The 57097-nt window shown below is 74.1% G+C and carries 48 protein-coding genes and 1 pseudogene (1 of these 49 cut by a window edge); 31 read left to right on the top strand and 18 right to left on the bottom strand.

Going from position 1 to position 57097, the window contains the following annotated elements; all coding sequences use genetic code 11:
• Nucleotides 1-10, bottom strand: partial view of a phosphatidylglycerol lysyltransferase domain-containing protein gene (locus tag ABZ920_RS25820; RefSeq protein WP_361509510.1) — the 5' portion only. Its footprint begins 1772 nt before the window's first position; 10 of the gene's 1782 nt are visible here — the first part of the coding sequence; the start codon lies at nt 8-10; the stop codon falls past the left edge of the window.
• Between the two features lie 268 nt (nt 11-278).
• Between ABZ920_RS25820 and ABZ920_RS25815 the strand changes: the two genes are divergently transcribed.
• A complete protein-coding gene (locus tag ABZ920_RS25815) occupies nt 279-1409 on the top strand; it encodes an alpha/beta hydrolase-fold protein (protein ID WP_361509507.1) in 1131 nt (376 codons plus the stop codon).
• A 122-nt stretch (nt 1410-1531) separates the two neighbouring features.
• Nucleotides 1532-2836 carry a hypothetical protein gene (locus ABZ920_RS25810; protein WP_361509505.1) on the top strand — a complete coding sequence of 435 codons (1305 nt, stop codon included), beginning with the start codon at nt 1532-1534 and terminating at the stop codon, nt 2834-2836.
• A 579-nt stretch (nt 2837-3415) separates the two neighbouring features.
• On the opposite strand, the gene ABZ920_RS25805 is transcribed toward ABZ920_RS25810, so the two are convergent.
• Nucleotides 3416-4705 carry a PH domain-containing protein gene (locus ABZ920_RS25805; RefSeq protein WP_361509502.1) on the bottom strand — a complete coding sequence of 430 codons (1290 nt, stop codon included), beginning with the start codon at nt 4703-4705 and terminating at the stop codon, nt 3416-3418.
• A 362-nt stretch (nt 4706-5067) separates the two neighbouring features.
• Nucleotides 5068-5568 (bottom strand): PH domain-containing protein, encoded by a 501-nt coding sequence (locus ABZ920_RS25800; RefSeq protein ID WP_361509499.1) that lies wholly within the window; start codon nt 5566-5568, stop codon nt 5068-5070.
• A 31-nt stretch (nt 5569-5599) separates the two neighbouring features.
• Between ABZ920_RS25800 and ABZ920_RS25795 the strand changes: the two genes are divergently transcribed.
• Nucleotides 5600-6751, top strand: coding sequence for an NADH-quinone oxidoreductase subunit D (locus ABZ920_RS25795; RefSeq protein WP_361509496.1), 1152 nt, complete (start codon nt 5600-5602; stop codon nt 6749-6751).
• A 253-nt stretch (nt 6752-7004) separates the two neighbouring features.
• Here ABZ920_RS25795 and ABZ920_RS25790 read toward each other — a convergent pair whose 3' ends face one another.
• Entirely contained in the window at nt 7005-7952 is a 948-nt protein-coding gene (locus ABZ920_RS25790) for an SAM-dependent methyltransferase (protein WP_361509540.1), read from the bottom strand.
• A gap of 310 nt (nt 7953-8262) precedes the next feature.
• Here ABZ920_RS25790 and ABZ920_RS25785 point away from each other — a divergent pair, with 310 nt between their 5' ends.
• From ABZ920_RS25785 to ABZ920_RS25775, 3 genes are all read left to right on the top strand, one after another.
• The gene (locus tag ABZ920_RS25785) at nt 8263-9468 is read left to right on the top strand and encodes a sensor histidine kinase (protein WP_361509493.1); all 1206 of its coding nucleotides are present in this window, start codon (nt 8263-8265) and stop codon (nt 9466-9468) included.
• Between the two features lie 124 nt (nt 9469-9592).
• Nucleotides 9593-10264 (top strand): response regulator transcription factor, encoded by a 672-nt coding sequence (locus ABZ920_RS25780; RefSeq protein ID WP_361509490.1) that lies wholly within the window; start codon nt 9593-9595, stop codon nt 10262-10264.
• A gap of 31 nt (nt 10265-10295) precedes the next feature.
• The gene (locus ABZ920_RS25775; RefSeq protein WP_361509487.1) at nt 10296-10928 is read left to right on the top strand and encodes an AAA family ATPase; all 633 of its coding nucleotides are present in this window, start codon (nt 10296-10298) and stop codon (nt 10926-10928) included.
• A 102-nt stretch (nt 10929-11030) separates the two neighbouring features.
• On the opposite strand, the gene ABZ920_RS25770 is transcribed toward ABZ920_RS25775, so the two are convergent.
• Together ABZ920_RS25770 and ABZ920_RS25765 are read right to left on the bottom strand one after the other, a co-directional pair.
• Nucleotides 11031-12137 (bottom strand): DUF5937 family protein, encoded by a 1107-nt coding sequence (locus ABZ920_RS25770; protein ID WP_361509484.1) that lies wholly within the window; start codon nt 12135-12137, stop codon nt 11031-11033.
• A gap of 590 nt (nt 12138-12727) precedes the next feature.
• Nucleotides 12728-13951: a beta-eliminating lyase-related protein gene (locus ABZ920_RS25765; protein WP_361509481.1), complete on the bottom strand. Its 1224-nt coding sequence runs from the start codon at nt 13949-13951 to the stop codon at nt 12728-12730.
• 425 nt (nt 13952-14376) lie between these two features.
• Here ABZ920_RS25765 and ABZ920_RS25760 point away from each other — a divergent pair, with 425 nt between their 5' ends.
• The 10 genes from ABZ920_RS25760 to ABZ920_RS25715 all read left to right on the top strand — a co-directional run bounded on the left by ABZ920_RS25760 (nt 14377) and on the right by ABZ920_RS25715 (nt 23462).
• Complete coding sequence (locus tag ABZ920_RS25760) at nt 14377-15327, top strand: DUF2520 domain-containing protein (protein WP_361509478.1); 951 nt, start codon at nt 14377-14379, stop codon at nt 15325-15327.
• Between the two features lie 88 nt (nt 15328-15415).
• The gene (gene panC, locus ABZ920_RS25755; RefSeq protein ID WP_361509475.1) at nt 15416-16408 is read left to right on the top strand and encodes a pantoate--beta-alanine ligase; all 993 of its coding nucleotides are present in this window, start codon (nt 15416-15418) and stop codon (nt 16406-16408) included.
• Complete coding sequence (locus ABZ920_RS25750) at nt 16405-18279, top strand: L-aspartate oxidase (protein WP_361509472.1); 1875 nt, start codon at nt 16405-16407, stop codon at nt 18277-18279. Before panC ends, ABZ920_RS25750 begins: the two co-directional genes overlap by 4 nt.
• A 5-nt stretch (nt 18280-18284) precedes the next feature.
• Nucleotides 18285-19277: a carboxylating nicotinate-nucleotide diphosphorylase gene (nadC, locus tag ABZ920_RS25745; protein ID WP_361509469.1), complete on the top strand. Its 993-nt coding sequence runs from the start codon at nt 18285-18287 to the stop codon at nt 19275-19277.
• A gap of 5 nt (nt 19278-19282) precedes the next feature.
• Nucleotides 19283-20080, top strand: a complete 798-nt coding sequence (locus ABZ920_RS25740) for a type III pantothenate kinase (RefSeq protein ID WP_361509466.1) — start codon at nt 19283-19285, stop codon at nt 20078-20080.
• 296 nt (nt 20081-20376) lie between these two features.
• Complete coding sequence (locus tag ABZ920_RS25735; protein WP_361509537.1) at nt 20377-21027, top strand: hypothetical protein; 651 nt, start codon at nt 20377-20379, stop codon at nt 21025-21027.
• A gap of 387 nt (nt 21028-21414) precedes the next feature.
• Nucleotides 21415-21594 (top strand): hypothetical protein, encoded by a 180-nt coding sequence (locus tag ABZ920_RS25730; RefSeq protein WP_361509463.1) that lies wholly within the window; start codon nt 21415-21417, stop codon nt 21592-21594.
• A 191-nt stretch (nt 21595-21785) separates the two neighbouring features.
• Entirely contained in the window at nt 21786-22331 is a 546-nt protein-coding gene (locus ABZ920_RS25725; RefSeq protein ID WP_361509460.1) for a BlaI/MecI/CopY family transcriptional regulator, read from the top strand.
• A gap of 9 nt (nt 22332-22340) precedes the next feature.
• Nucleotides 22341-22874, top strand: a complete 534-nt coding sequence (locus tag ABZ920_RS25720; RefSeq protein WP_361509458.1) for an amino-acid N-acetyltransferase — start codon at nt 22341-22343, stop codon at nt 22872-22874.
• A 249-nt stretch (nt 22875-23123) separates the two neighbouring features.
• Nucleotides 23124-23462, top strand: a complete 339-nt coding sequence (locus tag ABZ920_RS25715; RefSeq protein WP_361509455.1) for an Lsr2 family protein — start codon at nt 23124-23126, stop codon at nt 23460-23462.
• Here ABZ920_RS25715 and ABZ920_RS25710 read toward each other — a convergent pair.
• Nucleotides 23441-24046 carry an SCO3374 family protein gene (locus ABZ920_RS25710; protein ID WP_361509453.1) on the bottom strand — a complete coding sequence of 202 codons (606 nt, stop codon included), beginning with the start codon at nt 24044-24046 and terminating at the stop codon, nt 23441-23443. The genes ABZ920_RS25715 and ABZ920_RS25710 overlap by 22 nt on opposite strands.
• Before the next feature lie 430 nt (nt 24047-24476).
• On the opposite strand from ABZ920_RS25710, the gene ABZ920_RS25705 reads away from it, so the two are divergent.
• Nucleotides 24477-27002 carry an ATP-dependent Clp protease ATP-binding subunit gene (locus ABZ920_RS25705; RefSeq protein WP_361509450.1) on the top strand — a complete coding sequence of 842 codons (2526 nt, stop codon included), beginning with the start codon at nt 24477-24479 and terminating at the stop codon, nt 27000-27002.
• Between the two features lie 86 nt (nt 27003-27088).
• Here ABZ920_RS25705 and ABZ920_RS25700 read toward each other — a convergent pair whose 3' ends face one another.
• Nucleotides 27089-27769, bottom strand: a complete 681-nt coding sequence (locus tag ABZ920_RS25700) for an HAD family acid phosphatase (protein WP_361509447.1) — start codon at nt 27767-27769, stop codon at nt 27089-27091.
• Nucleotides 27770-28221: 452 nt separating this feature from the next.
• On the opposite strand from ABZ920_RS25700, the gene ABZ920_RS25695 reads away from it, so the two are divergent.
• Nucleotides 28222-28953, top strand: a complete 732-nt coding sequence (locus ABZ920_RS25695) for a M23 family metallopeptidase (protein WP_361509444.1) — start codon at nt 28222-28224, stop codon at nt 28951-28953.
• Between the two features lie 58 nt (nt 28954-29011).
• Here ABZ920_RS25695 and ABZ920_RS25690 read toward each other — a convergent pair whose 3' ends face one another.
• The gene (locus ABZ920_RS25690) at nt 29012-29608 is read right to left on the bottom strand and encodes a TetR/AcrR family transcriptional regulator (RefSeq protein ID WP_361509442.1); all 597 of its coding nucleotides are present in this window, start codon (nt 29606-29608) and stop codon (nt 29012-29014) included.
• Nucleotides 29609-29764: 156 nt separating this feature from the next.
• Here ABZ920_RS25690 and ABZ920_RS25685 point away from each other — a divergent pair, with 156 nt between their 5' ends.
• On the top strand, nt 29765-31369 hold the full coding sequence (locus tag ABZ920_RS25685; RefSeq protein ID WP_361509439.1) for an MDR family MFS transporter: 1605 nt from the start codon (nt 29765-29767) through the stop codon (nt 31367-31369).
• A 405-nt stretch (nt 31370-31774) separates the two neighbouring features.
• On the opposite strand, the gene cseC is transcribed toward ABZ920_RS25685, so the two are convergent.
• The 5 genes from cseC to ABZ920_RS25660 all read right to left on the bottom strand — a co-directional run bounded on the left by cseC (nt 31775) and on the right by ABZ920_RS25660 (nt 36743).
• Nucleotides 31775-33130 (bottom strand): two-component system sensor histidine kinase CseC, encoded by a 1356-nt coding sequence (gene cseC, locus ABZ920_RS25680; RefSeq protein ID WP_361509436.1) that lies wholly within the window; start codon nt 33128-33130, stop codon nt 31775-31777.
• Nucleotides 33131-33143: 13 nt separating this feature from the next.
• Nucleotides 33144-33848, bottom strand: coding sequence for a two-component system response regulator CseB (gene cseB / locus ABZ920_RS25675; protein ID WP_361509433.1), 705 nt, complete (start codon nt 33846-33848; stop codon nt 33144-33146).
• 387 nt (nt 33849-34235) lie between these two features.
• A complete protein-coding gene (locus ABZ920_RS25670) occupies nt 34236-34892 on the bottom strand; it encodes a hypothetical protein (protein WP_361509430.1) in 657 nt (218 codons plus the stop codon).
• Entirely contained in the window at nt 34880-35419 is a 540-nt protein-coding gene (locus ABZ920_RS25665; RefSeq protein WP_361509427.1) for a SigE family RNA polymerase sigma factor, read from the bottom strand. Before ABZ920_RS25665 ends, ABZ920_RS25670 begins: the two co-directional genes overlap by 13 nt.
• Nucleotides 35420-35768: 349 nt before the next feature.
• The gene (locus ABZ920_RS25660; RefSeq protein WP_361509424.1) at nt 35769-36743 is read right to left on the bottom strand and encodes an A/G-specific adenine glycosylase; all 975 of its coding nucleotides are present in this window, start codon (nt 36741-36743) and stop codon (nt 35769-35771) included.
• 497 nt (nt 36744-37240) lie between these two features.
• Here ABZ920_RS25660 and ABZ920_RS25655 point away from each other — a divergent pair, with 497 nt between their 5' ends.
• Nucleotides 37241-38071 carry a hypothetical protein gene (locus tag ABZ920_RS25655; protein ID WP_361509421.1) on the top strand — a complete coding sequence of 277 codons (831 nt, stop codon included), beginning with the start codon at nt 37241-37243 and terminating at the stop codon, nt 38069-38071.
• A gap of 332 nt (nt 38072-38403) precedes the next feature.
• Here the strand turns inward: ABZ920_RS25655 and disA are convergent, their stop codons facing one another.
• Together disA and radA are read right to left on the bottom strand one after the other, a co-directional pair.
• Complete coding sequence (gene disA, locus ABZ920_RS25650; RefSeq protein ID WP_361509418.1) at nt 38404-39528, bottom strand: DNA integrity scanning diadenylate cyclase DisA; 1125 nt, start codon at nt 39526-39528, stop codon at nt 38404-38406.
• Between the two features lie 82 nt (nt 39529-39610).
• The gene (radA, locus tag ABZ920_RS25645) at nt 39611-41020 is read right to left on the bottom strand and encodes a DNA repair protein RadA (RefSeq protein ID WP_361509415.1); all 1410 of its coding nucleotides are present in this window, start codon (nt 41018-41020) and stop codon (nt 39611-39613) included.
• 390 nt (nt 41021-41410) lie between these two features.
• Here radA and ABZ920_RS25640 point away from each other — a divergent pair, with 390 nt between their 5' ends.
• Nucleotides 41411-43105: a hypothetical protein gene (locus tag ABZ920_RS25640; RefSeq protein ID WP_361509412.1), complete on the top strand. Its 1695-nt coding sequence runs from the start codon at nt 41411-41413 to the stop codon at nt 43103-43105.
• A 152-nt stretch (nt 43106-43257) separates the two neighbouring features.
• Here ABZ920_RS25640 and ABZ920_RS25635 read toward each other — a convergent pair whose 3' ends face one another.
• Entirely contained in the window at nt 43258-44043 is a 786-nt protein-coding gene (locus ABZ920_RS25635) for a hypothetical protein (protein WP_361509409.1), read from the bottom strand.
• A gap of 209 nt (nt 44044-44252) precedes the next feature.
• Here ABZ920_RS25635 and ABZ920_RS25630 point away from each other — a divergent pair, with 209 nt between their 5' ends.
• The 4 genes from ABZ920_RS25630 to ilvD all read left to right on the top strand — a co-directional run bounded on the left by ABZ920_RS25630 (nt 44253) and on the right by ilvD (nt 48942).
• On the top strand, nt 44253-45182 hold the full coding sequence (locus ABZ920_RS25630) for a Ppx/GppA phosphatase family protein (protein ID WP_361509406.1): 930 nt from the start codon (nt 44253-44255) through the stop codon (nt 45180-45182).
• 216 nt (nt 45183-45398) lie between these two features.
• The gene (locus ABZ920_RS25625; protein ID WP_361509403.1) at nt 45399-46223 is read left to right on the top strand and encodes a sugar phosphate isomerase/epimerase; all 825 of its coding nucleotides are present in this window, start codon (nt 45399-45401) and stop codon (nt 46221-46223) included.
• Nucleotides 46220-46825: a TetR family transcriptional regulator gene (locus ABZ920_RS25620; protein WP_361509400.1), complete on the top strand. Its 606-nt coding sequence runs from the start codon at nt 46220-46222 to the stop codon at nt 46823-46825. Before ABZ920_RS25625 ends, ABZ920_RS25620 begins: the two co-directional genes overlap by 4 nt.
• Before the next feature lie 263 nt (nt 46826-47088).
• Nucleotides 47089-48942: a dihydroxy-acid dehydratase gene (ilvD, locus tag ABZ920_RS25615; protein ID WP_361509397.1), complete on the top strand. Its 1854-nt coding sequence runs from the start codon at nt 47089-47091 to the stop codon at nt 48940-48942.
• 54 nt (nt 48943-48996) lie between these two features.
• On the opposite strand, the gene ABZ920_RS25610 is transcribed toward ilvD, so the two are convergent.
• Nucleotides 48997-51672 carry a serine/threonine-protein kinase gene (locus ABZ920_RS25610; protein WP_361509394.1) on the bottom strand — a complete coding sequence of 892 codons (2676 nt, stop codon included), beginning with the start codon at nt 51670-51672 and terminating at the stop codon, nt 48997-48999.
• Nucleotides 51673-51859: 187 nt separating this feature from the next.
• On the opposite strand from ABZ920_RS25610, the gene ABZ920_RS25605 reads away from it, so the two are divergent.
• From ABZ920_RS25605 to proC, 6 genes and pseudogenes are all read left to right on the top strand, one after another.
• Entirely contained in the window at nt 51860-52192 is a 333-nt protein-coding gene (locus ABZ920_RS25605; protein WP_361509391.1) for an SH3 domain-containing protein, read from the top strand.
• A 43-nt stretch (nt 52193-52235) separates the two neighbouring features.
• Nucleotides 52236-52748, top strand: coding sequence for an EamA/RhaT family transporter (locus ABZ920_RS25600; RefSeq protein WP_361509388.1), 513 nt, complete (start codon nt 52236-52238; stop codon nt 52746-52748).
• Nucleotides 52749-52890: 142 nt separating this feature from the next.
• Nucleotides 52891-53680 (top strand): annotated as a pseudogene (locus ABZ920_RS25595) (class I SAM-dependent methyltransferase).
• Nucleotides 53681-53902: 222 nt separating this feature from the next.
• The gene (locus ABZ920_RS25590; RefSeq protein ID WP_361509385.1) at nt 53903-54703 is read left to right on the top strand and encodes an ABC transporter ATP-binding protein; all 801 of its coding nucleotides are present in this window, start codon (nt 53903-53905) and stop codon (nt 54701-54703) included.
• Nucleotides 54700-55497 (top strand): ABC transporter permease, encoded by a 798-nt coding sequence (locus ABZ920_RS25585; protein WP_361509382.1) that lies wholly within the window; start codon nt 54700-54702, stop codon nt 55495-55497. The genes ABZ920_RS25590 and ABZ920_RS25585 overlap by 4 nt, the downstream gene beginning before the upstream one ends.
• 237 nt (nt 55498-55734) lie before the next feature.
• Nucleotides 55735-56547: a pyrroline-5-carboxylate reductase gene (gene proC / locus ABZ920_RS25580; protein WP_361509379.1), complete on the top strand. Its 813-nt coding sequence runs from the start codon at nt 55735-55737 to the stop codon at nt 56545-56547.
• Nucleotides 56548-57097: the final 550 nt, after the last annotated feature.

Raw genomic sequence — 57097 nt, 5'->3', positions numbered from 1 at the left:
CGCGCCGCATCCGGCCAGGCCCGCCCGGAACCTGGCTCGACAATTCCCCATCTATCCTGACAGACATCGCATCCCGTAGTTTTGCGAGAGACCGTGAATCCGGTGCCGATCCGGGCATCCGGCGACATTGCGCCCTCTAGGACGGTGTCTCGGTCAGAGAGGTTCCTCCCCGACGGAAAGCCCGTCCCAAGGCCGGGGAAAGCCCGGGAAAAGCCGGGGGGATCCTCCCGGGGAGAGGCGGCCCGGACCGGGCGGGAAGCACAGGCAGGGAAGGGCCCATGGGTCTCACGAGCAACGTAGTGCTGGTTCTGGCGGTGCTGTGCGCGCTGCTGCTGTTCGTCGGTACGGTCTGGCTGTGGCCGCGTCTGGCGCGCACGGGCTGGCGGTCCGTCAGCGGACGCGTCGGCCTGCTGCTGGCCACCCAGCTGGCGCTCTTCGGCTGCGCGGGCCTCGCCGTCAACCAGGCCTTCGGGTTCTACGCCGGCTGGGCGGACCTGCTGGGGCAGGAGACCGGCGAGGGCGTCGTCGTCGAGCACGCCGCCGCCGGCGGCGGTTCCGGGGGCCCGCTTCAGGTGGTCGGCACGCAGCGGACGGCGCAGGGCGGGCCGTCGCGGCCGCAGAGCGCGGGCCAGATCCAGAAGGTGCGGATCGTGGGCCGGACGACCGATATCGCCACGCCCGCGCTGATCTACCTGCCGCCTGAGTACTTCCAGCCGCAGTACCGGACGCGCACGTTCCCCGCGGCCGTCGTCCTCACCGGATATCCGGGCACCGCGCAGGCGCTCGTCGACAAACTGCACTATCCGCGCACGGCACGGGAACTCGCCAAGGACGGACGGATGCAGCCGATGATTCTCGTCATGATGCGGCCCACGGTGGCGCCGCCGCGCGACACGGAGTGCGTGGACATCCCGGGCGGCCCGCAGACCGAGTCGTTTTTCGCGAAGGATCTGCCCGAGGCCGTGCTCGCCCACTACCGGGTCGGCAGGAAGCCGGGCAGCTGGGGCGTCATCGGCGACTCCACGGGTGGCTACTGCGCACTGAAACTCGCGATCCACCATCCGCGGGTGTACGCCGCCGGAGCCGGCCTCTCCCCCTACTACGAGGCGCCGGTCGATCCCACGACGGGCGACCTCTTCCACGGCGACGAGGACCTGAGGAACCGCGCCGACCTGCGGTGGTGCCTCAAACACCTGCCCGCCCCGGACACCTCACTGCTCGTCAGCAGCAGCCGGACGGGGGAGTCGAACTACCAGGACACGCTCAGGTTCGTCCGTGAGGTGAGGGCCACGCACCGGACCCGGATCGCGTCGATCATCCTCGACAGCGGCGGACACAACTTCAACACCTGGCGGCGGGAGATCCCGGGGACGTTGCAGTGGATCAGCGGGCGGCTGAGCGACCGGTGAAAACGATCTTCCGCAATTCCCTGTCGTAGGCGCACTCCTGATGACGTGTGAAGGTTTCGGTATGGCTGTCTTTTTACGGTCGGGGCCACCATGATTTGCCTACGCGCGGTAAGTTTCTGGCCATGCCACGTGGACGTCACCGCCATTCCCCACCTTTGCACAGGCTGTTGCCTCCTTCGGCGATCGCCGGCGTCTCCCTCGTCTGCGCTCTCGGCCCATGGGTGTTCACGGCACCGTCGGTGCTGCGTTCGATCGCCGCTCTCGCAGCGGCCGCCGCGATCGCCGGCGCCGTCGTCATGCGCCGGTGGGACGCCCAGGCGGGCAAGCAGGTAGCCGACCTCACGCGAGCGCGTGCGAGCGACGAGTGGCGCTACGAGGAACGGGTCGCCGAACTGGAGACCGACCTGGAGGAGTCCCGCGAGCTGCGCGTCCGCCTCGAGCACAAGCTGCGGGCCAAGCGGGCGGAGCTGGCCGGCCTGCGCAACGAGCACGCGGCCCTGCTGCGGCGGTACGCCACGGCGGAGACCGAACGTGCGAGCGCCCTGGAGGGCCGCCGCCTGCTCGAGATCGAGGCCGCGTCCGACGACCTGGCGCTGCCGCCCGGTACTTCGGGGACGGAGACGTGGACGGAGGCCGATGCCCAGGCTTCCGCGGAGGGTTCCGAGAGCGCGTCGGAGAACGCCGGGGCTGTCGAGGCGGGCGGCGAGGAGGCGCCGGGTGCGGGCACGGGTGTGTTCTCGCCTGAGGGGTCCCAGTTGTTCCTGCGGGCCGCTGCCGCGCTGGTCCGCCTCGACGCCGACGCCGACGCCGACGCCGGCGCCGGCGCGACGGTCCGGCCGGACGCCGGCGCCGAGGACGAGGGCGGGGACTTCGGGGACGACGACCCCGCGGACGACGGCGAACCGGCCGGCGACGGTGACGACGCGCACGACGGCGGTGACGACGCGCACGACGGCGGGCCCGTGACGGAGCCGGCCGCCGCGACGGGTGAGGCGGCGTCCGCACCGGAGCACGAGGCGCGGACGCGGCCGGAGGCAGCCGGCGAGCACGCGCACGCGGACACCGCACCCGCCGCGGGCCCGGCCGAGCCGGCCAAGCCCGCGCAGCAGCCCGCCGGGCACTTCACCGTGCCGACCGCGGTGGCCGTCGTACCGGCCGCGCCGGCTCGGCGGCCGGTGGTCGAGGGCGGGTTCGACTTCTTCGGGACGAAGAAGGGGGCGCCGGCCGCCGCCCTGGACGCCGTCCAGAACGAGGACCTCGCCGACGTGGTGGGCCAGGAGGCCCTCGCCCTCCACAAGGCCGAGTCCGAGGCCCGGTTCAAGCCGGCCGACGAGGACGCGCGGGGCGTCGGCCAGGTCATCGACCTGACGGCGCACGACGAGACGGAGCAGATCGACCTGCACGGGCTGCGCAGCGCGGCGTCCTGACGAGCGGCACCGATGCGCCGGGCGGGCCGACCCGTCGCCCGGGGCGCGCACGCCCGGCAGGGCGCACGAGCGGCCGCGGAGGTACGCGACGGACGAGCGAATGCGGGCGGACGGCCGCCGACCGGCGGGCAAGGACGCCGACCGGCGGACGACTGGACGCGCACGAGCGGATGCCGACTGCCGGGTGAGCGGACGCCGACGAGCACCCGACGGACGAGCGGATGCCGACGAGCGCGCGACGGACGAGGGGACCCGGCGAGCGGTCGAGCGGACGCGGACGAGCGGACCCGGCGAGCGGGTGAGCTGACGCCGACGAGCGGACGGACAAGCCGAGAGACGGTACGGGCACGGCACGGGCGCGGTTCCTGAGGGAGCCGCGCCCGTCGCGTACGCGCGGGCCGTGCGCGTCCTGGGCCGCAGGGAACGTCCGGTGCCCGGCTGCCGAGCCGCCGGCCGCCGCGCCGGGGCCTCGTGCGGGTCTCCGGCCGCCCGGCGCCCGCTCCGGCCGCCCGGCGCCCGCTCCGGCCGCCCGCCGCCCGCTCCGGCCGCCCGAAATACGCGGCCCGCCGGGGCGGTGGGTCACGTCATCCAGCGGTCCGGCCGCGCCCGCCTCCGGCCCGTGCGGGATCTTTCCGCCTGCTCCCGCAGCAGCTCCGCCGCCTGGCCGGCGTCCCGCAGGCGCGCCGTCACCGTCTTGTTCGCGCCCGTGTCCACGTGCACGTCGGCGAGGTTGAACAGCCGTTCCCACGGCCCCTGCGTCAGCCGGACGCTCTGCACCTTCGCGTGCGGCACCAGCGCGAGCCGACGCCGCAGCAGTCCTTGCCGCGCCGCGAACACCGCGTCGGTCACGACGAGTCCGTACCCCCGCCACCACACCGGCGCGCAGCGCCCCGCACGCCGCGGCGGGCGCTCCGCGGAGGCCACCGGCGGCACCGTCGCCCCCGGCAGCACCCGCGCGACCACCGACTCGGCGATCTCCCGCGGGGCCACCGGCAGCAGGACGGAGTTCGACGAGCCGGCCACGTCCAGCTCCACGCGCACCCAGCCGCGCCGGCGCCACCACAGGGGCTCGACGATCCGCACGGTCTGCACCCGCCCGGGCGGCACCGTCTCGTGGGTGCGGTCCAGCAGGCCCCGGTCGATGCGCAGCCCGTCCGGCGACTCGCCCACCGTCCAGTCGTACTCGGCGACGAACCGCCCCGCGCTGCTCGCCCCGGCCGCGCCGAGCAGGGGCAGCGCGACCGCGAGTACCGTCCACAGCTGGTGGGTGGCCAGCCACAGCAGCGGCGGGACGACGAGCGCGGCGGCCAGCGAGCCCCAGGTCGCGCCGGTGAGCAGCAGCGAGACAGCGAGGACGCCGGGCGGCACCCGTACGAGCCGGCGCGCGGGTGCCTCGCCGACCTCGGGGGCCGTCTCCGGGGCGAATCCGGCCGCCCGCGCGAGCAGTTCGGCCCGCAGCGCCCGGGCCTCCTCCTGGCCGAGGAAGGCCAGTTCGTCGCGCCGCTCCGCTCCGGCGACGTCGAGTTTGAGCTTCGCCACGCCGGCGATCCGGGCGAGCAGCGGCTGGGTGACGTCCACGGCCTGGATGCGCTCCAGCCGGATGTGCGCGGTGCGGCGGAACAGCAGGCCGGTGCGGATGCGCAGCTCGCCGCCGGTGACCGCGAAGTGGGTGAACCACCAGGTCAGAAAGCCGTATGCGGCGGCCGTCGGCAGGAGCACCGCCAGCCCGATCAGCAGGCCGGTCGTCGACAGCCGGGTCAGCTGCTCGCGCGCCTGGTCGGGGTCGTGCACGGCCCATCCGGCGAACACGGCGACCGGCGCCCAGGCCCGCCTGAACGGCGTCACGGGGTGCAGCCGCCGCTCGATCACGGCGCGCGCCTCCCGGGTGGCCGGCTGCCCGGCGCGCGTCTCGGTTCCGTTTTCCGTCCGGGCGGCCGGCTGTCCGGCGGGCGTCGTCGCTCGGTTTTCCGGCCGGGCCGTCGGCTGTCCGCCGTACGTCGCCGGTCCGTCTTCCGGCCGGGTGGGCGGCTGTCCGGCGGGCGTCGTCGCTCGGTCTTCCGGCGGCCGGGTGGTCGGCTCCCCGCCGTACGTCCCCGGTCCGTCTTCCGGCCGGGCGGTCCGGTCCCCGGCGTGCGCCTCGGGTCCGGTCGGCGCGCGTACGGCCTCCTCGCCCGGGTGTGGCCGCCCGCCGGGGTCGCCCGGTGCGGGGGCCTGCCCGCCGCCCGCGGCCGTCACAGCCCCGCCGATCGGGCCTCGCCGAGCTCGGTGAGCCGGTCGCGCAGCCGCTCCGCCTCGGCCGGGTCGAGCCCGGGGACCGTCGCGTCGGTCGCGGCGGCGGCCGTGTGCAGCTGCACGGTGGCCAGCCCGAAGCGCCGCTCGACGGGCCCGGAGGTGACCTCGACCAACTGCATCCGGCCGTACGGCACGACGGTCTCCTCCCGCCACAGCACGCCCCGGCTGATCAGCAGGTCGTCGGCGCGCTCGGCGTACCGCCAGGAGCGCCAGTTCCGGCCGAGCAGCACCCAGCTCCAGGCCATGAGGGCCAGCGGCAGCAGTGCGAAGGCGGCCCACGCGGGTCCGGCGAGCACCCCGAGCAGCAGCCCGAGGACCAGGGCGAGCAGCCCCAGCCACACCACCGCCAGCCGCCGCCGCATCCGCAGCAGTCCCGGGTGCAGCCCGGTCCAGACCGGTTCGTCCGCCGCCCGCAGATCGTCCCGGCTCCCCGTCTCCATGGGGCAAGCGTACGTAGGAGAGACTGTGTGCATGACTCCTACGACGGAGACCACGGTCGGAATCGGCGGTGCCGCGGAGAGCACCGACATGGTGCTCAACATCGGCCCCCAGCACCCGTCCACCCACGGCGTGCTGCGGCTGCGGCTGGTACTGGACGGCGAGCGCATCAGGCGCGCGGAGCCGGTGATCGGCTACATGCACCGGGGCGCGGAGAAGCTGTTCGAGGCGCGGGACTACCGCCAGATCATCATGCTGGCCAACCGCCACGACTGGCTGTCGGCCTTCTCCAACGAGCTGGGCGTCGTCCTCGCCGTCGAGCGGATGCTCGGCATGGAGGTCCCGGAGCGCGCGGTGTGGACCCGCACGCTCCTTGCCGAGCTCAACCGGGTGCTCAACCACCTGATGTTCCTCGGCTCCTACCCGCTGGAACTCGGCGGGATCACGCCGGTCTTCTACGCCTTCCGGGAACGCGAGGTCCTCCAGAACGTCATGGAGGAGGTGTCCGGCGGCCGGATGCACTACATGTTCAACCGGGTCGGCGGACTCAAGGAGGACCTGCCGGCCGGCTGGACCACCCGCGCGCGTGCCGCCGTCGCCGCCGTCCGCTCGCGCATGGACGTCTTCGACGATCTGGTGCTCGGCAACGAGATCTTCCGGGGGCGCACGCGGGGCGTGGGCGTGCTCACGCCGGAGACGGTGCACGCGTACGGCGTGAGCGGGCCGATCGCACGCGCCTCGGGTGTCGACTTCGACCTGCGGCGCGACGAGCCGTACCTGGCCTACGGGGAGCTCCAGGACACCCTGAAGGTGGTCCTCCGGCAGGAGGGCGACTGCCTCGCCCGCTTCGAGTGCCTGCTGGAACAGACGCACAACGCCCTCGACCTCGCCGACGCCTGCCTCGACCGGCTGGCCGGGCTGGCCCCGGGCCCGATCAACCAGCGGCTCCCGAAGGTGCTGAAGGCGCCCGAGGGCCACACGTACGCGTGGACCGAGAACCCGCTCGGCATCAACGGCTACTACCTGGTCAGCAAGGGCGACAAGACGCCGTACCGGCTGAAGCTGCGCTCGGCCTCGTACAACAACATCCAGGCCCTGACCGAGCTGCTGCCGGGCACGCTGGTCGCCGACATGGTGGCGATCCTCGGCTCGATGTTCTTCGTGGTGGGCGACATCGACAAGTAGGGCGGCCCCCGGCGGGCAGGCCCGGGCCCCTCGGCGGGCAGGCCGGGTTTCGGCACCGGGCAGCCGGGCGGGTGCGGGCGCCGAGAAGCGCGCGGGAACACCGGCCGCCCTTTCCGGACGGCGGGCGGCGATGCGGAGGAGCCGCGCGGGAGCACCGGCCCTCTCCGGACGTCGGGCGGCGAACCGCCGGTGCAGCGTGCGCGGTGCCGGGCCGGAAGCCGGGCGGGCTCACAGACGCCCGGCGGCCGTCCGGTCAGGCGGGAAGGACGTCCGCGATGCCCACCCGCTGCAGCAGCCACCCGAAGTCCCCGAGGCCGCCCGGCGCGGTGAGTTCGGCGGCCTCTCCGGCGCGCGCGAGGGCGCGTACGTAGTCCGCCGGGTGCGTGGAGGCGAGGGCGAGGGAGGGGCGCGCGCCGGTGATCCCGAGGGCGTGCAGGGCTTCCCGCTGCGTGAGCAGGCGTGCGCCGCCGCCGGGCACGCGGGCGGCGCACGCGTCCAGGGCCACATGCGCCGTGATGTCGCACGAGCCGTCCGGCACGGGCGCCGTCTCCCGCCCCTCCCGGAAGCCGGTGAGCGTGCCGAAGGGCGGCCTGGTGTCCGCCGTGTGCGCGTAGTCGACGGCGACGGCGAGGCCCCGGGTGACGCGGGCGGCCGCGTCGGCCCACGCGATGTCCCTCGGCAGGCCGATCTCCGCCCGCAGACCGGGCTCGGCGGGCTGCGGCCACCACCGCGCCAGCCACTCCGCCTCCGGCCCCGCGACCGGATCCCCGAGCCGTTCGGTGCCGTCCGGCCGGACCAGCACGCGCCGCGGCACGCCGGCGGCATCCACCTCCGTCACCTCCACCGGCACGTTGTCCAGCCACTCGTTGGCGAACAGCAGCCCGGTGACGCCGTCGGGGGGCGCGCTCAGCCACTCGATCCGCGGGTCCAGCTCCGGGGGCCGGCCGGCGATCTCCACGGCGTACACGTGCGTGCGGGCCGCCACGTCCGCGGGCAGCGCCGCCAGCACCCCGGCGGCCAGCTCGCCCCGTCCGGCCGCCATGTCCACGAAGTCGAGGGCGCCGGGCCGGCCCAGCGCGTCGTCCACCCGGCACAGCAGGCCCGCGACGGCACGGGCGAACAGGGGCGAGGCGTGCACCGACGTGCGGAAGTGCCCGGCCGGCCCCTCGGGCCGCCGGTAGAAGCCGCCGGGCCCGTACAGCGCCGCCTCCGCCGCCGCCCGCCAGCCGCGCCATCCGCCCCCGGCAGCCCCGCCCGCCGGGCCGTCCGCAGCCCCGCCTTCCGGGCCGTCCGCCGCCCCGCCTTCCGGGCCGTCCGCCGCCCCGCCTTCCGGGCCGTCCGCCGCGCCGCCCGCCCGGCCGCCCGTCGCGCCGTCCGCCGTGTCGTCCACCACCCCGCCAGACTAGGCGCACACGTGATCACGGCATCCACCTTGGGGAGTACGAGGGTGGTACACGGATCGGCCCTCCGGTTGACCCCTGCACTCATCTCGTATCCCTACGCTGGGTCACGTGCAGCGCCTCTATGACTTCCTCCGCAGACACCCGGCGTGGGTCGACGGCTTCTGGGCCGTCGTCCTGCTCGGGCTCTCCGCGGTGAGCACCTTCAGTGTCAACGGGGTGCGGGACCACCACGGATCGCTCGGCGGGGGACTGGCCGTCTGCGTCGTGCTGAGCGTGGTCGTGGCGCTGCGCCGCCGCATGCCGGAGAAGATGCTGCTGCTCGCGGTCGCGGCGGGGGTGGCGCAGCTGGTGCTCGACGTCGAGACGACGCCCGCCGACTTCGCGATGCTGGTGATCATCTACACGGTCGCCGCGATCGGCGCCCGCTGGGCCTCCCGGCTCGCACTGGTGGGCGGGCTGGGCGCGGCGACCCTCGCGCAGATCCGGTGGCCGCAGGCCGACACGGGCGTCCTGGGCAACGTCGCGATAGCCGTCTTCCAGACGGTGCCCTTCGCGCTGGCCTGGGTCCTCGGCGACTCCATGCGCACCCGCCGCGCCTACTTCGCGCAGCTGGAGGAGCGCGCCGCCCGTCTGGAGAAGGAGCGTGAGGCCCAGGCCAAGGTCGCCGTCGCCGCCGAGCGCGCCCGGATCGCACGCGAGCTCCACGACGTCGTCGCGCACAACGTCTCGGTGATGGTGGTGCAGGCCGACGGCGCCGCCTACGTCCTCGACGCCGCGCCCGACCAGGCCAGGAAGGCCCTGGAGACCATCTCCTCCACCGGCCGCCAGGCACTGGCCGAGATGCGCCGCCTGCTGGGCGTGCTGCGCACGGGTGAGCACCAGGAGGGCGGCGAGTACGTCCCCCAGCCCGACGTCGAGCAGATCGAGGACCTCGTGGAGCAGTGCCGGGGCTCGGGCCTGCCCGTCGACTTCCGGGTCGAGGGCACTCCGCGGCCGCTGCCCAGCGGCGTCGAGCTCACCGCGTACCGCATCGTGCAGGAGGCGCTGACGAACACGCGCAAGCACGGAGGCCCGAACGCGGGTGCGAGCGTGCGGCTGGTCTACTTCGACGACGGCCTCGGCCTGCTCGTCGAGGACGACGGCAAGGGCGCCCCGCAGGAGCTGTACGAGGAGGGCGGCGCCGACGGCCAGGGGCACGGTCTGATCGGCATGCGCGAGCGGGTCGGCATGGTCGGCGGCACCCTGGACGCGGGCCCGCGGCCCGGCGGCGGCTTCCGCATCAGTGCCCTGCTGCCGCTGAAACCGGCACACTGACCCCGCCGGCGCTCCCGCCGGCCCCGGCCACGGCCGGACCCGCCCCGCCGGCCCCGCCCGGCCGCCCCGCCCTGGCCCGTCGCAGACCGACGGACACCGACGGACACCGATGGAAGAGGACCCGATGACGATCCGCGTGATGCTCGTCGACGACCAGGTGCTGCTGCGCACCGGGTTCCGGATGGTGCTCGCCGCCCAGCCGGACATGGAGGTCGTCGCGGAAGCGGGCGACGGCGTCGAGGCCCTCCAGGTGCTGCGCGCGACCCAGGTCGACGTGATCCTCATGGACGTGCGCATGCCGAAGCTGGACGGCGTGGAGACCACGCGCCGGATCTGCGCGGAGCCCGAGCCGCCGAAGGTGCTCATCCTGACCACGTTCGACCTCGACGAGTACGCCTTCACCGGGCTGAAGGCGGGCGCCTCCGGCTTCATGCTCAAGGACGTGCCCCCGGCCGACCTGCTCGCCGCCATCCGCGCCGTGCACAGCGGTGACGCCGTCGTCGCGCCCTCCACCACCCGCCGCCTGCTCGACCGCTTCGCGCCGATGCTGCCCAGCGCGGCCAAGGAGCCGCGGCACGACGGGCTGGACCGGCTCACCGACCGCGAACGCGAGGTCATGGTCCTCGTCGCGCAGGGCCTGTCGAACGGCGAGATCGCCGCCCGGCTGGTCCTGTCGGAGGCGACGGTGAAGACGCACGTCGGCCGCATCCTGACCAAGCTGGGCCTCCGCGACCGGGTGCAGGTGGTCGTGCTGGCCTACGAGACGGGGCTCGTCCGGGCCGGCGGACACGGCTGACCCGTGCCGCGCGCGTCGGTGGGGTGCGCGCATGCTCCTGTGGATCAACGGGCCCTTGGGGGTGGGCAAGACACAGACCGCGCACGAGGTCCAGCACCGCCTGCCCGGCAGCGTCGTCCGTGATCCGGAGCACGCCGGCTTCGGGCTGCGCCGCACGCTGCCTCCCCGGCTGCGCGGTGACTTCCGGGACCTGGCGTCCTGGCGGCAGGGCGTGGTGGAGGTCCTGGACCTCGCGCTGTCCCGGCACGACGGGGTCGTCATCGCGCCGATGACGGTCACCGACTCCGGTCACTTCGCCGAGACGGTCGGGCGGCTGCGTGAACGCGGGCACGACGTACGGCACTTCACCCTGCTCGCCGAACGGCAAACGGTGCTGCGGCGGTTGCGGGAGCGCGGTCTGGGCCGGGCCGTCCGGTACGCCGCCGGGAAGAAGGCCGCACCGGGCGGGGACACGGGGGCCGTCCGGCAGCTCGACCACTGCCTTCGGCGGCTGCGGGAACCGGAGTTCGCCGAGCACCTGTGGACCGACCGCACGACCGTGCCGAAGACCGCGGACCGCATCGCCGTCCTGGCCGGGCTGACGCCGAGGCCTCACCGGGAGGGCCCGCTGCGGACCAGACTGCGGCAGGCGCGGGTGGGCGTGCGGCACATCCGCTTCGACTGAGCTCGTGCCGGGCGGCGCCGCTCCCGGCCGCGGAGCAGGGCGGGAGCGGGCCCCGCGCAGGCCCGGGGGAGCGCGGCGGGGCACGTCCGGCGGGCCCGTCCGCTAGCGCAGGAGCGCTTCGAGGAAGTCGCTGCCCAGCCGGGCCACCATCGCGACGTCCAGCTGGTGCAGCACGTACCGCCCGCGGCGCCGGGTGGTCACCAGGCCCGCCTTCTTCAGCGCGCCCAGGTGCCGCGATATCTCCGGCGCCGTCATGCCGTGCATCCGGGTCAGCTCGCCGGTGGTGAAGGCGCTGCGGGCCAGGCTGCGGCACAGCCGCATCCGCACGGGGTGGGACAGCGCCGTCATCCGCAGGGTCAGCTGCTCCACCGTGGGCGGGCTGGCCGGCTCGGACGAGCCGACCGGGTAGTGCAGCACCGGCTGCCAGCCGTACCGGTGCAGCACCATCAGGTGCGGCCGGCCGAGGCTCGTCGGTACCAGCAGCAGACCGCCGTCCGCCGTGGCCGTGCGGCCCTCGCCCAGCTTGTCCACGGTGATCCGCCCGGCGGCCTCGTCCAGCGCCACCGCGGGCGACACCGCCGCCAGCGCCTCGGCCAGGCCCTTGCGGCGCAGCAGTTCGGTCTTGTGGCGGGCGTCGGCCGCGAGCTGGTGGCGCAGCCGCGACCAGATCTCGGCGAAGAAGGCCTCGTCGCAGTCCTGGAGGAACTGCCGCAGCCAGGACCGGATGCGGGGCGGGTCGGCCAGCAGCCGTTCGCCGAACCGCGCCTGCCGCGGCCCGCGCGCGGCGGCCACTTCCAGCGCGCGGCGGCGCAGGACGGCGTCGGAGAGCGGGCCGGGCCCCGGTGTGCTGTAGGGGAGCGCGCAGCTGAACTCCAGTGCCGCGTCCACGAACTGCTCGTCCGACAGCTTGTCCAGCAGGTCCAGCTCCTCCGCGAGCGTCCGGCCCGGCAGCGCGATGCCGCCGGGCAGGCCCGCGTACGGCAGGAAGAGGTCGGAGAACGCCGTCCGCCACAGGAAGTCGGCCTCGCACATCCGGTCGGCCAGGTGGCAGTCGAGCCGGGCCGTCACCGCCGTCACCCAGCCCTGGAGGGCCGGGTGGTGTCCCGGCTCGGACAGGGCGTGCAGCGCCATGCCCAGCTCGGCCAGGGGCGAGGGCACGACGGCGACCCTCTCCGGCCGCAGCCCCGCGATGTCGATGCGCACGCTCATGCCCTCATGGTGCACCCGGCCGCCGACAACGCGTCCCCGCCGGGTGCCGGGTGCCGGGTGCCGGGTGCCGGGTGCCGGGTGCCGGGCGTCGGCACTGGGCCCCTGCCGGGTGCCGGGCGTCGGCAACGGGCCCCCGCCGGGCCCCGGCTCCGACAACACGACCCCGCCGGGCGTCGGCCGTCGAGCCGCGACCTCGCGCCGATGCGCCACGCGGAGCCCGATGCGCCGGCGCGGGCGCAACGCCCCGTCACGGATGCCCGTGCGCCTGCAGATGCCGGTGCGCCGACGCTCCGCAGCCCGGCAGCCCGGCAGCCCGGCAGCCCGGCCATCGGCCAGTCGGGACTCCCGTCCCCGTTCCTCCGCCGCCCGTCCGGACAGCCGCGCGCTGGTGCCGCGACAGACAACGTTCGCCCCGTCGCGACGCCCGGCACGCGCCCCCGTCCTCGAACCGGCTCACGGCTCGGACGGGGGCCCCCTTCGCCGCCCCGGCCGGAAGCCCCGGTACATCCAGTACGAGGGCGTCCCGCCGGCACGCCGGGAGCACGCACCGGACGCCGCTCCTCGACGGGCGAACGTTGCCGGCCGCGGCACTAACTCCCCGCTCCCGTGTCCGGCTCCCGCCGGCCGGCCTCGGCGGTGAGCCGGGAGACGAAGTCCGCGACCGCCGCCTTCACGTCGTCCGCCGTCCATTCCAGGCCCGGCGCCTGCACGGAGACCTCGGTCGCGGCGATGCCCGGGCCCCGGGCCTCCCAGCCGCCGGCGAAGAGGACGGTGCGCGTCTCCTCGGCCGTGCGGACCGCGGCCGCGGCGACGACATCGGGGTCGTACGGCAGCCAGACCTGGAACTGGTGCGTGTGCGGCGTCGCCGGGTGGACGGCGGACCACGGCACTCCGGCCTCGGCGAACCCCTCGCGCAGCGCGGCCGCCACCAGGTGCGCGTGCCGCACGTACGAGGGGAGCCGGGGCAGCTCCCGCTCCAGCCCGACGAGCGCGGACAGCGCCGTCGGGAACTGCTGGAACATCATCCCGCCGTACCGGTGCCGCCAGACCTTGGCCTCCTCCACGAGCGTCCGCGGCCCGGCGAGCGCCGCGCCGGCGTAGCCGTCGAGGGACTTGTAGAACGACACGTACACGCTGTCCGCCAGCCCGGCGATCTCGTCCAGCGGGCGGCCGAAGTGGACGGTGGTCTCCCACAGCCGCGCGCCGTCGAAGTGCACCACCGCGTCCCGTTCGCGCGCCGCCTCGACCACCTCGGTGAGCTCCTGCCAGGAGGGCAGGACGAAACCGGCGTCCCGGAGCGGGAGTTCCAGCATCAGCGTCCCGAACGGCTCCTCGACGCCGCGTACCTCGTCGGCGGTGGGCAGCCGCGGCTCGCTCGTCAGCCGCACCGTACGGAGCCCGCTGACCTGGCTGAGCGCGTGCCGCTCGTGCACCTCGGGGTGGGCCATCGGGTGCAGCGCGACGGCCGGGTCGCCGGTGCGGCCGGCCCAGCACCGCAGGGCGACCTGCTGGGCCATCGTGCCCGTCGGGAAGAACGCGGCGGCCTCCTTGCCGAGCAGCGCGGCGACCTTGTCCTCCAGGGCCTCGACGACGCCGTCGCCGTACATGTCGGAGGGCTCGTCGAGGTCGTACACGTCTCCCGCCTGCTGAAGGAGCGCGAGCCGCTCCCGGAGCGTGCCGAGGGAACCGGGGTGCCCGAGGATGCGCTCCGCGCGCCGGTTCGCCTCCTGGCGCCGCTCACGGAGGCGCTTGCGCCGGTCCTCTCCCGACTGCTGCTCCGCCTGCCGTATGTCCTGCCCCGCCGTATCGCTCATGAGCCGGATCATCCCTCGGTCGGGTACCGGCGGGCACCCGTATTACCCGTGATCTTCAGGCCCCCCGCCCGACCCCGCCCCCCCGCCCGACCCCGCCCCCCCGCCCGACCCCGCCCCCCGCCCGACCCTGGCCCGCACCCCGGCGCCCGCGGTCCTGTCCCGCCGTGTCCGCGCCCGCGGCCGTGTCCCCGCGTCCGCGGCCGCGTCCCCCACCGGCCCGCCGCCGTATCCCCCGAGGCCATGGCCGGGTCCCCGGCGGCCACCGCGGACCCGGCCGGGCGGCTCCCGCCGCGCCCGTGCCGGGCGGGGTCCCGGCGAGAACCCACAGCCTGTGGACAGCCGGACGCCCGTCGCACCGATAGCGTTAACATGACGAGAAATCGTCCGGTACCCGGAGCGGACTGGAACGGGAAGGCCGTCGTCGCGTGAACACACCCCCTCTGCCAGACCCCAAGGACCGTCCCGCGCGGCTCACCGTCGGCGTCGTGGGCGCCGGCCGTGTGGGTCCCGCGCTGGCGGCGTCCCTCCAGCTCGCCGGGCATCGCCCGGTGGCCGTCTCCGGGGTCTCCGACACCTCCCGGCGCCGCGCCGCCGCCATGCTGCCCGACGTGCCCCTCGTACCGCCCGCCGAGGTGCTGGCGCGAGCCGAACTGGTGCTGCTGACCGTCCCGGACGACAGCCTGCCGGGGCTCGTGGCGGGACTGGTGGAGACCGGCTCCGTCCGGCCGGGGCAGCTGCTGGTGCACACCTCCGGGCGCTACGGCGCCAGGGTGCTGGACCCCGCCCTGCGCGCGGGTGCCCTCCCGCTGGCGCTGCACCCGGCGATGACCTTCACCGGCACGCCCGTGGACGTGCAGCGCCTGGCCGGGTGCTCCTTCGGCGTCACCGCCCCCGAGGAGCTGCGGCTGGCCGCCGAGGCCCTGGTCATCGAGATGGGCGGCGAGCCGGAGTGGATCGCCGAGGACATGCGGCCGCTCTACCACGCGGCGCTCGCCCTGGGCGCCAACCACCTGGTCACGCTGGTGGCGCAGTCCATGGAGCTGCTGCGCGAGGCCGGCGTCGGGGCCCCCGACCGCATGCTCGGGCCGCTGCTCGGCGCCGCCCTGGACAACGCCCTGCGCTCCGGCGACGCCGCGCTGACCGGCCCCGTCGCGCGCGGGGACGCGGGCACGGTGGCCGCGCATCTGACCGAGCTGCGCCGGCACGCCCCGCAGGCCGTGGCCGGGTACGTGGCGATGGCCCGCACGACCGCCGACCGCGCGCTCGCCCACGGCCTGCTCGAGCCCGAGCTGGCCGAGGACCTGCTGGGCGTCCTCGCCGACGACGGGAGCGGCGGCACGGACACCGCCGACGGAGCCGAAGGGGACCCGCGATGACCCGCGCGGCGCTCGCGACGAGCCGGGTGCACCGACACGCAGACCACGGCCGCCCGGTGACGCGCGTGCCCGAGAACGGAGAGGCCCGATGACCACAGCCCTGCTGCGCACCGCCGACGAGCTGCAGGCACGGGTGCGGCGCGGCCGCCGTGCCGTCGTGATGACCATGGGCGCCCTGCACGAGGGCCACGCCACCCTCATCCGCACGGCGCGCGGGATGGCGGGCGGCGACGGGGAGGTCGTCGTCACCGTCTTCGTCAACCCGCTGCAGTTCGGCGCCGGCGAGGACCTGGACCGCTACCCGCGCACCCTGGACGCCGACGTCAAGGTCGCCGAGCAGGCGGGCGCGGACGTGGTGTTCGCCCCGTCCGTGGACGAGGTCTACCCGGGCGGCGAGCCGCAGGTGCGGATCACCGCCGGGCCCATGGGCGAGCGACTGGAGGGCGCCTCGCGCCCCGGCCACTTCGACGGCATGCTCACCGTCGTCGGCAAGCTGCTGCACCTCACCCGTCCCGACCTGGCCCTGTACGGCCAGAAGGACGCCCAGCAGCTCGCCCTGATCCGCCGCATGGTGCGGGACCTCGACTTCGGCGTCGACATCGTCGCCGTGCCCACCGTGCGCGAGGAGGACGGCCTGGCCCTGTCCAGCCGCAACCGCTACCTCTCCCCGCGGGAGCGGCGCACGGCGCTCGCCCTGTCGCAGGCCCTGTTCGCGGGCCGGGACCGGCACGCCGCCCAGGAGGCGCTGCGCGCCCGCGCCCGCGAGGTGCCCTCGACGCGCGCGCGTGCCGAGGCCCTCAGCGCGCTCGGGGAGTCCCGGGCGGCGGCCGACGCGGCCGCCGTCGCCAAGGCGTCCCCCGGCGCGGCCGCCGCCGTCCGCGCGGCCGCCCGGCTGGTCCTCGACGAGGCCGCCCGCCTCGACCCGCCGCTGGAACTGGACTACCTCGCCCTCGTCGACCCGTCCGACTTCACCGAGATCGACGACGACTTCACCGGCGAGGCCGTCCTCGCCGTCGCCGCCCGGGTCGGTGCGACGCGGCTGATCGACAACCTCCCCCTCACCTTCGGAGCCGCCTCGTGACCACCACAGGCATACGACTGCACGCACCCGCCCCCGGCTGGTCCATTCCGGCGGACGTGGTGGTCGTCGGCTCCGGCGTCGCCGGCCTGACCGCGGCCCTGCGCTGCCAGGCTGCCGGCCTGGACACGGTCGTCGTCACCAAGGCGCGCCTCGACGACGGGTCCACCCGCTGGGCGCAGGGCGGCATCGCCGCGGCCCTCGGCGAGGGCGACACCCCCGAGCAGCACCTGCACGACACCCTGGTCGCGGGCGCGGGCCTGTGCGACGAGGAGGCCGTGCGCATCCTCGTCACCGAGGGCCCCGACGCCGTGCGGCGGCTGATCTCCACCGGCGCCCACTTCGACACCGACGACGAGGGCGGCATCCAGCTCACCCGCGAGGGCGGCCACCACCGCCGCCGCATCGCGCACGCCGGCGGCGACGCGACCGGCGCGGAGATCTCCCGCGCCCTGGTCGAGGCGGTCCACGCGGCCGGGAGGGGCGAGCACGAAGCGCTCCCGGGCCGGGCCGGCGGCGGACGCCGGGCGGGACTGCGCACCATCGAGAACGCGCTCGTGCTGGACCTGCTCACGGACGCCGACGGCCGCGCCGCGGGCGTGACCCTGCACGTGATGGGCGAGGGCCAGCACGACGGCGTCGGGGCCGTGCACGCCCCGGCCGTCGTCCTCGCCACCGGCGGCATGGGGCAGGTGTTCTCCGCGACGACCAACCCGGCGGTCTCCACCGGCGACGGCGTGGCGCTCGCCCTGCGCGCGGGCGCTGAGGTCTCCGACCTGGAGTTCGTCCAGTTCCACCCGACGGTGCTGTTCCTCGGCGCGGACGCGGAGGGACAGCAGCCCCTCGTCTCCGAGGCGGTGCGCGGCGAGGGCGCCCACCTGGTCGACGCCGACGGGGTGCGGTTCATGGTCGGACAGCACGAGCTGGCCGAGCTGGCGCCCCGGGACATCGTCGCCAAGGGCATCATGCGCCGCATGCAGGAGCAGGACGCCGAGCACATGTACCTCGACGCCCGGCACTTCGGCGCCGAGATGTGGGAGACCCGCTTCCCGACCATCCTGGCCGCCTGCCGCGCCCACGGCATCGACCCGGTCACCGAGCCCGTCCCGGTCGCCCCGGCCGCCCACTACGCCTCCGGCGGCGTCCGTACCGACTCCCACGGCCGCACCACCGTGCCCGGCCTGTACGCGTGCGGCGAGGTCGCCTGCACCGGCGTGCACGGCGCCAACCGGCTCGCCTCGAACTCCCTGCTGGAGGGGCTCGTCTACGCCGAGCGCATCGCCGCCGACATCGCGGCGGGCGGGGCCGGCGACGGCCCTGCCGCGCGCGTGCCGGAGCCCGTGCCGTGCCCGGAGCAGCCGGCGCACCCGCTGCTCGCCCCCGAGGCCCGGTTCGCGATCCAGCGGATCATGACCGGGGGCGCGGGCGTCCTGCGCTCCGCCGAGTCCCTGGCGCGGGCCGCCGACCAGCTCCAGCGCCTGTACGACGAAGCCCGCGAGGCGCTGGAGGAGCACGGCAAGACGGCCGAGCCGGGCGTCGACACCTGGGAGGCCACCAACCTCCTGTGCGTGGCCCGCGTCCTGGTCGCCGCCGCCCGGCTGCGCGAGGAGACGCGCGGCTGCCACTGGCGCGAGGACCACGCCGACCGCGACGACACGAACTGGCACCGCCACATCGTCGTACGGCTGGATGCGGACCCCGCGCCGGCCGCCCGCGACCACACCTCGGCGCAGGCCGCCCCGCGCCCCGGCGCCCGGGAGCACGAGCGCCCGCATCGCGTCGCGCCCGCCGGCCTGGCCGTGCGCGTCACCGACACCGCAGACTTCCCCCCGACCCGGCCCACCCGGCACCACCCGCGTCCCCAGGAGCAGTGACACAAGTGAGCACCGACGACCTTCCCCTCGCCCCGACCGGCGGCTGCGGCGACGGCTGTGCCTGCGGCGCGGGACCGGACGAGGACCACACCGAGTCCGATTACACGGAGTGCGGGCTCGACCCCGCGCTCGCCGAGCTCCTGACCGAGGCCGGGCTCGACCCCGTCGAGGTCGAGGACATCGCCAACGTCGCCATCCAGGAGGACCTCGCCCACGGCGTGGACGTGACGACGGTCGCGACCATCCCCGAGGACGCCGTGGCCACCGGCGACTTCACCGCGCGCGAGGCGGGCGTCGTGGCCGGCCTGCGGATCGCCGAGGCGGTGCTCTCGGTGGTGTGCACGGACGAGTTCGAGGTGGAGCGCCACGTCGAGGACGGCGACCGCGTGCAGGCCGGGCAGAAGCTGCTGTCCGTCACCACGCGCACCCGCGACCTCCTGACCGCCGAGCGCAGCGCCCTCAACCTGCTGTGCCGGCTGTCCGGCATCGCGACGGCCACCCGTGCGTGGGCGGACGCCCTGGAGGGCACCAAGGCGAAGGTGCGGGACACCCGCAAGACGACGCCGGGCCTGCGCTCCCTGGAGAAGTTCGCGGTGCGGTGCGGCGGCGGCGTGAACCACCGCATGTCGCTGTCGGACGCCGCCCTGGTGAAGGACAACCACGTGGTCGCCGCGGGCGGAGTGGCGCAGGCGTTCCAGGCCGTGCGCGAGACCTTCCCGGACGTGCCGATCGAGGTCGAGGTCGACACCCTGCACCAGCTCCGCGAGGTCGTGGACGCCGGCGCCGACCTGATCCTGCTGGACAACTTCACACCCGACGAGTGCTCGGAGGCGGTGGGCATCGTCCACGGGCGGGCCCAGCTGGAGGCCTCGGGCCGGCTGACGCTGGCGAACGCGCGTGCGTACGCCGAGACCGGGGTCGACTACCTGGCCGTGGGCGCCCTGACCCACTCCTCGCCCGTCCTGGACATCGGTCTCGACCTGCGCGAGGCGGAGTAACGGCCATGCTCCTGACGATCGACGTGGGCAACACGCACACCGTTCTCGGCCTGTTCGACGGCGAGGACATCGTCGAGCACTGGCGCATCTCCACGGACGCGCGCCGCACGGCCGACGAACTGGCGGTGCTCCTGCAGGGGCTCATGGGCATGCACCCGCTCCTCGGCGACGAGCTGGGCGACGGCATCGACGGCATCGCCATCTGCGCGACCGTGCCCTCCGTCCTGCACGAGCTGCGCGAGGTGACCCGGCGCTACTACGGGGACGTGCCGGCGGTCCTCGTCGAGCCGGGCGTCAAGACGGGCGTGCCGATCCTGATGGACAACCCCAAGGAGGTCGGCGCGGACCGCATCATCAACGCGGTCGCCGCGGTCGAGCTCTACGGCGGGCCGGCGGTCGTCGTGGACTTCGGCACGGCGACGACGTTCGACGCGGTCTCCGCGCGCGGGGAGTACGTCGGCGGTGTGATCGCGCCCGGCATCGAGATCTCGGTCGAGGCCCTCGGCGTGCGCGGCGCCCAGCTCCGCAAGATCGAGCTGGCCCGGCCGCGCGCCGTGATCGGCAAGAACACGGTCGAGGCGATGCAGGCCGGCATCGTGTTCGGCTTCGCCGGCCAGGTCGACGGCGTGGTGAACCGGATGGCGCGCGAGCTGGCCGACGACCCGGACGACGTCACGGTGATCGCCACGGGCGGTCTGGCGCCGATGGTGCTGGGCGAGTCGTCGGTGATCGACGAACACGAGCCGTGGCTGACGCTGATCGGCCTGCGCCTGGTGTACGAGCGCAACGTGTCGCGCACCTGACGCCGGCGTCCCGACGCCGGAACGGACGGCGCCGCGGGCGGCCCCGCCCCGCCTGCGGCGCTCACGTGGGGGGCTCGTCCTGTCTGTGGCGCGCCCGCGCGGGGGCGCGTCCGCTCGGGTGGCTCGGCGGGGCGTGGTTCTCCAGTGGGCGCCGGCTCGCGCCGTCCGCAGCGCGGCCGTGCGGGGCAGCGGCCGCCCGGGTGGCTCCGTCGCGCCACGCCCGTCCGTTGTGACGAATTTGTCTGATTAGCTCGTATCGTCGGCTCATGCCCACGCCATACGGAACCCGCGGCGGCATGGCCTTCGGCGCGGAGGAGCTGCGTGTGCTCCGCCGCGCTCTCGCCCTCGCCCTCGACCCCCGTCCCGCCTCCGCCCGGGATGTGCAGGACTGTCTCCGGCTCGCCGAGTCGCTCGACGAGGCGATGCGTGAGGGGGCCCGGCTGCGTGCCTTTCTGGTGGCCGACGTCGCCCGGTACCGTGCCGCGCTGCCCGGCACCGTCGCGGGCTATCTCTCGCTGCTGAAGGAGGCGCTGGGCGCCGGGTACCGGCCGGACTCCGACGACCTGGCCGCGCTGCGGGCCCTGCGCGGCAACCCGGCGGCGAGCGCGCTGCTGCGGCGCTGCCAGGGGCCGGCCGAGCCGGACGGGCAGGCCCGCCCCGCCGCGGGGGCGGGCCACCACCGGCCGGTGGCGAGCGTCCCGGCCTGCCGCTCCCCCTTCGCCGCGCTGACCGGCGGCCGGGAGGACGAAGCGGGCGGCGAACCGGCCGAGAAGCCCGCGCGGAAGCCCGGCCGGCGCCCCGGCCCGCAGCGGCCGGGTCCGTCCCCCGACCCCGCGGCCCCGCGGCCCGACCGCCCCATTCCGACCCCGGGTGAGGTCTTCCCGCGCCGCAAGCCCACCCCGCCGCCGGCCGAGTCCCGCCGATCGCACCTGGTGGCGGCCGTCTGAGGGCCCTCCCGCACCCCGCGCCGCCTCGGGTCGCGCACCCGGGGTCACCTCGGGGGCGCGCATCATGTGCCACCCCCGGGTCGCGCACCCGCGTCAGCTCCGGGTCGCGCACCCGGGGTCACCTCCGGGGCGCGCATCACGCGCCACCCCCGGGTCGCGCACCCCGCGCCGTCCTCGGGCCCCGCGCCCCGCACCACGCGCCCGCGCCGCCAGGTGCCCGACGCTCGCGCCGGGGGGCCGGCCCCGTCCGCCGGTGCGGCGCTCCCCGGTAGGCGGGTGCCGCCCCGGGCGGCGCTCCCCGGTAGGCGGGTGCCGCCCCGCGCGGTGCGGTGCCCACCACACCCACCCCTGCCGCTGTCCCGCGGCCTTCCTGGCTACCCTGGACGCATGGACTACGTCTCCGCGCTCCTGCCCCCCGTCGTGATGGCCGTCTTCTTCATCGGTCTCATCAGGGTGATCGTGAAGTCCCAGGGCGGGGCGAACAAGGCCAAGGAGGACGCGGCCGTCGACGCCGCCGTGGCGCGCGCCGAGGGTGTCCGCCAGGCCTCCGCCGGCACCGACGCCTGACCCCGCTCCGGCGCCCCGTGGGCACCGGCTCCTGGCCCCGCTCCGGCGCCGTGCCCGGCGCACGGCGCCGCAGCGACCGGCTCGCGACTCCGCGCCGTACGTCCTTTTTGTTCAGATGTGTGGGCTCCCGTGCTCGTTCGGCACGCCATCGCCGCGCTCGGCCAGTATTGTCTTGAACTGTGCCTCGCCCCTTGGGAGAACTCGAAGACGCGGTCATGACGCGGGTGTGGAAGTGGAACCGCCCGGTGACCGTTCGAGAAGTCCTGGAAGACCTTCAGCGGGAACGCACCATCGCCTACACCACGGTGATGACCGTATTGGACAATCTCCATCAGAAGGGCTGGGTGCGCCGCGAGGCCGAGGGCCGGGCCTATCGATATGAGGCGGTGTCCACACGAGCCGCCTACGCCGCCGCGCTGATGAACGACGCCTGGTCCCAGAGTGACAACGCCGCCGCCGCTCTCGTCGCCTTCTTCGGGATGATGAGCGACGAACAGCGCCAGGCCCTGCGCGACGCCGTACGGATCGTCGAAGGAACGCGAACGCCGGAAGGCGCACCCGAAGGCGCCGGCAGATCCGAAGGGACCGGCAGATCCGAAGCGGCCGGCGGATCGGAAGAGCGGCCCGCGGCCGGGCCGGAAGCGGCCGAAGGCATCGGCCGAGTCCCGGATACCGCCGAAGCCGCCGAAACCGGTGACGAGAACCCCGGCTCGGCGCGGGAGGGACGCGGGCGATAGCGTCCGCCCATGTCCGTGAAGCGCCCCGAAGTCACCACGAAAGCCATCACCGTCCGGCGGGCCCGGACCAGCGATGTGCCGGCCGTGCGCCGGCTCCTCGACGCCTACGTCCGCGAGCGCATCCTGCTCGACAAAGCGACGGTGACGCTTTACGAGGACATCCAGGAGTTCTGGGTCGCCGAACGCGACGACAACGCCGAGGTCGTCGGGTGCGGCGCACTGCACGTGATGTGGGAAGACCTCGCGGAAGTGCGCACTCTCGCGGTGAAGCCGGGCCTGAAGGGCGCGGGCGTCGGGCACCAGGTGCTCCAGAAGCTGCTGCAGACCGCGCGCTGGCTGGGCGTGCGCCGTGTTTTCTGCCTGACCTTCGAAGTCGAGTTCTTCGGCAAGCACGGCTTCGTGGAGATCGGTGAGACACCGGTCGACACCGATGTCTACGCCGAGCTACTGCGTTCCTATGACGAGGGCGTAGCGGAGTTCCTGGGTCTCGAACGAGTGAAACCCAACACCTTGGGCAACAGCCGGATGCTTCTGCATCTGTGATCGATCACGGGCGATGCCCCGCGCCGTGGACGCGGTATTCCGCCGAAGCGGCCCCGCCCGCGTTCCCTATGTCCGATACGCGCACGTTTCCGGGCGGGTCGGCGGGTCGCTCTCTCCCCAGGGGTTTGTGTTTTTCCAGCAAAAGCGGTTTGCTTTCCGACGTACTGCAGTACTGCATATAACAGGGGACGGCGAAACGGCGGATGCCGCGCACCCCCGGCCCTCACGTTATGGATGAAAGGAAATCCGGTGGCACAGAAGGTTCAGGTCCTTCTTGTCGACGACCTCGACGGCGGCGAGGCGGACGAGACCGTGACGTTTGCGCTGGACGGCAAGACGTACGAGATCGATCTCACCACTGCCAATGCGGACAAGCTCCGTGGCCTTCTCGAGCCGTACGTCAAGAGTGGCCGTCGTACCGGAGGCCGTGCCGCGGGCGGGCGTGGAAAGACGCGCGCCGCTTCCGGTGGTGGCAGCCAGGACACCGCGCAGATCCGCGCCTGGGCGAAGGAGAACGGTTACGAGGTCAACGACCGCGGCCGTGTTCCCGCGTCCATCCGCGAGGCCTACGAGAAGGCCAACGGCTGAGCGCACCCGCGCAGCAGCCGGATGCGGTGGCACTGCGTCGCCACCGTGTCCACGAGCCGTACGAGGTCGGGGGCATCCCCAGCGCCCCCGACGGCCGGCAGCGCCGGCAGCGAGGCCTCGACCTCGCGTCCCGGCCGGGGGGGCCGCAACCACGCGGCGGCCCCCTGCGCGCGCTGACGCCCCACCCGGGGCCGTTCCCGGGCCGGCGCCGCGTACGGGGGCGGTGGCGCGTCCATCAGGGCGCCCGCGCCCAGCGCGACCAGGTCCGGCACCAGCCGGCCCCACTCCAGCCACTCCAGCAGCCCGGGCAGCTCCTCCGCGCTGCCCGCTGCCACCAGCAGCCGCATCCGGTCGCCCTGCACGGCCACCGGGGAGCCGGGCCCGAGGCGGCACAGGGCCGCGCGGCCCGCCCGCGCCGGCACGTCCAGGACGTCGAAGCGGCGCCCCACGAGCAGCCGCACCGGCTGCCCCGGCGCCGTCGGCCATCCCAGTTCGTCCTCGTACCAGTGCCGCGTCCGGCCGTCCGGCCCGGACGGATCGCGGGGGCGGGGGACCGAGGAGCCGCAGGGCTGGCTGCCGACCATGTCCGGTGCAACGGCCGGACGCCCCCGCACGTTACGCTGCGTCCCGCCGTGCGAGCGGAGCGTTCCGGTTCCGGTGGCCCGCCGGGGTGTCGGAAGGCGCAAGGTTGTTCGCCCATAGCGGAGGGAACCCGTGCGCACGGCATGGAGTGTCAGTCCCTGCGGGTAAGACATCCCTAGTGGGAGGGGTCGACGCGCGGGAAAGGACGTCTCACGTTCGCCATCGGCGTAGTGGCGACTGGGGTAACGGCCTGGCCTGCGGGAACATCGTCTCGCACCATCGGGTTGGAGCAGATGTCGGCGTTCGGGGTCAGGAGGCCAAGGACGGTGTCGGCAGTTGGAATGAGCGGTCCCCGCTTGCGGGACTAAGCTGCGGAAGGACAGGGAGGGGAAGTTCCCCCCACTGCCTGACCGCTCTGAGGAGCGATTAACGATGTTCGAGAGGTTCACCGACCGCGCGCGGCGGGTTGTCGTCCTGGCTCAGGAAGAAGCCCGGATGCTCAACCACAATTACATCGGCACCGAGCACATCCTCCTGGGCTTGATCCACGAGGGTGAGGGTGTCGCCGCCAAGGCCCTTGAGAGCCTCGGGATTTCGCTCGAGGCGGTCCGCCAGCAGGTGGAGGAGATCATCGGCCAGGGGCAGCAGGCGCCCTCGGGCCACATCCCCTTCACCCCCCGTGCCAAGAAGGTCCTGGAGCTGTCGCTCCGGGAGGCCCTTCAGCTGGGCCACAACTACATCGGCACGGAGCACATCCTGCTCGGCCTGATCCGCGAGGGCGAGGGCGTCGCCGCCCAGGTCCTCGTCAAGCTGGGCGCAGATCTGAACCGCGTGCGGCAGCAGGTGATCCAGCTGCTCTCCGGTTACCAGGGCAAGGAGACCGCCGCCGCCGGCGGGCCTGCCGAGGGCACCCCCTCGACGTCCCTGGTCCTCGACCAGTTCGGCCGGAACCTCACCCAGGCCGCTCGTGAGTCCAAGCTCGACCCGGTCATCGGGCGCGAGAAGGAGATCGAGCGGGTCATGCAGGTGCTGTCCCGCCGTACCAAGAACAACCCGGTCCTGATCGGTGAGCCCGGCGTCGGCAAGACCGCCGTCGTCGAGGGCCTCGCCCAGGCCATCGTCAAGGGCGAGGTGCCCGAGACCCTCAAGGACAAGCACCTCTACACCCTGGACCTCGGCGCGCTGGTCGCCGGCTCCCGCTACCGCGGTGACTTCGAGGAGCGCCTGAAGAAGGTGCTCAAGGAGATCCGCACCCGCGGCGACATCATCCTGTTCATCGACGAGCTGCACACGCTGGTCGGTGCGGGTGCCGCCGAGGGCGCCATCGACGCGGCCTCCATCCTGAAGCCGATGCTGGCGCGCGGTGAGCTGCAGACGATCGGTGCGACCACCCTGGACGAGTACCGCAAGCACCTGGAGAAGGACGCGGCCCTGGAGCGCCGCTTCCAGCCCATCCAGGTCGCGGAGCCGTCCCTGCCGCACACGATCGAGATCCTCAAGGGCCTGCGCGACCGGTACGAGGCGCACCACCGCGTCTCCATCACGGACGAGGCGCTGGTCCAGGCCGCCACCCTGGCCGACCGGTACATCTCGGACCGCTTCCTGCCGGACAAGGCGATCGACCTGATCGACGAGGCCGGTTCCCGGATGCGCATCCGCCGGATGACCGCGCCGCCGGACCTGCGCGAGTTCGACGAGAAGATCGCCGGTGTCCGCCGGGACAAGGAGTCCGCGATCGACTCGCAGGACTTCGAGAAGGCCGCCTCCCTGCGCGACAAGGAGAAGCAGCTCCTGGCCGCCAAGGCCAAGCGGGAGAAGGAGTGGAAGGCCGGCGACATGGACGTCGTCGCCGAGGTCGACGGCGAGCTGATCGCGGAGGTCCTCGCCACGGCCACCGGCATCCCGGTCTTCAAGCTGACCGAGGAGGAGTCCAGCCGCCTGCTCCGGATGGAGGAGGAGCTGCACAAGCGGGTCATCGGCCAGGACGACGCCGTCAAGGCGCTGTCCAAGGCGATCCGCCGTACGCGCGCCGGCCTGAAGGACCCGAAGCGTCCGGGTGGCTCGTTCATCTTCGCCGGCCCGTCCGGTGTCGGTAAGACCGAGCTGTCCAAGGCGCTGGCGGAGTTCCTCTTCGGTGACGAGGACGCGCTGATCTCCCTCGACATGTCGGAGTTCAGCGAGAAGCACACGGTCTCCCGTCTCTTCGGTTCGCCCCCCGGCTACGTGGGCTACGAGGAGGGCGGCCAGCTGACGGAGAAGGTGCGCCGCAAGCCGTTCTCGGTCGTCCTCTTCGACGAGGTCGAGAAGGCCCACCCGGACATTTTCAACTCGCTGCTGCAGATCCTGGAGGACGGCCGCCTGACCGACTCCCAGGGCCGGGTCGTGGACTTCAAGAACACGGTCATCATCATGACGACCAACCTCGGCACCCGGGACATCTCCAAGGGCTTCAACCTGGGCTTCGCCGCCCAGGGCGACACGAAGACCAACTACGAGCGCATGAAGAACAAGGTGTCGGACGAGCTCAAGCAGCACTTCCGGCCCGAGTTCCTCAACCGCGTCGACGACGTCGTGGTCTTCCCGCAGCTGACGCAGTCGGACATCCTGCGGATCGTCGACCTGATGATCAGCAAGGTGGACGAGCGCCTGAAGGACCGGGACATGGGCATCGAGCTCTCCCAGTCCGCCAAGGAGCTGCTGTCCAGGAAGGGCTACGACCCCGTGCTGGGCGCCCGGCCGCTGCGCCGGACCATCCAGCGCGAGATCGAGGACACGCTGTCGGAGAAGATCCTCTTCGGCGAGCTGCGCCCCGGTCACATCGTGGTCGTGGACACCGACGGCGAGGGCGAGACCCAGACCTTCACCTTCCGGGGTGAGGAGAAGGCGGCGCTGCCGGACGTCCCGCCGATCGAGCAGGCGGCCGGCGGAGCCGGGCCGAACCTGAGCAAGGACGCGTAAGCGTCGACGGCACGTGAAAGGGGCCGGTGCCTTCGGGCACCGGCCCCTTCCGCATGCCCGCGTCCGCAGGGCCCGTGTACCGGCCCCTACGAGAGCTGTCCGTCGTAGTCGGGCAGCTTGAACGTCCTCTCGGCGTGGCCGCCGGAGAGGTCGGTGGCGCTGTTGCCGATGTTCGCGATGATCGTGTAGCCCTTGTCCTCGATGGCGGCCCGCTGGGCGGTCTTGTAGTCGGCGACGTTCTTGAACAGGTCGAACAGACCGCGGACGAAGAGGCCGTCCACGTCGTAGCCGTCGTGCTCGAGGTTGTACTTCGTCGGCGCCTTGAGGATGCCCGGGCGGGCCGTGACGAAGAACAGGGCCACACCGTGCTCCTGGGCGTACCGGGCGGCCTCCAGCACGGGCCGGTTGGCCGGCTGGGGGTAGCTGAAGCCGAAGTCGGTCTCCAGGGCGGTGTTGTCGACGTCGAGGACGACGGCCTGCTTCTCGCCCGGCTCGCCGTCCGCGATGCGCTCCTTCAGGTAGGGCAGGGCCTGGTCCATCACCGCCCGGCAGTCCTGCTGCCAGGTCCCGTAGTCCACGCCCACGTCCACGCCCACGCCCACGTCCACGGACGTGGTGGCGGTGGCGTACGCGGTGGCGCCGGCCGTCGTGGCGGGGGCCGTGGTGCCCGTGGAGGCCTGCGCCCCGGCGGGGACGGCGAGCGCCGTGACGACGGCCGTGGCGGCGGCGGTGACGGCGGTGCGGCGCGTCCAGGTGCCTCTGGTCATGAGTCGGGGGGTCCTCTCCGGTCCGTCGCGCTGCGGATTGTTGTGAGCATGCTCGTCGCACAGGGTGGCGGGAGGGGAACCGTGCGATTACCTATTCGTAACTGTGGTGAGACGCAGGCCATATGGGGCCGGTCACAAAAGGAAAGGCCCAAACCCGTCTTTCGGTGACATGGCGCACAGGCACTCCGGCCCGTACTAGGGCGATTAGTGGGTGACCAAGGCCGACAAAAGCGGACTTTCGCCCCTGTCGACCGCGGTGCACCCTGCGTTTTGAGGGGTTTTGCCCTGAATAACCGTGCTGTCGACAACCTGGGAGTTTCGCTCCGACGTACTAGTTTCCGTCGTAGTGGGGGGTTTGAGGGCTGATGTGCCGGCGGGTTACCAAGTAATGGCCATCCGGCGGACGCCTCGTCTGCGGGTGGTTCCCACGTCCCCCACCCGTAGAGGTATTCATGTCCCAGCGCGTCACGCCCCGCTTTGCCCCGGTGTCCAAGATCCGCACCCGCGCCGCCGTCCTGGCTGCCGGTCTCGGTGTCTCGGCAGCACTGGGAGCCGGCGTCGCGGTCGCCGTGGGCGGGCCGGAGGCCGGTACCACCGCCACCACCGTGGCCGCCGCGAAGGCCGTCGCCCCCGCCAAGCCGGTGGCCGCCCAGAAGGCCGCCGCCCCCGTGGAGCAGAAGGCCGCCGTTGCGGCCGCCGTCAAGAAGGCGGTTGCCGCCCCGGTCGCCGTCAAGACGGTCGCCGCGCCCGCCAAGAAGGCCGCCACCTCCTGGGTCCACCCGGTGGCGCACTACACGCTCAGCGCGAGCTTCGCCCAGAACGGCAGCCACTGGGCGCACAAGCACAGCGGCCAGGACTTCGCCGTCCCGGTCGGCACCGAGGTCGTCGCCGCGCACGGCGGCACCGTGGTGAAGGCGGGCCCGAACGGCGCCGGTGACGGCCCCGCGTACGGCAACGCCATCGTCATCCAGCACGGCGACGGCACGTACTCCCAGTACGCGCACCTGTCCCGCGTCGACGTGCGGGTCGGCCAGGTCGTCGCCACGGGCCAGCACATCGCCCTGTCCGGCAACACCGGCAACTCCACCGGTCCCCACCTGCACTTCGAGATCCGCACGACCCCGAACTACGGCTCCGCCGTCAACCCGGCGACCTTCCTGGCCGCCAAGGGCCTGTCCCTCTGACCGGCTGACACCGGACACGTCTCGCCGCCCCGCCGAAACGGTGGGGCGGCGGTCTGTTTCAGGAGGTCCGGGCGCCCTGGTGCGCCTGGGTCACCAGATCGATCGCGACCTCGAGGACGGCCTCGCGCCGGGCCTCGGGGTCGCCTTGCAGGTCATGCATCACGAACATCCCCGCGTGCAGCGTGAACAGGGCGCTGACGGAGCGCACCTGGTCCGTGAGGCTCGCGTCCGGGTCGACGATGATGTCACGCAGCCCGCGCATCCGGTCCTTGAACGTGTCCCCGATGCGCAGGTCCCGCACCGTCGCCTGGTTCTCCTGCATGAAGCGGAACAGCGGTGCGGCGTCGGCGAGCGCCTGGCTGTAGCGGCGGATGATCTCCTGCTTCGTCTCCAGCGTGTGGGGCTGCCCGCTGCCCCATTCGATCAGTGCGTTGATCGGCTGCGTCAGGTCCTCGAAGAGGCTGACGATGATCTCTTCCTTCGTCTTGAAGTGGTAGTACAGCGCGGCCTTGGTGACGCCGAGCCGCTCGGCTATCTCGCGCAGGGAGGTCTTCTCGTAGCCCTGTTCGGCGAAGAGCGCGAGCGCCACGTCCTGGATGCGCTGGCGGGTGTCTCCTCGGCGCTGCCGCCTGGTGCCGTCCATCGTGCCGCCCATCCTTCGTGCTCCTCGTGCTCCTCGTGTTCCCGCGAAAGCTCACCGACCTGCCGCTCCGTGAAACTTACTTGACGCCCGGCTAGTGAGGATCTACCTTCCCGAGTGTAGTGAACTTGCCGGTCGGCAAGTAAGTGGGCGTAGCAGGGGGAGTGACCGATGGCGGACGCGGTGACAGCCGACAAGGACACCGGGCAGGCCGGTGAACAGCCGAGGAGCGTGCGGGTCGTCCTGCTCGCACTGATGATCGCGATGATGCTCGCGATGCTCGACAACATGATCGTGGGCACCGCGATGCCGACGATCGTCGGCGAGCTCGGGGGCCTGCAGCACCTGTCGTGGGTGGTGACCGCCTACACCCTCGCGACCGCCGCGGCCACTCCGCTGTGGGGCAAGCTCGGCGACATGTACGGGCGCAAGGGCGCCTTCATGACCTCCATCGTGGTCTTCCTGGCCGGTTCGGCGCTGAGCGGCATGGCGCAGGACATGGGCCAGCTGATCGGCTTCCGGGCCGTGCAGGGCCTCGGCGCGGGCGGCCTGATGGTCGGCGTGATGGCCATCGTCGGCGATCTCATCCCGCCGCGGGAGCGCGGCAGGTACCAGGGCATGATGGCGGCCGTCATGGCGCTCGCGATGATCGGCGGCCCGCTGGTCGGCGGCACCATCACGGACAACTGGGGCTGGCGCTGGGCCTTCTACATCAACCTGCCGCTCGGTGCGGTGGCGCTGGTGGCGATCAGCGCGGTGCTGCACCTGCCCAGCAAGCGGGCGCAGGCGCGCATCGACTACCTGGGCGCCGTACTGCTGACCGTCGGCATCAGCGCGATCGTCCTCGTCACCACCTGGGGCGGCACCGAGTACGCCTGGACCTCCGCGCGGATCATGGAGCTGATCGGGATCGGCGTCGCCGCGCTCGTCGGGTTCGTGTTCTGGCAGACCAAGGCGGCCGAGCCGATCGTGCCGCTGCACATCTTCCGCAGCCGCAACTTCACCCTGATGTCGGTCATCGGCTTCATCACCGGCTTCGTGATGTTCGGCGCGGTGCTCTTCCTGCCGCTGTACCAGCAGTCGGTGCAGGGCGCCTCCGCGACCAACTCGGGCCTGCTGCTCCTGCCCATGCTCGGCGCCATGCTCGTCGTGTCGATGATCGCCGGCCGGGTGACCACCAGCAGCGGCCGGTACAAGGCCTTCCCGGTGGTCGGCAGCGTCCTGATGGTCGTCGGCCTGTACCTGCTGTCCCTGATGGACACCGGGACCACCCGGCTGACCTCCGGCCTGTACATGGCCGTCGTCGGCGCCGGCATGGGCTGCCTGATGCAGGTGACCATGCTCGTCGCGCAGAACAGCGTGGAGATGAGGGACATGGGTGTGGCGTCCTCCTCCACCACCCTGTTCCGTACGCTCGGCTCCTCCTTCGGTGTCGCCATCATGGGCGCGCTGTTCAACCACCGGGTCCAGGATGTGATGGCCGAGCGGGCCGGCGTGCTGGGATCGAGGATCACGGAGCAGTCCGCGCAGCTCGACGCGGCGAGCCTGGCCAAGCTGCCGGCGGCGGCGCGCGAGGCCTACCAGCATGCGGTGTCCGCCGGCACCCACTCCGCGTTCCTGCTGGGCGCCGTCGTGGCGGTCGTCTCGCTGGTGGCGGCGGTGTTCGTCAAGGAGGTGCCGCTGAAGGGAGCGGGTCCGAAGGCGCCGGAGGCGCCGGAGGACGACGACTCCGCGGGCGGCACCGGGCTGAAGCCGCCGGTGGCCGAGTCGGTCTGACCCGGCGGTGACCGGGCCGGCCGTCCACCGGCCGCGCCCGCGTTCCGAAGCGGCTCGGAAACGCGACGTCCCGACGTCCCGACGTCTCCGGGCGAGGGCCCCGGCGGCTGTCCGCCGCCGGGGCCCTCGTCGTGACGCCGCGCGTACCGTCCCGGGTGCCGGTGCCGGTGCCGGTGCCGGGCGGCGGGGAGCCGCCCGGCCGGAGCGACACCGGTGCGCGCCCGGGCCCGTCGGCCCCGGCGGCTCCGTCTGAGCCCGTCGGGCCCGTCGGCTTCTGTCTGAGCGCGTCAGACAGCGGCCCGGCCGCCGTACGGGCACCCGGAGGGACCGGGCCCGGACGGCGTGCGCCCTGGCGAGGCCGTCCGGCCGCCTGTGGACCCGGCCCCCCGGGACCGGTCCGCGGGCTCACATCCCCTGGGACGGCAGCATCGGGTAGCTGCCCGTGTTCGTCGGTGCGTGTTCCGGCAGCCACAGCACGGCGACCGCGCCCTCGGCCGGCACGTGCGCGGCGGCCCCGGCCGGTCGCACGTTGCGGAAGGTCAGGCGGGCGCCCAGCACCCGCGCCTGGCCCGCCGCGATGGTCAGGCCGAGGCCGTGCCCCTGCCCGGAGCGGTCCCTGCTGCCGGTGCGGAACCGGCTCGGTCCCTCGGCGATCAGTTCCTCGGGGAAGCCCGGACCGTGGTCCCGGACCCGGATGACCCGGCCCTCGACGGTCACCTCGATCGGCGGCCTGCCGTGCCGGGCGGCGTTGGCGAGCAGGTTGAACAGCACCCGCTCCAGGCGCCGCGGGTCCGTCGTCACCTCCGACTCGTGCACCACGCGCACCTCGACGCCCGGGTCCTTGGCCGTCACCCGCCGGGTGACGAAGGCGCCCAGCATGATGTCCTGCAACTCGGCCCGCTCCGAGGCGCCGTCCAGCCGGGCGACCTCCAGTACGTCCTCGACCAGCGTGCGCATGGCCTTCGCCCGGTCCAGGACCAGCTCCGTGGGGCGGCCAGGCGGCAGCAGCTCGGCCGCCGTGAGCAGCCCGGTCACCGGGGTGCGCAGCTCGTGCGCGATGTCCGCGGTGACCCGGCGCTCGGCCTCCAGGCGCTGCTGGAGGGCGTCCGTCATCGCGTCCACGGCGCGCGCGAGGTCGTCGGTCTCGTCCCGTACGACACCGCCGATGGCGTCCCGCACCCGGACGTCCGTCTCGCCCTCGGCGACCCGGTTCGCGGCGGTCGCCGCCTTGCGCAGCCGGCGCGAGAGCTGGCCGCCGATCAGCACGCCGAGCGCGCTGCCGACGAGGACGACCGCGATGGAGCCGATGACCAGGGCCTGGTCGAGGTCCTTGAGGATGTCCGTGCTGCGGTCGGTGAAGTGCGTGTGCAGGGACAGCACGTGCCCGTCCTTGACGGGGACGGCCGCCCATATGTCCGGCACCTCGCCCCCGTGGTCGGTCACATAGGTCGCCCGCCGGCCCTGCCGCACCTTCTCGTGCAGCTCCGGCGGCAGCTCCGGGTCGTCCACCTTGACGCTGGGGAAGTTGGGCCGCCCCGACAGCTCGTAGGCGCGCTGGGCGATCTGCACCCGCTCGTCGGCGAGGTCACGCGCGTTGTCCAGCATCGACACCCGCGCGGCGTTGTGCACGACCAGGCTCAGCGCGACCGCCACCAGCGCGCCGACCAGCGCGATGGCCGCGCTGAGCTTCCACCTGAGCCCCGTGCGGATGTCCGTGCGCCGCAGCCGCCGCGGCAGGGCGCGCCGTGTGATGCCCCACATACTTCCGCCCCGCTCAGGCCTTCAGCTTGTATCCGAAGCCGCGGACCGTCTCGATGCGGTCCTGGCCGATCTTGGTGCGCAGCCGCTGCACGTGGACGTCGACGACCCTCGTGTCGCCGCCCCAGCCGTAGTCCCACACGCGTTCGAGGAGCTTGTCGCGGGACAGGACGGTACCCGGCGCGGCGGAGAACTCCAGCAGCAGCCGCATCTCGGTCGGCGTCAGCGCCACCTGCCGTCCGGCCCGGCGGACCTCCATGCCCTCGGTGTCGACCTCCAGGTCGCCGAAGGCGAGCACGCCGCCGTTCGCCGTGGCGGAACCGGCGTCCGCGCCGCCGCCGCCGCTCGCGTGCCCGAAGCGGCGCAGCACCGCCCGGATCCGGGCGACCAGCACGGCGCCGTCGAACGGCTTGGTCACGTAGTCGTCGGCGCCCGCCTCCAGGCCGAGGACGACGTCGATCGAGTCCGCGCGCGCCGACACCATGATCACCGGCACGGTGGACTCGTCGCGGATGCGGCGGCACAGGCTGACGCCGTCGAGTCCGGGAACCATCACGTCCAGCAGCGCGATGTCGGGCCGGTCCGCCCGGAAGGCCTCCAGCCCCGACAGGCCGTCGGGCATGGCGGTGACCGCGAAGCCGTCCCGCTCCAGGGCGAGCTGCGTGGCCTCGCGGATGACGTCGTCGTCCTCGACGAACAGGACGTGGGTCTGCTCTGCCATCCCGGTGCTCTCAGTCCTCGTGTCGCTTCTCGTGCCGGTGGTGCGTTGGTGCCGTGCCGCCGGCTGTGCTGTCCGTGTCCGTCGTGCCGTTGCCGGCCTCGCCGCTCGCGCCCCCGTCTGCCGTTGCCGGCCCCGCCGTGCGCCTCTTCCGTGCCGCCGCCCGGGCCCCGCCGCCGGGTCTTGCCGTCCGGGCCGGTCGTGGTGCGGTGCGGCCCGGTGCGCCCACTGGGTGGACGCACGGCGGGCGCCTCGCGTTCACCGGGGCGCCCCACCGACGCCGGGTGACGTCCTCGTCAGGTGATCGGTACGAGGGGCCCGATCGGTTCACGCCCCCGCGGCCCTGTCCCGGACGGTCCCCCGCCTGCGCCGGCGTTCGACGGCCGTCCGTCAGCCGTCGGGCGACGGCGCCGGGGTGCCGCCGACGGCGTTGCCGTAGTCGTTGGTCGTGCGGTACGCCTCGGTGAACCGGCCGGAGGTCCAGCGGTAGGTGATCACGTCCTCGCCGGACGGGTTCGACACCGGGTCACCCTTCTCGTACACCTGCTTGGTGACCAGGAGGTCACCGCGGTCTATCTCCGCGTACACCGGCGGATCCTCCGCCCGGAAGACGTTCCGGTACCGGCCGTCCTCCTCGCGGTACACGTACGAGCCGACGCCCACCGCGTCGCCGCAGGTCAGCACGTTGACGACCACGTCGTCGCCGGGGCCCCCGGTCAGGTCGCCGTACGACACGTCCACGGGGTACTCCTCGGCCACGCACGGCTCCAGGTCCCGCTTGACCGCGGCCGAGACCTCCGGGTCCTCCTTGACGAGCCGGACGGCGTCCACGCGCCGCGGGGTCTCGCCGGGGCTCGCCGAGGCGGTGCGCGCGGTGCCCGCCACCCGGTCGGAGTGGGCCGGGCCCTCGTCGCGGGCGCCGGTGCCGCCGGTGCCGCAGCCGGAGGTCAGAAGGCCGAGGGCGGCGAGCACGGATCCGGCCGTGATCGCCGCCTGGAAGGTGTTCCGGGCCCGTGGTCCGGGCCCCGCGCCGGTCAGGCCGCGCAACGCTCCCGCTCCCCACGCTCCAGCGCGCGTGCGTCCAGGTCGCGTGCCTCCAGCTCCTCGCGGAGCCGGGCGAGCGCCCGGTGCAGCGTGCTCTTGACCGTTCCGGCCGACATGCCGAGGGCGGCGGCCGTCTCCTCCGTGGACATCTGCTCCCAGTGTCGCAGCACCACGACACTGCGCTGCTTCGGAGCGAGCACCTTCATGACGTCCATCAGCAGGGCGCGGTCGGCGTGCTGTTCGGTGGAGTCGTCGACGCACGCGTCCGGGAGCTGCTCGGTCGGGACCTCCTCCAGCTTCCGGGCCCGCCACCACTCGGTCCGGGTGTTGATCATGACCCGGCGCAGGTAGGCGTCCGCGAGGCGCTTGTCGGCGATGCCGTCCCAGCGGCCGTACGTGCGCACGAGCGCGGTCTGGAGCAGGTCCTGGGCGTCGATCGGGTCCGGCACCAGCCGGCGTGCGCTGCGCAGCAGCGCCTCCTGCCGGGTACGCACGTACTCCTCGAACTCGAGCACCTCGCCCTGCGCCATGATCGACCGCCTCCGATCCCCGTTTCCGGCCCGCTTGCCGCCGGTTTCCCGCCTCGTGCGGACGGACTGTGGTCGGCAGCCGTCCGGTGCCCGTCGGGCACGTACTAGAAGGTAGGGAGGCGTTGTCACGGCGCTGTCCGAAGCAGCCTGCGGGCAGCCCTCGGCTGTGCGTCGGTTGTGTAACGGACGCGGTAACAGGGTAGGGGCGCCGGCCGTTTGATGTGGTTTCAGGCCGGCTTGCGACAGAGGGGTCGCCCGGCCGCGAGGTCACGGGGCCGGCGAGGCGCGGGCGGCCGCCCCTGCGCCCACGGCCCCCGGGACGGTCGTCCGTCCGGGGGCCGGTGCGCCGTCAGGTGAGCGGCAGCCGGTACGTCCCGTCCGGCAGCGGTTCGACCAGGCCGTCCGCGACGAGGCCGTCCAGGGCGCGGGCCCGCTGGACCGGCTCGTGCCAGACGCGGTCGAGGACCGCCTGCGGGACGGGTGCGTGGGCCTCCCGCAGCACCGCGAGCAGCTTGCCGCGGACCTGCCGGTCCGTACCGGCGTAGGCCTGGCCGCGGCGCGGCGGCCCGTCGTGCGCGGGCTTGCCCGCGAGCCGCCAGGCGCACTGCGCGGCGATCGGGCAGCGGTGGCACGACTCGTTCTTCGCCGTGCACACCAGCGCGCCGAGCTCCATGGAGGCGGCGGCCCAGCGGGCGGCGGTCCGTTCGTCCTCGGGCAGCAGGGCGCGGGCGAGGCGGCGCTCGGCCGCGGTGGTGGCGTTCGGCGGGTACTGGACGCCGGTGACCGCGCGGGCGAAGACGCGGCGGACGTTGGTGTCCAGCACGGCGTGCCGCTGGCCGTAGGCGAAGGACGCCACCGCCGCGGCGGTGTACTCGCCGATGCCGGGCAGGGCGAGGAGCTGCGCGTGCTCGGTCGGCACGTCGCCGCCGTGCCGTTCCGTTATCGCCACGGCGGCGCCGTGCAGGCGCAGGGCGCGGCGCGGATAGCCGAGCCGGCCCCAGGCGCGGACGGCCTCGCCCGGTGCCTCCTTGGCGAGGTCGGCGGGGCGGGGCCAGCGGTCGAGCCACTGCTCGTAGACGGGCAGCACGCGGCTGACCGGCGTCTGCTGGAGCATGAACTCGCTGACCATCACGCCCCAGGCGCCCGCCTCCGGGCGCCGCCAGGGCAGGTCGCGGGCGTGGTCGTCGAACCAGGCGACGACCGGGCCGTGCAGGCTCTCCCCGACGGGGGAGGCCGGGACCCCGGCCAGGGCCTCGGCGGGAGCGTCGGTGGCGGTGTGGGGGGCGGTGGGGGTGCCGTGCGGAGGCAGTGTGGGCGCAGTCATGACGCTTCCGATCCTGCCATGCGGGGGTGGAAGGCCGTGTGATGCGGCGCGGGGCGGTGTGTGGTGGGTCGGAGTGGTGGGCCTCGGTCGCGGCGGGGAGGACGAGGGGCCGGGGGCGGCGGGGCGGGGAGATCGTGGGCGCGGGTCGCGAGGTGGGCCAGGGGCCCGGGGCGTCCGGTGCGCGGCGCGGCGGCGGGCCGCCGGGGCGCCGGCGGGCGGGGGACAGGTCCCGCGTACGGCGTCCCTCGTTCGCGGTCGCGTGTGGGGGAGGGGCCGCTTCGCCCGGCGCGTGTCGCACGGCGTCGTGCGCCGTGCCCGGTGGGCCGGGACCGGCGCGGTGCGGCGCGAGCGGGAGGGCGTGCGCGGCAGGCCGGAGGGGTGTTTCGGTAAAAACCGCCGCCCTGGCGGGACTTGCCGGAATGATGATCCTGAAAAGTTGTGACCGGCGCGGCGGGTGGCGCGAGGTATTGCGGTCGATCTCTCGTACAGTTTCCGCCGTGGGATCTCTGCGCAATCCGGTCGGGCCGCTTCCCTCCTCCATCTACTGGCGACGGAGGGTCGTACTGCTGTCTGTGGTCGCCCTGTTGGCGCTGCTGATCACATGGATCGTCACCGCGGGCGGCGGGGGCGGCAACAAGGCCGACGGGCCCAGCGACAAGCATCCCGCGCCCTCCACCATCACGCCGGGCCCTTCCGGGTCCGGGCCCGCGATCAGCCAACACCCCGGCGGACGTGACGAGTCGGGCGGTTCCGGAGGCGACTCCGGCGGTTCCGGTTCTGGTTCCGGCGCCGGCGGCACCGGGACGGGCGCCGGCTCCGCGGGGACCAGCGGCGGCTCCGGGTCCGCCGGGTCCGCCGGCGGCTGGAGCGACGACGGCAAGGCGGGCGGCGGCTCGGGCAGCGTGCTCCCGGCCGGCACCACGCTGCCCAACTGCACCACCGGCGCGGTCCGGTTGAGCCTGCGCAGCGTCCGCAACTCCTACGCCCCCGGTGAGACGCCCACGTTCGAGCTGACCGCCGCCAACTCCGCCGGCAGCGACTGCAAGGTCGATCTCGGCCCGAGGACGGCCGAGTTGACGATCACCAAGTCCGACAGCGCGGACGACTTCTGGTCGTCGGCCGACTGCCCGAGGACGTCCGGCAGCCTGCTGTACCGCGTCCCCGGGGGAAGCAGCATCAAGTACACCGTCAAGTGGGACCGCAAGCCGAGCGCCGCGCGGTGCGCGACGCCTCCGGCGGGAGCGGCCGGGCCGGGGACGTACCTGGTCGAGGTGAAGGTTCCGGGCTTCCCGAAGCTCCAGACGTCCTTCGTGCTCTCGGCGGACTGAGGGCTGCGGAGGGGGCTCCGAGGCCCGCGCGCACGGGCCGCCGCTGGTCCGCGCGCCCGACCCCGCAGGCCCGACGCCGGCTCACCGCCACCCGCTGCCCGCCCGCTCGCACCGCCACCCCAACGCTTCGACGCAAGGGGTGCTCAGCAGGCGGTGCCCGGACCGAGCGGTGCCCGGACCGAGCGGTGCCCGTCCCGGTCCTCCGGTGACGGCCCGGCCGCACGGCGTCCGTCACGGCACCGCAAGGCTCCCCGGACGCCGTGCCGATCGTGCCGCACGCGCGGAACCCCCCGCCCAACGCCCGCGTGAAGCGCCGGTCCGCGTGACGCTTCTCAGACGTACCGTTCGAGGATCGACGACTCCGCCAGCCGCGACAGGCCCTCGCGGACGCTGCGTGCGCGGGCCTCGCCCACGCCGTCCACCGTCTGGAGGTCGTCGACGCTCGCGGCGAGCAGCTTCTGCAGCCCGCCGAAGTGCTCGACCAGGCGGTCGATGATGGCGCCGGGCAGCCGGGGGACCTTCGCCAGCAGGCGGAAGCCGCGCGGCGAGACCGCCGAGTCCAGCGTCTCGGGCGAACCGGTGTAGCCGAGGGCGCGCGCCACCGTGGACATCTCGAGGAGCTCGGCGTGGCTGAGGGCGTCGAGTTCCGCCAGTGCCTCGTCGACGGTGCGGGAGCGCTTGGCGGTGGGCTCGGGGACGTAGTCCCGGACGACCAGCTCGCGCTCCGGCTCGACGCCCGCGATCAACTCGTCGAGCTGGAGGGCCAGGAGGCGCCCGTCCGTGCCCAGCTCCACCACGTACTCGGCGATCTCCGTCGCGATCCGGCGCACCATCTCCAGGCGCTGCGCGACCGCCGAGACGTCCCGGACCGTCACCAGGTCCTCGATCTCGAGCGCCGACAGCGTCCCCGCGACCTCGTCGAGGCGCAGCTTGTAGCGCTCCAGGGTCGCCAGGGCCTGGTTGGCGCGGGACAGGATCGCCGCGGAGTCCTCCAGGACGCGGCGCTGACCGGCCACGTACAGGGCGATCAGGCGCATCGACTGGGAGACGGAGACCACCGGGAAGCGGACCTGCTTGCTGACACGGTCCGCGGTCCGGTGACGGGTGCCCGTCTCCTCGGTGGGGATCGTGGAGTCCGGGACCAGCTGCACGCCCGCGCGCAGGATCTTGGACAGGTCCGTCGACAGCACGATGCCGCCGTCCAACTTGCACAGCTCCCGCAGGCGCGTCGCGGTGAACTCGACGTCCAGGACGAAGCCGCCGGTGCACATCGCCTCTACGGTCTTGTCGGAGCCGAGGACGATCAGGCCGCCGGTGTTGCCGCGGAGGACCCGCTCGAGGCCGTCACGCAGGGCTGTGCCGGGTGCCACGGCGCTCAGCGAGGCGCGCATCAGGCCATCGGCACCGGAGCTCCCACCGGACTTTCCGGGAGCTGACGCCCGGTCGTTGGCTGCCACTGCACTCCTCCGGTCGCAGATTCTTCTGGCGCCCCCGTTTCGCACTCTCGGTTCGTACGGACGGGCGGGACCAGGGCAAAGTCTACCGGCGGTCCTCCGCATCCCGTGGGGCCTCTCGGCGACGGGACCGGGGCAGGACCCGCAGCGCGTCCCCCATGTCCGCGACTTCCAGCACCTTCATCCCCGGCGGGATCCGGCCCGGATCGCCCGGCACGAGGGCGTGCGTGAAGCCCAGGCGGTGGGCCTCCGTGAGCCGGCGCTGCACGCCCGTGACCCGTCTGACCTCGCCGGCGAGCCCTACCTCGCCGATCGCGACGAGGTTCTTCGGCAGCGGGGTGTCGCTCGCGGCCGAGGCGAGGGCGAGCGCGATCGCGAGGTCGGCGGCCGGTTCGGACAGCTTCACGCCGCCGACCGTCGCCGAGTAGATGTCCCGCTTGCCCAGCGCGGTGATCCGGCCCCGCTGCTCCAGGACCGCCAGCATCATCGAGACGCGAGAGGTCTCCAGACCGGAGGTCGTGCGGCGCGGAGAGGGGATCTGCGAGTCGACGGTGAGCGCCTGGACCTCCGCCACCAGGGGGCGGCGGCCCTCCAGCGTGACGGTCAGGCAGGTGCCGGGCACCGGCTCCGCACGGCGGGTCAGGAACAGACCGCTGGGGTCGGCCAGGCCCGTGATGCCCTCGTCGTGCAGTTCGAAGCAGCCGACCTCGTCCGTCGCGCCGTAGCGGTTCTTGACGCCGCGGACCAGCCGGAGGCGCGCGTGGCGGTCGCCCTCGAAGTGCAGGACGACGTCCACGAGGTGCTCCAGCAGGCGCGGCCCCGCGATCGCGCCGTCCTTGGTGACGTGGCCCACGAGCAGCGTCGACATCCCGCGCTCCTTGGACGCGCGGATGAGGGCGCCGGCCACCTCGCGGACCTGCGCCATGCCGCCGGGCGCGCCGTCGATCTCCGGGGAGGCCACCGTCTGCACCGAGTCCAGGATCAGCAGCGACGGCTTCACCGCGTCCAGGTGGCCGAGGACGGCCGCCAGATCCGTCTCGGCCGCCAGGTAGAGGTGGTCGTCGATGGCGCCGATGCGGTCGGCGCGCAGGCGCACCTGACTGGCGGACTCCTCACCCGTGACGTACAGCGTGCGGTGTTCGTCACTGGCCGCCTTGGCCGCCACGTCCAGCAGCAGGGTGGACTTGCCGACGCCCGGCTCGCCCGCGAGGAGGACCACCGCGCCGGGCACCAGACCGCCGCCGAGGACGCGGTCCAGCTCGGGCACGCCGGTGGAGCGGGCGGTGGCCTGCCGGCCGTCCACCTGGCCGATCGGCAGGGCGGAGGTGGTGACGCGGCCCGGAGCCGTCGTGCGGACCGCGGGCGTGCCGTACTCCTCGATCGTGCCCCAGGCCTGGCACTCGGGGCAGCGGCCGAGCCACTTGGCCGTCTGCCAGCCGCATTCGGTGCAGCGGTAGGACGGGCGGTCCTTGGTGGTCTTGGTACGGGCAGCCATGGGGGAAACCGTAGCCGCCGCCACTGACAGCCCGGCAGCGGAGGCCGGGCCCGCAGGGGCGGGCGCACTCCGGGGCCCTCCCGCCCGGGGTCCCGCGCGGCGGGCCCGCGTCATCCGCCGGGTCCGGCAGCCGGGCGGCACCACCCGCTCCAGGCCTCGCCCGGGGCAGGCGCCCGGAGGTGCGGCCCGCGCCCGGCCTCGCTGGGCCACGCGCCCGGAGGTGCGCCCGCGCCCGGCCCCGCCCGGGGCACGCGCCGGGCTGCGAAGTCCGTGTCCGCCATGTGGGGGAACGTTCCTGTCCCCTTATGAGGGATCGTTTCACCCGTACGGATTAAATGTGCTCAAGGGAGAGGAATGGGCCCTTCTCCGACGCCTACGGTCGCACGGGTGATGAGCAGCAGTCCGGACACCTCGACCCGCAGGACCGGTGCCCACCGGGCGCACCGCGAGGCGCGCGACCGCGCTGCGGCGCGCACCCTGGCGCGGCGTCTCCCCGTGCCCCACGACTCGTACCTGGACGGCCTGTTCACCTACTGCCTGTCGGTGCTGTGCGACCACGACGCGGCGACCGCCGCCCTCGGCGACGCCCTGGTGCTCGCCGAGCGGCGCGGGCAGCGGGTGCCGGAGACCGTGGGGGAGCGCAGGGCCTGGCTGTACGCGCTGGCTCGCTGGGCCTGCCTGCGCAAGCTGGCCGAGGCCAAGCAGAAACGTCCGGGCGCGCACGCCGTGGGCCGCCCCGACGGCGCCCGGCAGCGCTCGCCCCAGCCCGCCGCGCCGCCCGTCCCCGAGGACGTCGAGCGGCAGCGGCGGCGGGAACTGTCCCTGCTCGCCTGGCCGGAGGCCGCCGGCACCACCCCCGAGCAGCGCGAGGCGCTCGAGCTCGCCGTACGCCACCACCTGGCCCCCCACGAGGTCGCCGCGGTCCTCGGCCTGAACGTCACCGTCGCCCGCGAGCTGCTGGCCTCCGCGGCCTGCGAGGTGGAACGCACCCGCGCGGCCCTGGCCGTCGTCGAGACCGGCACCTGCCCGGGCGTGGCCCGGCTCACCGGCGACCAGCAGTTCGTGCTCGGTGCGGCACTGCGGCGCGAGCTCGTGCGGCACGTCGACGACTGTCCGCGCTGCCGCCGCACCGCCGAGCGCGCGGTGCCGGGCCGGTGGCCCGGCGCCACGGTCACGCCCGCCGAGCTGCCGGTGGTCCCGGCGCCCCGCGCGGCCCTGCGTGCCGCCATGGCGGACCACTCCCGGGTGCGGGGCGCGGCTCCCCGCTTCGACCGGCGCGGTTTCCCGATGGACCCCAAGGACCGCGCGGCCCGCCGGGACCGGCTGCGCGCGCGTGCCGTGACCACCACCGTGGTCGCCACCGTGGTCGCCGCCCCGGTGCTGGCGATGTGGGCGGCCTACCGCGGCACTCCGACCGGCGAGGGCCAGGGCGGCCAGTCCGCCACCACGCACGAGGTGCAGGACGCCGACGGCGCGGCGGCCGGCGGCTATGAGAACGCGGGCAACGCCGCCGCCAGGCCCGACGCCCGCTTCCCCAAGGGCCACCGGCCCGACGTCTCGGTCGAGGTGGTCAGCGCCGCCGGCGACGGCGACCGGGGCGGCCGCCTCACCGTGACCGCGGGGAACCAGGGCGACACGACCCTGATCACGCTGACCGCGTCCGGGCCCGACCCGGTCCGCTGGTCCGCGTCCACCGGGGCGTCCTGGCTCTACCTCAGCCGGTCCTCGGGCACGCTGCGGCCCGGCGACTCCGTGACGATCAAGGTGTACGTCGACCCGCTGCGCGAGCCGGCCGGTCACTGGCGGGCGCGTGTGACCGTCGCGCCCGCCGGAGCCGTGGTGACCATCGACGGCTACGGCACGGCCCCCAGCCCGTCCGGCGCCGCCCCGACCCGCCCCGGGGGCCCGCCGACGTCCCGCCCGCGTCCCACGCCGACCGCCTCGTCGCCCGCCGAGCCGTCGCCGAGCGAGCCGCCCACGTCCGGCCCCACCCCGGCACCCACCGGCTCGGCCCCGTCCGATCCGACCGACTCGGCACCGCCCCCCGAGGGCGGCGGCACGACGACGGAGGAGGACGACTCCTGAGCGGAGCCGGCCCCACTGCGCACTGCGCGTTCCGGCGACGCCCCGCGTTCCGGCCACGCCGCGGCCGCGCGCACTCCCCGACCCCGCCGCCATGCCTGCCGCCGGGGCCGCCGCGCCGCAGCACCGCCGTGCCGTTACCGCCGTTCCGCCGGTCAGGTCACCGGGTCGGCCGGGTGCGGCGCCAGGAGGGGCAGGTGCGAGGCCAGGCGCTCCTCGCACAGCTCGACCAGGCGGTCGTAGCCGGCCTGGCCCATCAGCTCGGTGAGCTCGGCCCGGTAGGAGACGTACACCGGTTCACCCGCGCCGTGGGCCGAGGTCGCCGAGGTGCACCACCAGTGCAGGTCGTGCCCGCCCGGACCCCAGCCCCGGCGGTCGTACTCGCCGATCGACACCTGGAGCACGCGGGTGTCGTCCGGCCGGTCGATCCACTCGTAGGTCCGCCGGATCGGCAGCTGCCAGCACACGTCCGGCTTGGTCTCCAGCGGCTCGCGGCCCTCCCGCAGCGCCAGGATGTGCAGCGAGCAGCCCATCCCGCCGGGGAAGCCCGGCCGGTTCTGGAAGATGCACGAGCCCTGGAAGGGGCGGGTCTGACGGGAGCCCTCGTCGTCCTCGGAGACCCAGCCGTTGCGCGTGCCCTCGGCGTGGTTCTGCCAGATGTCCGGGGTGAGCCGGGCCACGTGCCCCGCGACCCGCTTCTCGTCGTCCTCGTCGGAGAAGTGCGCGCCCAGCGTGCAGCAGCCGTCGTCCGCGCGGCCCGCCTGGATGCCCTGGCAGCCGCTTCCGAAGATGCAGTTCCAGCGCGAGGTCAGCCAGGTCAGATCGCAGCGGAAGACCTGCTCGTCGTCCGCGGGGTCCGGGAACTCCACCCAGGCGCGGGCGAAGTCCAGGCCCTTCTCGTCCGGCTCCGGCTTCTTCTTCGCCTTCCTGGGCGGCGTCATCTGCGAAGAACCCCGGGCAGACCCGACCGCCGCAGCCATCTCGTCAGCCCTCGTCCCCCTTTTCGAGGTCGTTTCCACCGAGTTGTCGTTCTTCGCCTTTTTCGTCTTTGGCACCCGTCCAGAGTATGTCGCCCGGCGCCGTCCCCGGGACCGTCCCGGCCCGCGCAACGAGGGCTGCCCGCGCCGCGGCCGGCAGTAACGTGCCGTACATGAGACTCGGTGTCCTCGACGTGGGTTCGAACACGGTGCACCTGCTGGTGGTCGACGCGCACCCCGGCGCCCGCCCGCTGCCCGCGCACTCGCACAAGGTGGAGCTGCGCCTCGCCCAGCTCCTAGAGGACGGCGCGATAGGGCGCCACGGCGTCGAACGGCTGGTCGCGGTCGTCAAGGACGCGCTCCGGGCCGCCGAGGACAAGGGCGTCGAGGACCTGCTGCCCTTCGCCACGTCCGCCGTGCGCGAGGCCCGCAACGCCGACGACGTCCTCGCGCGCGTGCGGCAGGAGACCGGCGTGGAACTGCGGGTCCTCACCGGCGAGGAGGAGGCCCGGCTGACGTTCCTCGCCGCCCGCCGCTGGTTCGGCTGGTCGGCCGGCAAACTGCTGGTGCTCGACATCGGCGGCGGCTCCCTGGAGATCGCGTACGGCATCGACGAGGAGCCCGACGCGGCCGTGTCGCTGCCGCTCGGCGCGGGCCGGCTCACCGCCGGCTGGCTGCCCGGCGACCCGCCCCGGCCGGAGGACGTCAGAGCCCTGCGCCGCCACGTGCGCACGGAGATCGCCCGCACGGTCGGGGAGTTCGCCCGCTTCGGGGCGCCCGACCACGTGGTCGCCACGTCGAAGACGTTCAAGCAGCTCGCGCGCATCAACGGCGCCGCGCGCTCCGCCGACGGCCTGTACGTCCAGCGCGAGCTGAAGCGGCAGTCCCTGGAGGGCTGGGTGTCGCGCCTCGCCGGGATGACGGCCGCCGAGCGCGCGGAGCTGCCCGGGGTCTCACAGGAGCGGGCGGGGCAGCTCCTCGCGGGCGCGCTGGTCGCCGAGGGGGCGATGGACCTGTTCGGTGTCGAGACGCTGGAGATCTGCCCGTGGGCCCTGCGCGAGGGCGTGATCCTCAGGAGGCTCGACCACCTGCCGAGTGCGTAGCGGCACCCGGCGGGCACACAGCGGAACGCTCCCCCTCGCTTCCGCCGGCGCCGGAGGCGTCACCGCGTGAACCCCGCCACACCCCGCCCGCCCGGGCCGGCGGCCGGAAAAGGGCATATGTCCTCGTGAGACCCGGTGGCCGGATGCCGTGCCCCAGCGGTGCGCGGGGGGCGAGCGGGCCTCCGGGGCCCGGCGCGTCCCCGTACCCTGTCACTCGTGGCAGAACCAGCGGTGCGCATCCCGGATGCGAAGGTCGCCCTGTCGACCGCCTCGGTGTATCCGGAGTCGACGGCGACGGCCTTCGAGACCGCCGCACGCCTCGGCTACGACGGCGTCGAGGTCATGGTGTGGACGGACCCCGTCAGCCAGGACGTCGAGGCGCTGCGCAGACTCAGCGACTACCACGGCGTCCCCGTCCTCGCCGTTCACGCCCCCTGTCTGCTGATCACGCAGCGGGTGTGGTCCACCGACCCGTGGGTCAAGCTCCAGCGGGCCCGGGCGGCCGCCGAGAAGCTCGGCGCGAGCACCGTCGTCGTGCACCCGCCGTTCCGCTGGCAGCGGCAGTACGCCCGCGACTTCGTCTCCGGAATCTGGCGGATGGCGGACGAGACCGACGTCCGGTTCGCCGTCGAGAACATGTACCCGTGGCGCTACCGCGACCGCGAGATGCAGGCCTACGCCCCCGACTGGGACGTGACGAAGCACGACTACCGCCACTTCACGATCGATCTCAGCCACGCCGCGACGGCCCGCACGGACGCGCTGCAGATGGTCGAGCGCATGGGCGACCGCCTCGGCCACGTCCACCTCGCCGACGGCAAGGGGTCGGCCAAGGACGAGCACCTCGTGCCCGGCCGCGGCAACCAGCCCTGCGCCGAGGTGCTGGAACGTCTCGCCACGTCCGGCTTCGACGGCCACGTCGTCATCGAGGTCAACACCCGCCGTGCCATGTCCAGCGCCGAGCGCGAGGCGGACCTGGCCGAGGCACTGGCCTTCACCCGGCTCCACCTGGCCTCGGCCGTGAAGGTGCCCGGGCGGTGAGCGACGCCACCGCCCGGCGCCGGGGGCGGCCCCCGCGCACCGAGTCCGCCGGCACCCGCGACCGCATCCTCGCCGCGGCCCGCGAGGAGTTCTCCGCGCGCGGCTACGAGAAGACGTCCGTGCGCGGCATCGCCAAGACGGCCGGCGTCGACCCGGCCCTCGTCCACCACTACTTCGGCACCAAGGAGCAGGTCTTCGAGGCGGCGATCGAGGTCGCCTTCGCCCCCGCCCTCCAGGCGCCGGGCGCGCTCGCCGACGGCCCGCTCGACGGCGTCGGCGAGCGGCTGGCCCGCTTCGTCCTCGGCATCTGGGAGAACCCGGCCACCCGCGCGCCCGTGCTGGCGATCGTCCGCTCGGCGGTCGACAACGAGACCGCCGCCGCCGTCTTCCGCCGGCTGATCGCCTCGCAACTGCTGCGCCGCGTCGCCGCCCAGGTCGACGCCCCGGACGCCGAGCTGCGCGCCGAACTGGCCGCCGCGCAGCTCGTGGGCTGCGCGATGCTGCGGTACGTGATCAAGGTCGAGCCGCTGGCGTCGGCGGACGTGGAGCAGATCATCGCGCGGGTGGCGCCGGTGGTGCAGGGGCACCTCACGGGGCCGTGAGCCTGAGGCGCGCGGGCACGTCGTGAGGCGCGCGGCGCGCCGGTGTGTCGCGGGGCCGCGCGGCGCGTACCGAGGGCATCCCGCGGGCATCCGGCAGCACCGTGACGTGCCGCTCAGGCCCGTTCCCCCGCCGGTGGCGCGCTGAGACATTTGTCCCGCATCGCGGACACCGCGTCCCGCTCACTGGATGACCGGCGTAGGCTCAAGTCCGTCAGCATCTGCCCGGACGCACACGGCAGAACCTTCCGAAGGAGCGAGCGACGATGCCCGAGCTGAGGTCCCGCACTGTCACCCACGGCCGCAACATGGCGGGCGCCCGCGCCCTTATGCGCGCCTCCGGGGTACCCGGTGCGGACATCGGACGGAAGCCGATCGTCGCGGTCGCCAACTCCTTCACCGAGTTCGTGCCCGGACACACGCACCTGCAGCCCGTCGGCCGCATCGTCAGCGAGGCGGTCCGGGAGGCCGGCGGCATCCCGCGCGAGTTCAACACGATCGCCGTCGACGACGGCATCGCGATGGGCCACGGCGGCATGCTCTACTCCCTGCCCTCCCGCGACCTGATCGCGGACAGCGTCGAGTACATGGTCGAGGCCCACTGCGCCGACGCCCTGGTCTGCATCTCCAACTGCGACAAGATCACCCCGGGCATGCTGATGGCGGCGCTGCGCCTGAACATCCCGACGGTCTTCGTCTCCGGCGGCCCGATGGAGGCCGGCCGGGCCACGCTGGTCGACGGGACGGTCCGCACGCTGGACCTGATCGACGCGATCGCGGACGCCGCGAACGACAAGATCTCGGACGAGGACATCCTCCGCATCGAGGAGAACGCCTGCCCGACGTGCGGTTCCTGTTCCGGCATGTTCACCGCCAACTCGATGAACTGCCTGACCGAGGCGATCGGCCTGTCGCTGCCCGGCAACGGCTCGGTCCTCGCCACCCACACCGCCCGCAGGGCGCTGTACGAGAACGCGGCCCGCACGGTCATGGACCTCACCCGCCGCCACTACGAGCAGGACGACGACTCCGTCCTGCCCCGCTCCGTCGCCACCGTCGCCGCCTTCGAGAACGCCATGGCGCTGGACATCGCGATGGGCGGCTCGACGAACACGATCCTGCACCTGCTGGCCGCCGCCCAGGAAGCCGGCGTCCCCTTCGGCCTGGAGCAGATCGACGAGGTCTCGCGCCGCGTGCCCTGCCTGGCGAAGGTCGCCCCGAACGTCGCCAAGGACCGCACGTACTACATGGAGGACGTGCACCGCGCCGGCGGCATCCCCGCCCTGCTCGGCGAGCTGCACCGCGCCGGCCTGCTCAACGAGGATGTCCACGCCGTCCACAGCCCGTCGCTGGCCGACTGGCTGAAGACCTGGGACGTGCGCGGCGGCTCCCCGTCGGCCGAGGCGGTGGAACTGTGGCACGCGGCTCCGGGCTGCGTGCGGTCCGCGGAGGCGTTCTCCCAGTCCGAGCGCTGGGCGTCCCTGGACGACGACGCCGAGAACGGCTGCATCCGCTCCGCCGAGCACGCGTACTCCAAGGACGGCGGTCTCGCGGTCCTCAGGGGCAACCTCGCCGTGGACGGCTGCGTGGTGAAGACGGCCGGCGTCGACGAGTCGATCTGGACCTTCGAGGGCCCCGCGGTGGTCTGCGAGTCCCAGGAGGAGGCCGTCCAGAAGATCCTCACCCAGCAGGTCAAGGAGGGCGACGTCGTCGTCATCCGCTACGAGGGTCCCAAGGGCGGCCCCGGCATGCAGGAGATGCTCTACCCGACCTCGTACCTGAAGGGCCGCGGCCTGGGCAAGGCCTGCGCCCTGATCACGGACGGACGCTTCTCCGGCGGCACCTCCGGCCTGTCCATCGGCCACGCCTCCCCCGAGGCGGCCTCCGGCGGCACCATCGCGCTCGTCGAGGACGGCGACCGCATCCGCATCGACATCCCGAACCGCTCCATCGAGCTGCTGGTCGACGCGGCGGAGCTGACCCGCCGGGAGCAGGCGCTGAACGGCGTGTACGCGCCGAAGGACCGCGACCGCAAGGTCTCCGCGGCGCTGCGCGCCTACGCGGCGATGGCGACCAGCGCGGACAAGGGCGCCGTGCGGGACGTCTCGAAGCTGGGCTGAATCCCGCGCGAGCCGTAAGGGGCCGCTCCCACCCGGGGGCGGCCCCTCGGCGTGTCACCAGGCCGACGGGTCGCGGCCGTCCACGGCGAAGACCGTGCCGTCGGGGGCGCCGGCGTACACGTGGCCGTCGGCGACCACCGGCTGCGGCAGCGACGCCGCGACGACGTCCGTGCGGGTGCCCAGACGCGGCGGGGTCTGCCCCATGAGGCGTCCCGTCGCGGCGTCGACGCCCAGCAACCGCCCGTCCCCGGCGGTGAAGTAGACGTGCCCGGCGTCGGCGACCGGCGCGGAGCCGCGGCTCACGGACGTCTCCAGCTGCCACCGCACCTTCCGCTCACCCAGGTCCACGGCAGCCAGCGTGCCGCCGGTGGCCAGCAGGTGGACCGTGCCGCCGCGCACGGACGCCTGCACGCCGTCGAGCGGGAACGCCAGGGGCACCCGCACGGACGCCCGGGACGAGGGGGAGTAGCGGACCACCGCGTCCACCTGGCCGTAGGCCGACGGGTGACCGGCCAGGAGGACGAGGGAGCCGCCGTCGCTGCCGGCCGGCGTCAGCATGCCGTCCAGGCGGGCCTCCCAGCGCACGCCGCCCGTGTCCGCATCCACCGCCGTCACGCGTGTGACCGACCCGTCGTCCGACGTGCTGACCGCGTACGCCAGCGGGTCGCCGGCGAACGAGGAGAAGTACGGCGCGGTGTGGCCCGGAACGTTTCGGCTCCACCTGGTCCCGCCCGTCGCACCGTCCAGTGCCCGCACCACGCCGTCGGCGCCGGTGAGCAGGAGCATGCCGCCGACGGACCGGAGGCCGGAGTACGCGGGCACGGTGCGGTGCCACCGGACCTCGCCCGTCGCGGGGTCCAGCGCCTCCAGACGCCGGCCGTGCTCCGTGAGCGGCTGCACGAGGCCGCCCGCGACGACGGGCGGCGTGCTGCGGACCGTCTCGGCGACGGAGTGCCGCCACAGCAGCTCGCCGTCGGCGGGATCGAGGGCGTAGACGAGGCCGGGCCGGGCGCAGATCAGCCGGCCGGCCCCGTGGGAGCACTGCGGCACACCCTCGCCGGGGGACACGGGTTCGGCCCGCCAGCCGGTGAACGCGGCCGAGGCTCCGGCTGCGGCGCTGTGCGCGGGGGAGTGCGTCGAGGCGGGCTGGAACAGCTGCGCCGAGACCAGCGCGCCGCTCACGAGCAGGCCCAGCGCCCCGGCGGCCAGCGCCGCCTGCCGGCGACGGCCCCTGCCGGGGCGCGGCCCGGTCCGCCCGTCGCGGGACCCGGGCGGCGGGGTGTCACCACCCGCGGGCGCGGCTGCCGTCGCGCTCTCCGCTGTCCGCGCGCCTTCGGCCGCCCCCGCCACATCCTGCGCGCTCTCCGCGTCCCGCGCGCCGCCGGTCGCCCGCGCGCTTCCCGCTGCCCGTGCTCCCTGCGCTGCCGGCGCGCCGTGTGCCGCCCGAGCGCCGCCGATCCGGCCGTCGTCGGTCTGCTCGGCGCCGGTCCGGTGGCCGTGAGCCTTCCCGTCGTCGTGAGCCCGGCTGTCGTGGGCCTGCCTGCCGTCGTCAGTCCGGTCGTCGTGAGCCCGCCCGTCGCCGGACCAGCCGTCGTGAGCCCGCCCGTTGTGAGTCCTGCCGTCGCCGGACCAGTCGTCGTACGGCCGGTCGCTGTCGGCCCAATTTCCGTCCAGCCAGTCGCCGTTGGACCAGTCGCCGGCCGGCCGGCCGTCGTACGTCCGCCCCTTGTCGGCAGGATCGACGGCGGGATCGACGTCGGCGGGCCCGTGGTCCGCGCGGCCGTCACCGTCCGGCCTCCCCCCGCCCGGCCCCTCGCCCGCCGGGCCGTCGCCCCCCGGCCCCTCGTCCGCCGGGTCGCCGTCCGTCCGCTGTGCCGGTAGGAACGCCTGCGTGTCGTACGAGGCCGACACCGACCGCAGCGCGCGCATCAACTCGTCCGGCGTCGGCCGGTCCCCGGGATCCTTGGCGAGGCAGCGCAGCACCAGCGGTGCCAGGTTCTCCGGCAGGCCGGTCAGGTCCGGCTCGTCGTGCACGACCTGGTAGGCGACGATGTACGGACTGTCGGAGTCGAAGGGCCCGCGCCCCGTCGCGGCGTGCACCAGCACCGACCCGAGCGCGAAGATGTCCGCCGCGGGCCCGACCTCGCGGGGGCGGCGGAACTGCTCGGGCGCCATGAAGGGCGGCGTGCCGATCAACTTGCCGGTCTCGGTGCGCAGTTCGCTGTCCTTGGGCCGGGAGATGCCGAAGTCGATGACCTTCGGCCCGTCCTCGGCGAGCAGCACGTTGCTGGGCTTGAGGTCCCGGTGCACCACGCCCACCCGGTGGATGTCGCGCAGGCCCTCCGCGAGGCCGGCCATCAGCCGGCGCACCTGCGCCGGCGCCATGGGCCCGTTCCGCTTCACCTGGTCGGAGAGCGTGGGCCCCGGGATGTACACGGTGGCCATCCAGGGCCGCGCGGCATCCGGGTCGGCGTCCACGACCGGCGCGGTGAAGGCACCGCTGACCCGCCGCGCCGCCGCGACCTCCTGCCGGAAACGCCCCCTGAACTCGGGGTCCCGGGCGAACTCGGCATGCACGACCTTGACCGCGAGCCGCAGCCCCGACGTGCTGCGCGCGAGGTGCACCACGCCCATGCCGCCGGAACCGAGGCACGACTCGAGGCGGTAGTGACCCGCGTACTCGGGAAGTTCCGCTTCCGCGCCCGCTCCGCTGTTGCGCCCTGGCGCCATGGACCACCCCCGTGCCGTTCGTCCTGTACGTCCGCGCGCGCGACGCACGGAGCCTAGTCGATGACTCGTACGGGACAGAGGCGGCTTGCTAGCCTCCCCGTGCGAGTCGCGCGCAGGCGTTCCGGCGCGCGTTCCGAGGTCAAGGGGACCCCATGACCGTCATGGGGTGCAACGGGGGAGGTTCTTCATGTCCGTCGAACGCACCGCGGGTGCCGGACGCGTCGAGGGGGCCGGCGCCGCCGGGGCGGAGGTCTACGCGGCCACCGCGGCCGTGCGGTACTACTCGGTCGCGCCGGGCGTCCGGCTCAACGTCCGCAGCGGCCCGGGCACCGGCTACGGCATCGTCCGCGTGCTGCCCGAGGGCAGCACCGTCCCGATCTACTGCCAGACGCCGGGCACGTCGGTCACCGGCCCGTACGGCACCAGCAGCATCTGGGACAACATCGGCAGCGGCCAGTACGTCGCCGACGCCTACGTGCAGACGGGCAGCGACGGCTACGTCGCCTCCCGCTGCTCCTGATCCCGCACGGAGCCCGCGGCCGGGCCGGAGCCATAATCGACGCGTGAGCGACGACAACGGCACCCCGGCCGCCCCCGCGGGCTCCACGGCCCCGGCGGGTCCAGGGCCCGAGCCCCTGCGCTTCTTCGGCACGACCTGGGTGCACCACGACGGCGGCTACCCGCTCCGTCGCGCCGCCGTCGCCGTCGGCTCGCTCGCGGCGGCGGCCGCCTCCTGCCTCGTGCTGCGCCTCGCGTACGAGGGGCTGGGGACCTCAGGCTCCGGCGCGTTCGTGTCGGTGCTCGTGGTCGTGATGTTCGCGGTGTGCAGCGCTCTCGCCTTCCGCCACACCTGGGACGGTTTCGGCAGTCGCCCCGACCCCGAGCGCCAGGCGTCCCTGCGCGGCCTGCTCGCCGTCGGCTTCGTCGGCTCCCTGCTCGCCTACTTCGTCCGCTCCCTCGTCGAGGCGCCCGGGGAGAAACTGCACCGCGCCGAGTACGAGCAGGCGCGTGAGCTGTACGAACGCCGGTCCACCCGCCGCTCGGGCAACCCCTCCAGGAAGCGCCGCCGCTCCTGACCCGCCCCTGACCCTGCGCCGGAAGCCGCCGTCGCGGCACCGCCGGCCGGGCGCACCGCGGGGTGCGGCACGGGACCGTGACGAGGCACGGGCGTGGCCGTCCCCGAACCGTCCGCGGGAGCACGCTGGCCCGTATCAGCGCATCCCGTCACCCGTCCCGGACCCCGCCGCCCTGAACGCCGCCCGCGCCCGCTCCTTCGACGCCGCGGCCGTCCAGTACGCCGCGAACCGCCCCTCCTACCCGCCCGCCCTGCTCGACGCGGTCGAGGAACTCGCCGGCCGTCCGCTCGCCGGCGCCCGCGTCGCCGACGTCGGCGCGGGGACCGGCGTCGCGACCGTCCTGCTGCGCGAGCGCGGTGCCGACGTGCCGGCCGTCGAGCCCGGCGCGGGCATGGCGGACCAGCTCCGCCGCGGCCTGCCCGGCGTCCCCGTCGTGCGGGGCAGCGGCAACGCCCTCCCCCTCGCCGACGGCTGCGCCGACCTGCTCACCTACGCGCAGGCCTGGCACTGGACCGACCCCGTCCGGTCGGTGCCGGAGGCCCTGCGCGTCCCGCGGCCGGGCGGCGCGCTCGCCCTGTGGTGGAACACCGCCGCCCTCGACGTCGTGTGGATCGCCGAGGCCGCCCGGCGCGCCGCCCGCTTCTTCGGCGTCGACGCCGCCGCCGAGAGGCGGGCGGCGCGTGCCCGCGCGGACCTGGCCGACCCGGCCGGCCGCCTGGACTTTCGCCCGCCGGGAGATCCGCTGGAGCCGCCGCGTGCCGGTCGGCACCCACCTCGCCAACATCGGCAGCCACTCCCTCTTCCTGCTCTGCCCCGCGCAGCGCAGGTCCGCCTTCCTCGCCGAGGAGCGGAACCGCCTGCTGGAGGTGTTCCCCGACGGCATCGTCGAGGAGACCTACGACGCGGTCCTCCTCGTCGCCGTCACGCCCTGACCCGGGCCCGCCCGGACCTCGTCCGCCGCACACTCCCGCCCCCGCGCGGTCACACCCCGGCGGCGCCCCGGCCTCCGGGGCGCCGCCGGACCGCCGTGCCGCCGCCGTGGCGTCCGCGCCGGATCCCGGCCCTCCCCGGCGGGGCCGGTCCCGTCCAGCGAACCCGCCGTCCACCCCGCCACGCCCTTGACGGCGCCCCGCCCCGCGCGCATTATTCATCACATGATGAATTACAGGGCCGCCGACCCGCCCGCGACGGCCACCCCCGCTCTCCGCGCCGAAGGCCTCACCGTCGTCCGCGGCTCCCGCCCCGTCCTGCGCGGCCTCGACTTCACCGTCCCCCGCGGCCGGATCACCGGCCTGCTCGGCCCCTCCGGGTGCGGCAAGTCGACCCTCCTGCGCGCGATCGTCGGCACCCAGGCCAAGGTCTCCGGCACGCTGGACGTCCTCGGCCACCCCGCCGGCCACGCCGGGCTGCGCACGCGCGTCGGCTACGTCACCCAGGCGCCGTCCGTCTACGACGACCTGACGGTCCGCCAGAACCTCGACTACTTCGCCGCCGTCCTCCAGCCGGGCCGCGCCGCGGCCGAGCAGCGCCGGGCCGACGTCACCCGGGCCATCGCCGACGTCGACCTCGCCAGCCACGCCGACGCCCTCGCCGGCGCGCTCTCCGGCGGCCAGCGCAGCCGCGTCTCCCTGGCGGTCGCTCTCCTCGGCACGCCCGAACTGCTCGTCCTCGACGAACCGACGGTCGGCCTCGACCCCGTCCTGCGCCGCGACCTGTGGAACCTCTTCCACGACATCGCCGCGACGCGCGGCGCCACCCTCCTCATCTCCTCCCACGTCATGGACGAGGCCGAGCGCTGTGACCACCTCCTCCTGATGCGCGAGGGCGAGATCCTCGCCGACGACACCCCGGAGGCGCTGCGGTCCCGCACCGGCGCGCAGACCGTCGAGGGGGCCTTCCTGCACCTGGTGGACGAGGCGGCCGCGGCAGGCCGCGACAAGGAGACGGCCCGATGAGCACGACGACTCCCGCGGCGCACACGCAGCACCCCGCGCAGGCGCCCACCGGCGCCCTGAACGCCTCCCGCACCGTCGCCACCGCGGCCCGCGTCCTGCGCCAGCTGCGCCACGACCCGCGCACGATCGCGCTGATGCTGCTGGTGCCCTGCCTGATGCTGGTCCTGCTGCGCTACGTCTTCGACGGCAGCCCGCGCACCTTCGACAACACCGGGGCGTCACTCCTCGGCATCTTCCCCCTGATCACGATGTTTCTGGTGACCTCGATCGCCACGCTGCGCGAACGCACCTCGGGCACCCTCGAACGCCTGCTCGCCATGCCCCTCGGCAAGGGCGACCTCATCGCGGGCTACGCCCTCGCCTTCGGCCTGCTGGCCATCGTCCAGTCGGCCCTGGCCACCGGTCTGGCGCTGTGGCTCCTCGGCCTTGACGTCACCGGCTCGCCGTGGCTGCTGCTTCTGGTGGCCCTGCTCGACGCCCTGCTCGGCACGGCCCTCGGCCTCTTCGTCTCGGCCTTCGCGGCCTCGGAATTCCAGGCGGTCCAGTTCATGCCGGCGGTGATCTTCCCCCAGATCCTCCTCTGCGGCCTCTTCACCCCCCGCTCCCGCATGCACCCGGCCCTGGAGGCCGTGTCCGACGCCCTGCCGATGTCCTACGCGGTCGACGGCATGAACGAGGTCCTGCGCCACACCGACATGACGGCGACGTTCGTACGGGACGTGCTGATCGTGGCCGGCTGCGCGCTCCTCGTCCTGGCCGTGGGCGCGGCGACCCTGAGGCGCCGCACGACGTGAGCCCCGGTGACCCGTCCGGCCGGGCGACCGGCCGGGCAAGGGGCGGGGCGGAGGGCCGCCGATCACCCGTCGGAGGAACCGGCCGAGCCCGCTCGGCCGGCCGCACCGGCGGGGCGACCGACCGGCGCAGGCAGGGCAGACCGGCGACGTCCGCCTGCCGGACAGAAACGGCCCGCCCGCCGCCCCCGGTGCGAGGATGAATCCGGACGACGCACACCTCCGGAGGGCACCGCAGTCATGACGCAGAAAGTCGCAGTCCTCGGCACCGGCAAGATCGGCGAGACCCTGCTCAGCGGAATGATCCGAGCCGGCTGGGCCCCCGCCGACCTCCTGGTCACCGCCCGCCGCCCCGAACGAGCGGAGGAACTCCGCACCCGCTACGGCGTCACCCCGGTCACCAACGCGGAGGCCGCGAAGACCGCCGACACCCTGATCCTCACGGTCAAACCGCAGGACATGGGCACCCTCCTCGACGAACTCGCCCCGCACGTCCCCGCCGACCGCCTGGTCATCAGCGGCGCCGCCGGCATCCCGATCTCCTACTTCGAGGACCGTCTGGCCGCCGGCACCCCGGTCGTCCGCGTCATGACGAACACCCCCGCCCTCGTCGACGAGGCCATGTCGGTCATCTCCGCCGGCAGCCACGCCTCCGCCGAACACCTCGCCCACACCGAGGAGATCTTCGGCGCGGTCGGCAAGACGCTCCGCGTCCCCGAGTCCCAGCAGGACGCCTGCACCGCCCTCTCCGGCTCGGGCCCGGCGTACTTCTTCTACCTGGTCGAGGCCATGACCGACGCCGGCATCCTCCTCGGCCTGCCCCGTGACAAGGCGCACGAGCTCATCGTCCAGTCGGCGATCGGCGCCGCGGTGATGCTGCGCGACAGCGGTGAACACCCGGTCAAACTGCGCGAGAACGTCACCTCGCCGGCCGGCACCACCATCAACGCCATTCGCGAGCTGGAGAACCACGGCGTGCGCGCCGCCCTCATCGCCGCCCTGGAAGCGGCCCGCAACCGCAGCCGCGAACTGGCCAGCGGCAGCAAGGACTGACGCTCTCCGCCCCGGCTCACCGGAGGTCACGGAGCCCGTCGGCACCGCCCGGCGGGCCGGGGGTTGACACACCCCCGCGCGGTCCGTACAGTTCTTCGGGTTGTCCGAAGTGAGAGCCGACTCCGGTCGGTCCCCGGGCAGCCATCCCGCACGTACCAACCTCTCTCGACGACAGTCGTCACGGCTGCCGTCGTCTCATGGGCGTCTGTATTTGCGGAATGAGGAATCCGCGCCCGAAAGGGCGCAGGCCCCCGATTCGCTCGGGGGCAAGGAATCCGCTAAAGTCTCACTCGTCGGAAGGGCCCAACGGCCCGGAGGACAAGCCCCGCTGACTGGGGATCAGGTCGGAAAAGGATCTGATAGAGTCGGATCTGCCGGAAAGGGAAACGCGGAAGCGGGAACCTGGAAAGCGCCGAGGAAATCGGATCGGAAAGATCTGATAGAGTCGGAAACATCGAAGGGAAGCGCCCGGAGGAAAGCCCGAGAGGGTGAGTACGAAGGAAGCGTCCGTTCCTTGAGAACTCAACAGCGTGCCAAAAGTCAACGCCAG

Origin of the sequence: Streptomyces sp. NPDC046831, assembly GCF_040645305.1 — a bacterium.
Taxonomy (GTDB): domain Bacteria; phylum Actinomycetota; class Actinomycetes; order Streptomycetales; family Streptomycetaceae; genus Streptomyces.
The sequence above is the reverse complement of the archived record's forward strand: the minus strand, read 5'-3'. Positions and strand labels throughout refer to the sequence as shown.

Bases quoted from the DNA above. Each gene is read 5' to 3' on its own strand.
- ABZ920_RS25815 (WP_361509507.1), top strand. From the start codon at position 279: ATGGGTCTCACGAGCAACGTAGTGCTGGTTCTGGCGGTGCTGTGCGCG.
- ABZ920_RS25810 (WP_361509505.1), top strand. From the start codon at position 1,532: ATGCCACGTGGACGTCACCGCCATTCCCCACCTTTGCACAGGCTGTTG.
- ABZ920_RS25800 (WP_361509499.1), bottom strand. From the start codon at position 5,568: ATGGAGACGGGGAGCCGGGACGATCTGCGGGCGGCGGACGAACCGGTC.
- ABZ920_RS25795 (WP_361509496.1), top strand. From the start codon at position 5,600: ATGACTCCTACGACGGAGACCACGGTCGGAATCGGCGGTGCCGCGGAG.
- ABZ920_RS25780 (WP_361509490.1), top strand. From the start codon at position 9,593: ATGACGATCCGCGTGATGCTCGTCGACGACCAGGTGCTGCTGCGCACC.
- ABZ920_RS25775 (WP_361509487.1), top strand. From the start codon at position 10,296: ATGCTCCTGTGGATCAACGGGCCCTTGGGGGTGGGCAAGACACAGACC.
- ABZ920_RS25770 (WP_361509484.1), bottom strand. From the start codon at position 12,137: ATGAGCGTGCGCATCGACATCGCGGGGCTGCGGCCGGAGAGGGTCGCC.
- ABZ920_RS25765 (WP_361509481.1), bottom strand. From the start codon at position 13,951: ATGAGCGATACGGCGGGGCAGGACATACGGCAGGCGGAGCAGCAGTCG.
- panC (WP_361509475.1), top strand. From the start codon at position 15,416: ATGACCACAGCCCTGCTGCGCACCGCCGACGAGCTGCAGGCACGGGTG.
- ABZ920_RS25740 (WP_361509466.1), top strand. From the start codon at position 19,283: ATGCTCCTGACGATCGACGTGGGCAACACGCACACCGTTCTCGGCCTG.
- ABZ920_RS25735 (WP_361509537.1), top strand. From the start codon at position 20,377: ATGGCCTTCGGCGCGGAGGAGCTGCGTGTGCTCCGCCGCGCTCTCGCC.
- ABZ920_RS25730 (WP_361509463.1), top strand. From the start codon at position 21,415: ATGGACTACGTCTCCGCGCTCCTGCCCCCCGTCGTGATGGCCGTCTTC.
- ABZ920_RS25720 (WP_361509458.1), top strand. From the start codon at position 22,341: ATGTCCGTGAAGCGCCCCGAAGTCACCACGAAAGCCATCACCGTCCGG.
- ABZ920_RS25710 (WP_361509453.1), bottom strand. From the start codon at position 24,046: ATGGTCGGCAGCCAGCCCTGCGGCTCCTCGGTCCCCCGCCCCCGCGAT.
- ABZ920_RS25705 (WP_361509450.1), top strand. From the start codon at position 24,477: ATGTTCGAGAGGTTCACCGACCGCGCGCGGCGGGTTGTCGTCCTGGCT.
- ABZ920_RS25700 (WP_361509447.1), bottom strand. From the start codon at position 27,769: ATGACCAGAGGCACCTGGACGCGCCGCACCGCCGTCACCGCCGCCGCC.
- ABZ920_RS25695 (WP_361509444.1), top strand. From the start codon at position 28,222: ATGTCCCAGCGCGTCACGCCCCGCTTTGCCCCGGTGTCCAAGATCCGC.
- ABZ920_RS25690 (WP_361509442.1), bottom strand. From the start codon at position 29,608: ATGGGCGGCACGATGGACGGCACCAGGCGGCAGCGCCGAGGAGACACC.
- ABZ920_RS25685 (WP_361509439.1), top strand. From the start codon at position 29,765: ATGGCGGACGCGGTGACAGCCGACAAGGACACCGGGCAGGCCGGTGAA.
- cseC (WP_361509436.1), bottom strand. From the start codon at position 33,130: ATGTGGGGCATCACACGGCGCGCCCTGCCGCGGCGGCTGCGGCGCACG.
- cseB (WP_361509433.1), bottom strand. From the start codon at position 33,848: ATGGCAGAGCAGACCCACGTCCTGTTCGTCGAGGACGACGACGTCATC.
- ABZ920_RS25665 (WP_361509427.1), bottom strand. From the start codon at position 35,419: ATGGCGCAGGGCGAGGTGCTCGAGTTCGAGGAGTACGTGCGTACCCGG.
- ABZ920_RS25660 (WP_361509424.1), bottom strand. From the start codon at position 36,743: ATGACTGCGCCCACACTGCCTCCGCACGGCACCCCCACCGCCCCCCAC.
- radA (WP_361509415.1), bottom strand. From the start codon at position 41,020: ATGGCTGCCCGTACCAAGACCACCAAGGACCGCCCGTCCTACCGCTGC.
- ABZ920_RS25640 (WP_361509412.1), top strand. From the start codon at position 41,411: ATGAGCAGCAGTCCGGACACCTCGACCCGCAGGACCGGTGCCCACCGG.
- ABZ920_RS25635 (WP_361509409.1), bottom strand. From the start codon at position 44,043: ATGACGCCGCCCAGGAAGGCGAAGAAGAAGCCGGAGCCGGACGAGAAG.
- ABZ920_RS25630 (WP_361509406.1), top strand. From the start codon at position 44,253: ATGAGACTCGGTGTCCTCGACGTGGGTTCGAACACGGTGCACCTGCTG.
- ilvD (WP_361509397.1), top strand. From the start codon at position 47,089: ATGCCCGAGCTGAGGTCCCGCACTGTCACCCACGGCCGCAACATGGCG.
- ABZ920_RS25610 (WP_361509394.1), bottom strand. From the start codon at position 51,672: ATGGCGCCAGGGCGCAACAGCGGAGCGGGCGCGGAAGCGGAACTTCCC.
- ABZ920_RS25605 (WP_361509391.1), top strand. From the start codon at position 51,860: ATGTCCGTCGAACGCACCGCGGGTGCCGGACGCGTCGAGGGGGCCGGC.
- ABZ920_RS25590 (WP_361509385.1), top strand. From the start codon at position 53,903: ATGATGAATTACAGGGCCGCCGACCCGCCCGCGACGGCCACCCCCGCT.
- ABZ920_RS25585 (WP_361509382.1), top strand. From the start codon at position 54,700: ATGAGCACGACGACTCCCGCGGCGCACACGCAGCACCCCGCGCAGGCG.
- proC (WP_361509379.1), top strand. From the start codon at position 55,735: ATGACGCAGAAAGTCGCAGTCCTCGGCACCGGCAAGATCGGCGAGACC.